Source organism: Streptomyces viridochromogenes DSM 40736, assembly GCF_000158955.1.
GTDB classification, from domain to species: domain Bacteria; phylum Actinomycetota; class Actinomycetes; order Streptomycetales; family Streptomycetaceae; genus Streptomyces; species Streptomyces venetus.
In genome coordinates this window covers 256,674-302,679 of sequence record NZ_GG657757.1, presented here as the reverse complement: position 1 = coordinate 302,679, position 46,006 = coordinate 256,674, and the positions used below count along the sequence as shown (strand labels likewise).

42 protein-coding genes and 4 pseudogenes are annotated in these 46,006 nt (G+C 71.8%); 16 read left to right on the top strand and 30 right to left on the bottom strand.

Features of this window, described 5'->3' with window-relative positions; genetic code table 11:
* Positions 1-781: AMP-binding protein (locus SSQG_RS01410; protein ID WP_039931746.1), on the bottom strand; the 781-nt coding region annotated here is incomplete at its 3' end.
* Between the two features lie 150 nt (positions 782-931).
* Between SSQG_RS01410 and SSQG_RS01405 the strand changes: the two genes are divergently transcribed.
* The gene (locus SSQG_RS01405) at positions 932-1,165 is read left to right on the top strand and encodes a DUF6480 family protein (protein WP_039931745.1); all 234 of its coding nucleotides are present in this window, start codon (positions 932-934) and stop codon (positions 1,163-1,165) included.
* Positions 1,166-1,187: 22 nt separating this feature from the next.
* Here the strand turns inward: SSQG_RS01405 and SSQG_RS01400 are convergent, their stop codons facing one another.
* The 6 genes from SSQG_RS01400 to SSQG_RS01375 all read right to left on the bottom strand — a co-directional run bounded on the left by SSQG_RS01400 (position 1,188) and on the right by SSQG_RS01375 (position 10,078).
* Entirely contained in the window at positions 1,188-2,276 is a 1,089-nt protein-coding gene (locus SSQG_RS01400; RefSeq protein ID WP_003987858.1) for a glutamate--cysteine ligase 2, read from the bottom strand.
* Between the two features lie 114 nt (positions 2,277-2,390).
* The gene (gene glgB, locus SSQG_RS01395) at positions 2,391-4,598 is read right to left on the bottom strand and encodes a 1,4-alpha-glucan branching protein GlgB (protein ID WP_003987857.1); all 2,208 of its coding nucleotides are present in this window, start codon (positions 4,596-4,598) and stop codon (positions 2,391-2,393) included.
* 3 nt (positions 4,599-4,601) lie between these two features.
* Positions 4,602-5,963, bottom strand: a complete 1,362-nt coding sequence (locus tag SSQG_RS01390) for a maltokinase N-terminal cap-like domain-containing protein (RefSeq protein ID WP_039931744.1) — start codon at positions 5,961-5,963, stop codon at positions 4,602-4,604.
* 28 nt (positions 5,964-5,991) lie between these two features.
* A complete protein-coding gene (gene treS / locus SSQG_RS01385; RefSeq protein ID WP_003987855.1) occupies positions 5,992-7,710 on the bottom strand; it encodes a maltose alpha-D-glucosyltransferase in 1,719 nt (572 codons plus the stop codon).
* A complete protein-coding gene (locus SSQG_RS01380; protein WP_039931743.1) occupies positions 7,707-9,704 on the bottom strand; it encodes an alpha-1,4-glucan--maltose-1-phosphate maltosyltransferase in 1,998 nt (665 codons plus the stop codon). Before SSQG_RS01380 ends, treS begins: the two co-directional genes overlap by 4 nt.
* 74 nt (positions 9,705-9,778) lie before the next feature.
* A complete protein-coding gene (locus SSQG_RS01375) occupies positions 9,779-10,078 on the bottom strand; it encodes a DUF5133 domain-containing protein (protein ID WP_003987853.1) in 300 nt (99 codons plus the stop codon).
* 363 nt (positions 10,079-10,441) lie between these two features.
* Here SSQG_RS01375 and SSQG_RS01370 point away from each other — a divergent pair, with 363 nt between their 5' ends.
* Positions 10,442-10,954, top strand: coding sequence for a hypothetical protein (locus SSQG_RS01370; protein ID WP_003987852.1), 513 nt, complete (start codon positions 10,442-10,444; stop codon positions 10,952-10,954).
* Positions 10,951-13,110: a glycogen debranching protein GlgX gene (gene glgX, locus SSQG_RS01365; protein WP_003987851.1), complete on the top strand. Its 2,160-nt coding sequence runs from the start codon at positions 10,951-10,953 to the stop codon at positions 13,108-13,110. Before SSQG_RS01370 ends, glgX begins: the two co-directional genes overlap by 4 nt.
* Before the next feature lie 60 nt (positions 13,111-13,170).
* Here glgX and SSQG_RS01360 read toward each other — a convergent pair whose 3' ends face one another.
* On the bottom strand, positions 13,171-13,974 hold the full coding sequence (locus tag SSQG_RS01360) for a VOC family protein (protein ID WP_003987850.1): 804 nt from the start codon (positions 13,972-13,974) through the stop codon (positions 13,171-13,173).
* Between the two features lie 250 nt (positions 13,975-14,224).
* On the opposite strand from SSQG_RS01360, the gene SSQG_RS01355 reads away from it, so the two are divergent.
* Positions 14,225-14,545, top strand: coding sequence for an ANTAR domain-containing protein (locus tag SSQG_RS01355; protein WP_208865614.1), 321 nt, complete (start codon positions 14,225-14,227; stop codon positions 14,543-14,545).
* A gap of 33 nt (positions 14,546-14,578) precedes the next feature.
* Here the strand turns inward: SSQG_RS01355 and SSQG_RS01350 are convergent, their stop codons facing one another.
* Positions 14,579-15,370: an RNA polymerase sigma factor SigF gene (locus SSQG_RS01350; protein ID WP_003987848.1), complete on the bottom strand. Its 792-nt coding sequence runs from the start codon at positions 15,368-15,370 to the stop codon at positions 14,579-14,581.
* A gap of 284 nt (positions 15,371-15,654) precedes the next feature.
* Here SSQG_RS01350 and SSQG_RS42370 point away from each other — a divergent pair.
* From SSQG_RS42370 to SSQG_RS01335, 3 genes and pseudogenes are all read left to right on the top strand, one after another.
* A pseudogene (locus SSQG_RS42370) lies at positions 15,655-15,852 on the top strand (MarR family transcriptional regulator); the annotation flags it as partial.
* A 1-nt stretch (position 15,853) separates the two neighbouring features.
* Positions 15,854-16,419 (top strand): annotated as a pseudogene (locus tag SSQG_RS38715) (ABC transporter permease).
* Between the two features lie 191 nt (positions 16,420-16,610).
* Entirely contained in the window at positions 16,611-17,132 is a 522-nt protein-coding gene (locus tag SSQG_RS01335) for a hypothetical protein (RefSeq protein WP_003987845.1), read from the top strand.
* 24 nt (positions 17,133-17,156) lie between these two features.
* On the opposite strand, the gene hemC is transcribed toward SSQG_RS01335, so the two are convergent.
* The 3 genes from hemC to ligD (SSQG_RS01320) form a co-directional block, all read right to left on the bottom strand.
* Positions 17,157-18,092, bottom strand: coding sequence for a hydroxymethylbilane synthase (gene hemC, locus SSQG_RS01330; protein ID WP_003987844.1), 936 nt, complete (start codon positions 18,090-18,092; stop codon positions 17,157-17,159).
* A 157-nt stretch (positions 18,093-18,249) separates the two neighbouring features.
* Entirely contained in the window at positions 18,250-19,023 is a 774-nt protein-coding gene (locus SSQG_RS01325; protein ID WP_003987843.1) for an NPP1 family protein, read from the bottom strand.
* Positions 19,024-19,162: 139 nt separating this feature from the next.
* Positions 19,163-20,143: a non-homologous end-joining DNA ligase gene (gene ligD, locus SSQG_RS01320; RefSeq protein ID WP_003987842.1), complete on the bottom strand. Its 981-nt coding sequence runs from the start codon at positions 20,141-20,143 to the stop codon at positions 19,163-19,165.
* 453 nt (positions 20,144-20,596) lie between these two features.
* On the opposite strand from ligD (SSQG_RS01320), the pseudogene SSQG_RS42365 reads away from it, so the two are divergent.
* From SSQG_RS42365 to SSQG_RS42360, 5 genes and pseudogenes are all read left to right on the top strand, one after another.
* Positions 20,597-20,782: pseudogene (locus SSQG_RS42365) on the top strand (ferredoxin); the annotation flags it as partial.
* Between the two features lie 56 nt (positions 20,783-20,838).
* Positions 20,839-21,360: a MarR family winged helix-turn-helix transcriptional regulator gene (locus SSQG_RS01315; RefSeq protein WP_039934607.1), complete on the top strand. Its 522-nt coding sequence runs from the start codon at positions 20,839-20,841 to the stop codon at positions 21,358-21,360.
* A gap of 180 nt (positions 21,361-21,540) precedes the next feature.
* Positions 21,541-21,921, top strand: a complete 381-nt coding sequence (locus SSQG_RS01310) for a DoxX family protein (RefSeq protein ID WP_003987839.1) — start codon at positions 21,541-21,543, stop codon at positions 21,919-21,921.
* Positions 21,918-22,385 (top strand): peroxiredoxin, encoded by a 468-nt coding sequence (locus SSQG_RS01305; RefSeq protein WP_003987838.1) that lies wholly within the window; start codon positions 21,918-21,920, stop codon positions 22,383-22,385. The genes SSQG_RS01310 and SSQG_RS01305 overlap by 4 nt, the downstream gene beginning before the upstream one ends.
* A gap of 91 nt (positions 22,386-22,476) precedes the next feature.
* Positions 22,477-22,679 (top strand): annotated as a pseudogene (locus tag SSQG_RS42360) (ATP-binding protein); the annotation flags it as partial.
* Between the two features lie 9 nt (positions 22,680-22,688).
* Here SSQG_RS42360 and ligD (SSQG_RS01300) read toward each other — a convergent pair.
* The 3 genes from ligD (SSQG_RS01300) to SSQG_RS01290 are packed head-to-tail and all read right to left on the bottom strand — an operon-like array spanning position 22,689 to position 25,201.
* Positions 22,689-23,720, bottom strand: coding sequence for a non-homologous end-joining DNA ligase (gene ligD, locus SSQG_RS01300; RefSeq protein ID WP_003987837.1), 1,032 nt, complete (start codon positions 23,718-23,720; stop codon positions 22,689-22,691).
* Positions 23,721-23,726: 6 nt separating this feature from the next.
* Positions 23,727-24,335: a DNA polymerase ligase N-terminal domain-containing protein gene (locus SSQG_RS01295; protein WP_039931739.1), complete on the bottom strand. Its 609-nt coding sequence runs from the start codon at positions 24,333-24,335 to the stop codon at positions 23,727-23,729.
* Positions 24,336-24,370: 35 nt separating this feature from the next.
* Positions 24,371-25,201: an aldo/keto reductase gene (locus SSQG_RS01290; protein WP_003987836.1), complete on the bottom strand. Its 831-nt coding sequence runs from the start codon at positions 25,199-25,201 to the stop codon at positions 24,371-24,373.
* Between the two features lie 109 nt (positions 25,202-25,310).
* Between SSQG_RS01290 and SSQG_RS01285 the strand changes: the two genes are divergently transcribed.
* The gene (locus tag SSQG_RS01285; protein ID WP_003987835.1) at positions 25,311-26,375 is read left to right on the top strand and encodes a LacI family DNA-binding transcriptional regulator; all 1,065 of its coding nucleotides are present in this window, start codon (positions 25,311-25,313) and stop codon (positions 26,373-26,375) included.
* Here the strand turns inward: SSQG_RS01285 and SSQG_RS01280 are convergent.
* The 4 genes from SSQG_RS01280 to SSQG_RS01265 are packed head-to-tail and all read right to left on the bottom strand — an operon-like array spanning position 26,338 to position 30,942.
* A complete protein-coding gene (locus SSQG_RS01280; RefSeq protein ID WP_003987834.1) occupies positions 26,338-27,714 on the bottom strand; it encodes a glycoside hydrolase family 32 protein in 1,377 nt (458 codons plus the stop codon). The genes SSQG_RS01285 and SSQG_RS01280 overlap by 38 nt on opposite strands.
* On the bottom strand, positions 27,711-28,565 hold the full coding sequence (locus SSQG_RS01275; RefSeq protein WP_039931737.1) for a carbohydrate ABC transporter permease: 855 nt from the start codon (positions 28,563-28,565) through the stop codon (positions 27,711-27,713). Before SSQG_RS01275 ends, SSQG_RS01280 begins: the two co-directional genes overlap by 4 nt.
* A 14-nt stretch (positions 28,566-28,579) precedes the next feature.
* Positions 28,580-29,536, bottom strand: coding sequence for a carbohydrate ABC transporter permease (locus tag SSQG_RS01270; RefSeq protein WP_003987832.1), 957 nt, complete (start codon positions 29,534-29,536; stop codon positions 28,580-28,582).
* Complete coding sequence (locus tag SSQG_RS01265; RefSeq protein WP_003987831.1) at positions 29,533-30,942, bottom strand: extracellular solute-binding protein; 1,410 nt, start codon at positions 30,940-30,942, stop codon at positions 29,533-29,535. Before SSQG_RS01265 ends, SSQG_RS01270 begins: the two co-directional genes overlap by 4 nt.
* Positions 30,943-31,102: 160 nt before the next feature.
* On the opposite strand from SSQG_RS01265, the gene SSQG_RS01260 reads away from it, so the two are divergent.
* Both SSQG_RS01260 and SSQG_RS01255 read left to right on the top strand, forming a co-directional pair.
* The gene (locus tag SSQG_RS01260) at positions 31,103-32,647 is read left to right on the top strand and encodes a glycoside hydrolase family 32 protein (protein ID WP_039931736.1); all 1,545 of its coding nucleotides are present in this window, start codon (positions 31,103-31,105) and stop codon (positions 32,645-32,647) included.
* Between the two features lie 84 nt (positions 32,648-32,731).
* On the top strand, positions 32,732-33,706 hold the full coding sequence (locus tag SSQG_RS01255; RefSeq protein ID WP_003987829.1) for a TauD/TfdA dioxygenase family protein: 975 nt from the start codon (positions 32,732-32,734) through the stop codon (positions 33,704-33,706).
* Between the two features lie 100 nt (positions 33,707-33,806).
* On the opposite strand, the gene SSQG_RS01250 is transcribed toward SSQG_RS01255, so the two are convergent.
* The 5 genes from SSQG_RS01250 to SSQG_RS01230 all read right to left on the bottom strand — a co-directional run bounded on the left by SSQG_RS01250 (position 33,807) and on the right by SSQG_RS01230 (position 38,985).
* On the bottom strand, positions 33,807-34,835 hold the full coding sequence (locus tag SSQG_RS01250; protein ID WP_003987828.1) for an LLM class flavin-dependent oxidoreductase: 1,029 nt from the start codon (positions 34,833-34,835) through the stop codon (positions 33,807-33,809).
* A gap of 104 nt (positions 34,836-34,939) precedes the next feature.
* Positions 34,940-36,445, bottom strand: coding sequence for a metallophosphoesterase family protein (locus SSQG_RS01245; protein WP_003987827.1), 1,506 nt, complete (start codon positions 36,443-36,445; stop codon positions 34,940-34,942).
* A 46-nt stretch (positions 36,446-36,491) separates the two neighbouring features.
* Complete coding sequence (locus SSQG_RS01240; protein WP_003987826.1) at positions 36,492-37,340, bottom strand: MHYT domain-containing protein; 849 nt, start codon at positions 37,338-37,340, stop codon at positions 36,492-36,494.
* Between the two features lie 121 nt (positions 37,341-37,461).
* Positions 37,462-38,217, bottom strand: coding sequence for a dienelactone hydrolase family protein (locus SSQG_RS01235; RefSeq protein WP_039931733.1), 756 nt, complete (start codon positions 38,215-38,217; stop codon positions 37,462-37,464).
* 147 nt (positions 38,218-38,364) lie between these two features.
* The gene (locus SSQG_RS01230; RefSeq protein WP_039931732.1) at positions 38,365-38,985 is read right to left on the bottom strand and encodes an L-threonylcarbamoyladenylate synthase; all 621 of its coding nucleotides are present in this window, start codon (positions 38,983-38,985) and stop codon (positions 38,365-38,367) included.
* 165 nt (positions 38,986-39,150) lie between these two features.
* Here SSQG_RS01230 and SSQG_RS01225 point away from each other — a divergent pair, with 165 nt between their 5' ends.
* A complete protein-coding gene (locus SSQG_RS01225; protein WP_003987823.1) occupies positions 39,151-40,641 on the top strand; it encodes a helix-turn-helix domain-containing protein in 1,491 nt (496 codons plus the stop codon).
* Positions 40,642-40,869: 228 nt separating this feature from the next.
* Here the strand turns inward: SSQG_RS01225 and SSQG_RS01220 are convergent, their stop codons facing one another.
* The 6 genes from SSQG_RS01220 to SSQG_RS42355 form a co-directional block, all read right to left on the bottom strand.
* Positions 40,870-42,096, bottom strand: coding sequence for a cytochrome P450 family protein (locus SSQG_RS01220; RefSeq protein ID WP_003987822.1), 1,227 nt, complete (start codon positions 42,094-42,096; stop codon positions 40,870-40,872).
* Positions 42,093-43,331: a cytochrome P450 gene (locus tag SSQG_RS01215; RefSeq protein ID WP_003987821.1), complete on the bottom strand. Its 1,239-nt coding sequence runs from the start codon at positions 43,329-43,331 to the stop codon at positions 42,093-42,095. Before SSQG_RS01215 ends, SSQG_RS01220 begins: the two co-directional genes overlap by 4 nt.
* On the bottom strand, positions 43,328-43,954 hold the full coding sequence (locus SSQG_RS01210; protein WP_003987820.1) for a GTP-binding protein: 627 nt from the start codon (positions 43,952-43,954) through the stop codon (positions 43,328-43,330). Before SSQG_RS01210 ends, SSQG_RS01215 begins: the two co-directional genes overlap by 4 nt.
* A complete protein-coding gene (locus SSQG_RS01205; protein WP_003987819.1) occupies positions 43,926-44,288 on the bottom strand; it encodes a DUF742 domain-containing protein in 363 nt (120 codons plus the stop codon). Before SSQG_RS01205 ends, SSQG_RS01210 begins: the two co-directional genes overlap by 29 nt.
* Positions 44,285-44,707 (bottom strand): roadblock/LC7 domain-containing protein, encoded by a 423-nt coding sequence (locus SSQG_RS01200; RefSeq protein ID WP_003987818.1) that lies wholly within the window; start codon positions 44,705-44,707, stop codon positions 44,285-44,287. Before SSQG_RS01200 ends, SSQG_RS01205 begins: the two co-directional genes overlap by 4 nt.
* Positions 44,708-44,722: 15 nt before the next feature.
* Positions 44,723-46,006: ATP-binding protein (locus SSQG_RS42355; RefSeq protein WP_244299004.1), on the bottom strand; the 1,284-nt coding region annotated here is incomplete at its 5' end.

The following is a 46,006-nucleotide window of genomic DNA, read 5'->3' as shown; positions in this document are numbered from 1 at the left end:
GGTCGGCCTGGTGCCCCACCAGCAGGGCGCCGCGCAGGCACAGGCCCTGGATCATCAGCCCGAACACGTGCGAGAAGGGCAGGAAGGCGAGCACGGAGCCCTGCTCACCGGCGGGTGCCGCGGTGTGTCCCCAGCCCGAGATCAGCGTGTCGCAGGGGGCGGCCAGGTTGCGGTGGCTGAGGGCGCAGCCCATGGCGTGGCCGGAGGTGCCGGAGGTGTAGGCGACGACGGCCGTGGAGTCGGGCAGCACGATGCGGCGCATCGAGTCGACCGTGGCCAGCGGGACGGACTCCCCGCGCACCGCGAGTTCCTCCAGCGCACCCGCGTCCAACTGCCAGACGTGGCGCAGCAACGGCAGCGACGCGCACACCGAGCCGACGGTCATGACGCCCTGCTCGTCCTCGACCACCACGGCGACACAGCCGGCGTCCCGCAGGATCCACTCGACCTGGTCCCGCGACGCCGTCGGGTAGACCGGGACGACCTCGGCCCCCACGGCCCACAGCGCGTAGCACAGGACCGTCCACTCGTACCGGGTGCGCGCCATGATCGCCACGCGATGGCCCGGCGCGATCCCGGAAGCGATCAGCCCCTTGGCCGCGTCCACCACCTCGTCGCGCAGCTCGATCGCCGTCACCTCCTGCCAGCGGGCGGAGGCGGGGTCGGCGCGGCGGGCGAGCAGCGGCCGGGTGGGCTCGCGCTCCGCCGTCTCGAAGACGCTGTCGGCGAGCCCGCCGGTCAGGGGCGAAACGGCCGGTGGGGCGACGGCGAGGTCGCGCATGCACTGCTCCTGACGTGTACGGGGTGTGACGTTGCCGACGGGTACCGTCATCGGCGGGGCTCGAATGTAGTCGAGGAGGGCGCCTCAGGGGTCGGGAAATACGGAAGTGGTTCATCTGATGATCTCGGCGTGAGGGGGGACCCGGACGGCATGAGTCACATCAGTCCTGATCCCGAACCCGAGCGCACCACGGGCCTGGAACCGGGCGGCGGCGTACCGCCGGGCGAGACCCCGCCGGCGGAGAGCAGCCTGCCCGAGGCGGGGCCCCGGGAGACGCACAACCCGCCCGAGGGCTGGTCCAGGGCACCGCTGGCCGCGATCATCGTCCTCGTGGTGCTGGTCGCGGCGTTCTTCCTGGCCTACGCCCTCGTCCTGATCCTGTGAACCGCGCGGCAGCCGGGACGCCTCACGCCTGGGTGAGGCGCACGCACTCGGTGACGACGTCCCGCAGGCTCCCCGTGCGCTCCATCAGCGCGCGCTGCACCTGGGCACCGTTGCCGTTCCGCAGCAGTTCCTCGCAGGCGGTCCGTGCCCGATCGAGGTCCCCGGTGCCCGCGAGGGCCTCCTCGACGTGGTCCAGCAGGGCACGGACGACCGCCTCCGCGGGCATCCGCCGCATGGTCACGGGGTGCAGCAGCTCGCCCGCCAGACCGGAACGGGCGGCCTGCCAGTCGGCCAGCCGCAGCAGGGTGACACTGTGGTCGAGCGGTTCGCGGCCTTCCCGCCACTCGCGCGCGGCGGTCTCGACCAGCCCGCGGGCGAGCATGGCGACCAGCACGGCGGTGCCGGAGTGCAGGCAGACGTCCGAGACCCGGATCTCCACCGTCGGGTACCGCTGGGACAGCCGGGCGTCGAAGTAGATCATCCCGTCGTCGAGGATGACGCCCGTGGCCACCATGTCCGCGATCAGACGGTGGTAGCGCTCGGCCGACCCGAAGATCTCCGTGGGACCGGCCGACGGCCAGCGCAGCCACACCCTGCTGCGATAGCTGCTGTAACCCGAGTCCTTGCCCTGCCAGAACGGCGAGTTCGCACTGATCGCCTTCAGGACCTGGAGCCAGGGCCGCAGCCGGTCGGCGACCGCCACGCCCTCGTCCTCGGACTCGACCGAGACGTGCACATGGCAGCCCATGACGAGCTGCTCCCGGGTGGCGATGCCGTACTGGTCCGCCATCCACTGGTAGCGCCGGTTGACGCCGATGGCGGGGCTCACCGGCAGCGGGGAGGTGGCGAGCGCCGCGACGGTGCAGCCGATCTCCCCGGCGTGCCGGGCGGCCTCCTTGCGGCAGCGGACGATCTCCGCGCGCAGGCTCTCCATGGACGACTGCGGATGGGTGGCGAACTCCAGCATCTGCTCGTGGAGTTCCTTCTCGAAGACGTCCTGCTCCGCGTCGTTCTGCGCGGCCCGGGCGAGCACTGCTGCGGACAGTGCCCGCGGTTCCCCTGTCTCCGGATCGACCAGGAGGAGTTCCTCCTCCACTCCGACGGTGCGCACCCTGATGCCCGCCCTTCTGTGCCCCTGCCGCCTCGTACCCACCGGGTTCTCCCGGTGGGTACGACCCTTAGTGCCCCTCACAGGCGGCGGGACACCTGGCGCGACGGCAGGACTTCACGGAGCGAACGGCGTCAGCCAGACCGTGGCCAGCGGAGGCAGGGTGATGCGGACACGGCCGTCCTCCCGTTTCACCGGATCCGGGTTGGTGACGCCGCTGCCCCCGTAGCGCGTGGCGTCGGTGTTGAGGCTCTCCTGCCAGGCCTCGGTCTCGTCCGGGACCCACAGGTCGTAGTCGTGCCGGACGACGGGGGAGAAGTTCGACACCGCGAGCAGCGGGTTGCCCTCGGCGTCGTATCGGAGGAACGCGAAGACGTTGTCGTCGGCCGAGTCCACCGCCACCCAGCGAAAGCCCTCCGGGCGGGTGTCGCACTGCCACAGCGCCGGGGTCGCCCGGTACGCCGCGTTCAGGTCGCGGACCAGATCGCGCACGCCCCGGTGGTCGCCCGCCGAGTGGTAGCCGTCGTCGAGCAGCCACCACTCCGGCCCGTGCTCCACCGACCACTCGGCCCCCTGCGCGAACTCCTGCCCCATGAACAGCAGCTGCTTGCCGGGATGGCTCCACATGAAGCCCAGATAGGCGCGAACGTTCGCCCGCCGCTGCCACCAGTCGCCCGGCGCCTTCGACACCAGTGCCTGCTTGCCGTGCACGACCTCGTCGTGGGAGATCGGCAGCACGTAGTTCTCGCTGTAGGCGTACACCATCGAGAAGGTCATCTCGTGGTGGTGGTACTTGCGGTGCACCGGCTCGTGGGCGAGGTACTCCAGCGAGTCGTGCATCCAGCCCATGTTCCACTTCAGCCCGAAACCGAGCCCGCCGGTGTCGGTGGGCCGGGTCACCCCGCCCCAGGCGGTGGACTCCTCCGCGATCGTGACCACGCCGGGAGCGCGCCGGTACACGGTCGCGTTCATCTCCTGGAGGAACCCCATGGCCGCCAGATCCTCCCGGCCGCCGTAGGCGTTGGGCTCCCACTGGCCGTCCTCGCGCGAGTAGTCGAGGTAGAGCATCGAGGCGACCGCGTCCACGCGCAGACCGTCGATGTGGAACTCCTCGCACCAGTACACCGCGTTGGCCACGAGGAAGTTGCGCACCTCGGTGCGGGCGAAGTCGAACTCGTACGTGCCCCAGTCCGGGTGCTCGGCGCGCCGGTCGTCCCCGGGCTCGTACAGCGGGTCCCCGTCGAACCGGGCCAGCGCCCAGTCGTCCTTCGGGAAGTGCGCCGGGACCCAGTCCATGATCACGCCGATGCCGGCCCGGTGGCAGGCGTCGACGAAGTACCGGAAGTCGTCGGGGGAGCCAAGCCGCGCGGTCGGCGCGTAGAACCCGGTGACCTGGTAGCCCCAGGAGCCGTGGAAGGGATGTTCGGCGACCGGCATCAGTTCGACGTGCGTGAAGCCGAGGTCCTTGACGTACGCCGGAAGCTCCTCGGCGAGCCCGCGGTAGTCCAGCCCCGGGCGCCAGGACGCCAGATGCACCTCGTACACCGAGAACGGCGCCTCGTGCACCGGCGTGTCCGCGCGGTGCGCCATCCACTCGGCGTCGCCCCACTCGTAGTGCGAGGCCGTCACGATCGACGCCGTGTTCGGCGGTTCCTCCGTGCGGCGCGCCATCGGGTCGGCCTTGAGGAAGCGGTGGCCGTACCGGGAGTGGATCTCGAACTTGTAGGCGGTGCCCTCGCCGACGCCCGGCAGGAACAGCTCCCACACCCCGCAGGCGCCCAGGGACCGCATCGGGAACTGCGTACCGTCCCAGTGGGTGAAGTCCGCGGCGACCCGCACGCCCTGCGCGTTCGGCGCCCACACCGTGAAGCGGGTGCCGGTCACGCCCTCGTGGGTCATCGGCTGTGCGCCGAGCGCCTGCCAGAGCTGCTCGTGCCGGCCCTCGCGGATCAGATGCAGGTCCAGCTCGCCGAGCGCGGGCAGGAAGCGGTACGGGTCGTGCGTCTCCTGCTCGCCGCCCTCGTAGGCCACGTGCAGCAGGTACTCGGGGATCTCCGCCAGCGGCAGCACACCCGAGAAGAGACCGTCGCCCTCCGAGACGAGGGCGGTGCGCTTCCCGCCGATCACGACGCTCACGGAACGGGCGAAGGGCCGCAGCGCCCGGAACACGATCCCGCCGGGAACGGGGTGGGCGCCCAGCAGCGCGTGCGGATCGTGATGGGCGCCCGCCAGCAGGCGCCCGCGGTCCTGCGGGCTCAGGGCGGACGCGGTCGTGTTCGGGAGCGGGCCGGCCGGCTCCGGGATTGAGGTGTCGCGCAGGGCCACGGCTCAGTCTCCTCTCACAGCGAGGCGCTCGATCGCCGCCATCGGTACAGGCAGCCAGTCGGGGCGGTGCCGTGCCTCGTACAGCACCTCGTACACGGCCCGGTCCGTCTCGTAGGCGCGGAGCAGTCCGTGTTTCTTGCGGGGGTCCCAGCCGGCCCGGGCGGCATAGCCCGCGCAGTAGGCCTCGCGGCAGCGACGCGCCCACTCCGGCCGCCAGGGGCGGCGCTGCCGGGCGGCGTAGTCGAACGAGCGCAGCATCCCGGCGATGTCCCGCACGGGGGAGTGGGCGCTGCGCCGTTCGGAGAGCGGCCGGGACGGCTCGCCCTCGAAGTCGATGACGAACCACTCGCGCCCGGCCCGCAGTACCTGGCCCAGGTGCAGGTCGCCGTGGATGCGCTGAGCGGGCGGACCGGCATCGCAGGTGGTGAGGGCGGCGAACGCGGTCCGCAGGCCCGGCACGAACGGCTGGAGCGCGGGCACACAGTGCGCGGCGGCGTCCAGCCGCTCGGTCATCGCCGCCGCCGTGCGCCCGTTCTCCCCGGGCGCGCCGACCGGGAAGGCCGAGGCCAGCGCGAGGTGCACGTCCGCCGTCGCCGCGCCCAGCGCCCGGGCCTGCACCGTGAAGTCGTCGCCGGCGGCCAGGGCGTGCAGCGCCAGCGTCCAGCCGTCGGAGGCGTCCCGCAGGTACGGCTGGAGCACGCCGAGCGTGGCCCTGAACGGATGCTTCGTCTGGAACCAGGCCACGGGTGCGGGGACGCGGTGGCAGCCCTGACGAACCAGCGCGCCCGGCACCTCCAGATCGGGATTGACCCCCGGCTGGATCCGCCGGAAGACCTTCAGGATGTACTCGTCGCCGTACACCAGCGAGGAGTTGGACTGCTCCGCGTCCAGCAGCCGCGGCACCAGTCCGGCGGGCACCTCCTGGTCCGGGTCGCAGTCGAAGCGCAGGGGGCCCGCGGTGCCGGGAAGCCGCAGCCGGTCCAGGAGCAACTGGGCCGAGCGGGGGTCGTGCAGCGCGTCGTAGACCGTCAGGCCGGCGAGCGGCCCGTCCTGCACCCGTCCGATGAGCGCCCGGCCGAGGCGCGGTGACGGGTGCTCCCGTACGCCGAGCAGCAGCTGGTAGCAGTCGCCGGCCGGGAGGGCCCCGCCGGGCGAGGGCACGCCTGTGTGGCCGGCGTGCACCAGCAGGTGCAGACAGCCCGGGAACAGCTCGGTCATCGACAGCAGGCCGAGCTCGGTGACGGGCCGGTCCTTGCCCGCGAACCAGCGCTGTCGCGGCAGCCAGTCACGCAGCAGTACGCCGAGCGACTCCATGGGCTCGGCCAGGCGCGTGGGGCCGGGGCGGACGGATGCCGTCTTCGGCATGGTCACGCCTCCTTTCGTCGGCGCGTGCTCACAGTCGCCTGCCGATGCGGGATGCGACTCGGTTGAGCCGGAACCAGTAGAAGCCGTGGCCCCCGAGGGTCAGCAGGTACGGCAGTTCGCCGATGGCCGGGAAGCGGACTCCGCCGAACAGCTCCACCGGGTGCCGCCCGGCGAACTCGCGCAGATCGAGCTCGGTGGGCTGGGCGAAGCGCGCGAAGTTGTTGACGCACAGCACCAGGTCGTCCTCGTACTCCCGCAGGAACGCCAGCACCGCCGGGTTGGAGGAGGGAAGTTCGGTGTAGGTACCGAGGCCGAAGGCGGGGTTCTGCTTGCGGATCTCGATCATGCGGCGGGTCCAGTGCAGCAGCGACGAGGGCGACGACATCGACGCCTCGACGTTGGTGACCTGATGGCCGTAGACCGGGTCCATGATCGCCGGCAGGAAGAGGCGGCCCGGGTCGCAGGTCGAGAACCCGGCGTTGCGGTCGGGTGTCCACTGCATCGGTGTCCGGACCGCGTCGCGGTCGCCGAGCCAGATGTTGTCCCCCATGCCGATCTCGTCGCCGTAGTAGAGGATCGGTGAGCCGGGGAGGGCCAGCAGGAGCGCGGTGAACAGCTCGATGGTGTGCCGGTCGTTGTCCAGCAGGGGCGCGAGGCGGCGCCGGATGCCGATGTTGGCCCGCATCCGTGGGTCCTTGGCGTACTCGGCCCACATGTAGTCGCGCTCTTCGTCGGTGACCATCTCCAGCGTGAGCTCGTCGTGGTTGCGCAGGAACATGCCCCACTGGCAGCCCGAGGGGATGGCCGGCGTCTTGGCCAGGATCTCGGAGACCGGGTAGCGCGACTCGCGCCGCACCGCCATGAAGATGCGCGGCATGACCGGGAAGTGGAAGGCCATGTGGCACTCGTCGCCGCCGCTGGGGTAGTCGCCGAAGTAGTCGACGACGTCCTCGGGCCACTGGTTGGCCTCGGCCAGCAGCACGGTGTCCGGGTACTGCGCGTCGATCTCGCGACGGACCCGTTTGAGGAATGCGTGGGTGGCGGGCAGGTTCTCGCAGTTGGTGTCCTCGGCCGCGTACAGGTACGGCACGGCGTCCAGGCGGAAGCCGTCGATGCCCAGGTCCAGCCAGAACTTCAGCGCGGCCAGGATCTCCTCCTGGACGCGCGGGTTCTCGTAGTTGAGATCCGGCTGGTGCGAGAAGAAGCGGTGGAAGAAGTACTGGCCCCGCACCGGGTCGTGGGTCCAGTTCGACGTCTCGGTGTCGACGAAGATGATCCGCGCGTCCGGATAACCCTTGTCGTCGTCGGCCCACACGTAGTAGTCGCCGTAGGGCCCGTCGGGGTCCTTCCTCGACTCCTGGAACCACGGGTGCTGGTCGCTGGTGTGGTTCATGACGAAGTCGATGATCACGCGCATGCCGCGCTGGTGGGCGGCGTCGACGAACTCCACGAAGTCGGCCAGGTCACCGAACTCCGGCAGCACGGCCGTGTAGTCGGCGACGTCGTAACCCCCGTCGCGCAGGGGGGACTTGAAGAACGGGGGCAGCCACAGGCAGTCGACGCCGAGCCACTGGAGGTAGTCGAGCTTTGCGGTCAGGCCCTTCAGGTCACCGACGCCGTCGCCGTCGCTGTCCTGGAACGAGCGGACGAGCACCTCGTAGAAGACGGCGCGCTTGAACCAGTCCGGGTCCCGGTCCCTTGCGGGAGTGTCCTCGAAGGTGTCCAGCACGGGCTCGTTCACGGTCATGACGTTCCTGTCCCTCCGTTCGCCCCCGCGGCGGGCGGTGACAGGACGTGGAAGACGTGCGCGGGAGCCCGCCCCGGCTCCAGACGCACGTAGCTGTGCCTGCTCCAGTGGTAGGTCTCGCCGGTGAGCTCGTCGCGCACCGGCACCGACTCGTGCCAGTCCAGGCCGAGTTGCGGCATGTCCAACGAGACCGTCGCCTCCTGGGCGTGGTGCGGGTCGAGGTTGGCGACCACCAGAACCGTGTTCGAACCCTTCCGCTTCGAATAGACGATCACCGCTTCCTGGTCCGCCTCGTGGAAGTGGAGATCGCGCAGCTGCTGGAGGGCCGGATTCTCCCGACGGATGGTGTTGAGCCTGGTCAGCAGCGGGGTCAGGGTGCGCCCCTCGCGTTCGGCGGTGACCCAGTCACGGTGCCTGAGCTGGTACTTCTCCGAGTCGAGGTACTCCTCGCTGCCCTCGCGCAGCGGGGTGTTCTCGCACAGCTCGTAGCCGGAGTAGATGCCCCAGGTGGGGGAGAGGGTCGCGGCGAGCACGGCCCGGACCTCGAAGGCGGGCCGGCCGCCGGTCTGGAGGTAGGCGTGCAGGATGTCGGGGGTGTTGGTGAAGAAGTTGGGCCGCATGTAGGAGGCGGCCTCGCCCGACAGTTCGGTGAGGTACTCGGTCAGTTCCTGCTTGGTGTTGCGCCAGGTGAAGTAGGTGTAGGACTGCTGGAAGCCGATCTGGGCCAGGGTGTGCATCATCGCCGGGCGGGTGAACGCCTCCGCCAGGAAGATCACGTCGGGGTCGGTGCGGTTGACCTCCGCGATCACCCGCTCCCAGAAGACGACCGGTTTGGTGTGCGGGTTGTCCACCCGGAAGATCCGCACGCCGTGGTCCATCCAGTGCCGCAGCACCCGCACGGTCTCGGCGATCAGGCCGTCCATGTCGGCGTCGAAGGCGATGGGGTAGATGTCCTGGTACTTCTTGGGCGGGTTCTCGGCGTAGGCGATGGTGCCGTCGGGGCGGTGGTGGAACCACTCGGGGTGTTTCTGCACCCAGGGGTGGTCCGGGGAGCACTGCAGGGCGAAGTCCAGCGCGACCTCCAGGCCCAGGTCCCGGGCCTGGTCCACGAACCAGGTGAAGTCCTCCAGGGTGCCCAGGGCGGGGTGGACGGCGTCGTGGCCGCCCTCGGGCGAGCCGATCGCCCAGGGCACGCCGACGTCGTCGGGGCCGGGGGAGAGGGAGTTGTTCTTGCCCTTGCGGAAGGTGGTGCCGATGGGGTGGATCGGGGGCAGGTAGACCACGTCGAAGCCCATCGCGGCGATCGCCGGCAGTCTGCGGGCGGCGGTGCGGAAGGTGCCGTGGGGCTGGGTGCGGGTGCCCTCGGAACGCGGGAAGAACTCGTACCAGGAGCCGTAAAGGGCCCGCTCCCGCTCGACCAGCAGCGGCAGCGGCTCGGAGGTGGTGACCAGGTCCCGCAGCGGATGCCGGGCCAGCACCTCGTCCACCTCCGGCGTCAACGCCCCCGCCAACCGCGCCGACGGGGTCAGCGAGTCGTCGCGCAGCGTCTTCGCCGCGCCGAGCAGCACAGCGCGGCCGTCCTCCTTCGGCACGCCGGCCGCCGCTCGCTCGTGAAGTTCGGCACCCTCTTCCAGGACCAGACCCGGGTCGATACCCGCCGGCACCTTGATGCCCGCCGTACGGCGCCAGGTGGCGACCGGATCGCTCCACGCCTCCACCCGGTACGTCCAGCGGCCGACGGCGTCCGCGGTGACCTCCGCGCCCCACCGGTCCGTGCCGCGGGCCAGCTCCCGCATCGGCGTCCACGGCCCGGGCCGGCCCTCGGGATCCTTCAGGACGACGTTGGCGGCGACCGCGTCGTGCCCCTCCCGGAACACGGTGGCGGTGACCTCGAACGTCTCTCCCACGACCGCCTTGGCCGGCCGGTTGCCGTTCTCCACGGCCGGGCGGACATCCCGCACCGGGACACGGCCGATGGCCCGGGTCCTGCTCATGGTCCTCACCTCCACCGTGGTCGAAAGCCGGGCCCGCGGGCCCGGTTCAGGGGACAAGACGTGCGGGAGGGGCGCTACATGGCCGCCGGGGAGCGCCGCTTCGCAGCCGGCGGTCTTCGCCCGACCGCCGCGGCCGGAAGGGGCCGTTCGCTCTGCTCCTCCAGATAGGTGACCTGGGGCGTGCGCAGGTACCGCTCGGCCGCGTCCGCAGCCTCCCGCGCGCACCGCTTCCCCATCAGCACGCAGAGCGTGTAACCGGAGTCCTCGAACGTGGCCCGGACCGTGCGGTCGTTCGGTGCCGCGAGCATCACGCGTTCCCAGGCCCGGTAACGCCGCAACTGCCGGGCGACTTCGGCTTTGGCGGGTAGCAGCATGGCGCCGATCACCTTTCGGGCTCGAGGGGGACGGTCTCCCGACGGTCGGACGGGGGCCGCGCGCACAGCGGCACGGACCCGTAACGGCGATCGAGTTCTTCACACATGGTGCACGCGCGAGGACGCAGCGTCCTGTTGGATCTTCGCTGGACAGCCGCGCGGATGCGCCGTTCGGGGGATGCGAGAAGCTGCTCACTTGTGTGCGCTGTCGCCTCAGGTGTGCGCTCGTGTTGCACGAACGGGCTAGCACCCTCACTCTGAGGGTGACTCAGAAGCGATACACACTCACGTTCCGTGTTCGGGGCTCGTCCCGCAGACCGCGGGAGCGAGGAGGAGCTGAGCTTCGCGGTGAGGAGCCGACCGATGAAGACCGCAGTGCCCTGCTACTACCACCTCGACGTGGAAGTCAGCCCGGACCGGGTGGGACAGGTCAGCCGCATTCTGGCCGCTCACCTGAGGTTCTGGGACCTGGACAACCTCGTCCAGCCCGTCTGCGGTGGTGCCGAGATGCTGCTCAAGGCCATCGACGAGCACGCCACGGACAAGAACACGTCGATCGAGATGTGGTGGAACGGGCAGCACCTGATCACCGCCATCGGGGACAACGACCGCGCCCTGCGCCCGGACCAGGAGCTGAGAGGCTGCCTGGAGCACCTCGCGGCGATGAGCGACGGCTGGGGCTGCTGCGCCACCGAGACCGGCAGCAAGGTCATCTGGTTCTCGCAGCGCGCCCGCGCCGGCGAACGCGTCCCGCTGGTGCCGACCGCGCCCGCGCCGCACCTGAGCGAGGGCCTCGACGTGCCCCGCGAGGTACGGGTGGCCCAGCTGGCCGGACCGGCCGACGCTCCGGACGAGGTCCTGGAGGAGGCCCGGTGACGCGCCGGCAGCAGACCCGGAAAGGGGTGTCCGTCTGGGGCGGGCGCCCCTACCCGCTGGGGGCCGACCACGACGGGAAGGGCACCAACTTCGCGCTCTTCAGCGAGGTCGCCGAACGCGTCGAGCTGGTCCTCGTCGACGACGACGGCACCCACACCCAGGTGCCGCTGACCGAGGTCGACGGTTTTGTGTGGCACGGTTACCTGCCCGGCGTCGGCCCCGGCCGGCGCTACGGCTACCGCGTGCACGGGCCGTGGGCCCCGGCCGCGGGCCACCGCTGCAACCCGGCGAAGCTGCTCCTCGACCCGTACGCCCGCGCGGTGGACGGGCAGATCGACAACCACGCCTCGCTCTACGAGCGCGATCCCGAGGGCAGCGACCCGGCCGACAGCGCCGGGCACACCATGCTCGGCGTGGTGACCGACCCGTCCTTCGACTGGGGCGACGACGCCCGGCCCTGCCGGCCGTACGCCGACACGGTGATCTACGAGGCGCACGTCAAGGGTCTGACGCGCACCCACCCGGAGGTGCCCGAAGAGCTCCGCGGCACCTATGCCGGGCTCGCGCACCCCGCCGTCGTCGAGCACCTGACCTCGCTGGGTGTCACGGCGGTGGAGCTGATGCCGGTGCACCAGTTCGTCCACGACGGCGTGCTGCGCGACCGCGGGCTGGCCAACTACTGGGGCTACAACACGATCGGCTTCTTCGCGCCGCACAACGGCTACGCCGCCCACGGCACGCGCGGCGAACAGGTCGCCGAGTTCAAGCAGATGGTGAAGACCCTGCACGCGGCCGGACTCGAGGTGATCCTCGACGTGGTCTACAACCACACCGCCGAGGGCAACGAGAAGGGCCCCACCCTGTCCTTCCGGGGCATCGACAACTGCTCGTACTACCGCCTGGTCGACGGCGACTGGGGGCACTACTACGACACCACCGGCACCGGCAACAGCCTGCTGATGCGTCACCCCTACGTACTCCAGCTGATCATGGACTCGCTGCGGTACTGGGTCACCGAGATGCACGTCGACGGATTCCGCTTCGACCTCGCGGCCACGCTGGCCCGGCAGTTCCACGAGGTGGACCGGCTGTCGGCGTTCTTCGACCTGATCCAGCAGGACCCGGTGATCAGCCGCGTCAAGCTGATCGCCGAACCGTGGGACGTCGGCGAAGGCGGCTACCAGGTGGGCAACTTCCCACCCCTGTGGTCGGAGTGGAACGGCATGTACCGCGACGCGGTGCGGGACTTCTGGCGCGGCGAGGACCACACGCTCGGTGAGTTCGCCTCCCGGCTGACCGGTTCCTCCGACCTGTACGCGCACAGCAGGCGCCGGCCCCGCGCCAGCGTCAACTTCGTCACCGCGCACGACGGGTTCACCCTGCGCGACCTCGTCTCCTACAACGACAAGCACAACGAGGCCAACGGCGAGGACAACCAGGACGGCGAGAGCACCAACCGGTCCTGGAACTGCGGCGCCGAGGGCGCGACCCGCGACCCGGCCGTCCTGGAGCTGCGCGCCCGCCAGCAGCGCAACCTCCTCGCCACGCTGCTGCTCTCCCAGGGCATCCCGATGCTCTCCCACGGCGACGAGCTCGGACGCACCCAGCGCGGCAACAACAACGCCTACTGCCAGGACAACGAGATCTCCTGGATCGACTGGCGGCTCACCGAGGAGCAGCGCGACCTGCTGGAGTTCACCCGGTACGTCATCCGGCTGCGCACCGGGCACCCGGTGCTGCGCCGGCGCCGCTTCTTCCTCGGAGAGACCCTGACCCGCGCGGACCAGCCGCTGCCCGACCTGGTGTGGCTGGCGCCGGACGCCCGCGAGATGACCGACGACGACTGGCAGCGCGGTGACGCGCACTCCGTCGGCGTCTTCCTCAACGGCGACGCCATCGCCGAACCCGACTCGTGCGGCCGCCCCGTCACCGACGACTCCTTCCTGCTGTTGCTGAACAGCCACTGGGAGCCGGTCGACTTCCGTCTGCCGGACGCCGCCTACGGCGAACTGTGGTCGGCCCTGATCGACACGGCCGATCCGGAGGGCACCCCCGACGAGTCGGAGCACAAGGCCGACACGGACCTGACGGTCGGTTCCCGCAGCCTGGTCCTGCTGTCCCGGCCGTCACGCGCGTCCCGCGGGAAAGCCGAGTGACGGGCTGGGTCTCGTGGACTCGGTGGGCAGCGGCCACCGGGCGGCACACTCCCTGCGGGCTCAGCGGGTTCTGCGCGCCGTCACCGTGAACTGCGCGCCGTCGTGGTCGCGCAGCACGGCCTCGTCGCTGCCCTTGGACAGCACGCTGCCGCCGTGCAGTTCCGCGGCGCGGGCGCAGGCCTCGACGTCGTCGACGGTGAAGTGGACCTGCCAGTGCGGCCGGATCGCCGGGTCGGGGGCGGACTCCAGTGCCCCCGACTCGATCCGGGCCACCACGTCGCCGCGGCTGCGCAGGACGACCTCGCCGCCCTCGTAGTGGACCTCGCAGCAGCCGGGGTGCTGCGACGCCCAGTCGAGGACCTCGCCGTAGAAGATGGCGGCGTCGAACGCGTCCCGCGTGTGCAGCGTGATGAAGGCGGGCTGTGCGGTGCGCCAGGTCTCCCAGTCGGTGAACAGATCACCCTCCCAGACCCCGAAAGTCGCCCCGTCCCGGTCGGCCAGCAGCGCCGCCCGCCCCGGGGGCAGCGAGATCGGCCCGACCGCGACCGTGCCCATGCGTTCCTGCACCCGTGCCACCGCGGCGTCCGCACTCCGCACGGCGAAGTACGGCGTCCACGCCACGGCCATCTGCCACATGGTGGCCACCCCGGCGATCCCGGCCACCGGCGAGCCGTCGACCAGTGCGATCCGGAAGGGGTCGCCGAGCTTGGCCGGCCGCCACTGCCAGCCCAGGACGGCCCCGTAGAACTCCTCCGTCGCCTTGACGTCCCGACTGGTCAGGCTCACCCAGCAGGGCGCGCCGAACACGGAGTGTGATGAGACGACGTCCTTGGTGCCGGAGGGGGTGGGCATGTCGTGGTTCATGGGTCGCGTCCTGATCTCGTCGGCCTGGCAGCCACCGGAGGGATGACACCAGTGTCCAACCGGAACCCTCGTGGGCGCCTGCCGAGTACCCCGGCCGCGGTACCGAAACGGCGTGGTGAACCGGCCTGGACCGCCCCGGTGGCACCGGGCGGTCCGAGTGACGACGATGGAGGCGTCGGACACTGCGTCAAGGCACTCAAGCACCATGTGGGGCCAGGCGGACAGCGGCGCACCGGACCCGGAGGTGACCATGCCCACGGACGGGGGCTCGGAGCGGATCATCGAGTTGCAGGAAGAGGTCCAGCAGCTCAAGGAGGCGGTCGTCTCACACGCCGTCGTCGACCAGGCGATCGGGATGGTCGTCGCGCTCGGCCGGGTCTCACCCGACCAGGGATGGGCCGTGCTGAAGGACGTCTCCCAGCACACCAACATCAAGCTGCGCAGTGTCGCGGAACTGATCCTCGTCTGGGGGCGCACCGGGGCGATGCCCCGGGAGATCCGGGCCGCTCTGGAGGACGCCCTCGACCGGGCGGGACCGACCCAGGTCCCCGGAGCGCCGCCGGAGCGGTGATCCGCCCGGGCGGCGCCTGTGCCGGGCCCGCGCTCACCGGGCCTCGGTGAGCAGTTCCTCCCGGAGATGGGCGAAGCAACTGCTGAGCAGCCGTGAGACGTGCATCTGCGAGATGCCGAGCTGCTCCGCTATACGGCTCTGCGTCATGCCCTTGAAGAACCGCAGGTAGAGGATGATGCGCTCGCGCTCCGGCAGCGCCTCCAGACAGGGCTTGACGGCCACGCGGTTGACCACGGTGTCGAAGGCCGGGTCGGGCCCGCCGATCGCGTCCCCGAGGGCGTAGCCGTCCGTGCCGGGCATCTCCGCCTCCAGCGACAGCGCCGAGAAGCACTCCAGGGCCTCCGTGCCGGTACGCACCTCGCCCTCGGTGAGATGCGCGTACTCGGCGATCTCGGCGACGGTGGGGGCCCGGCCCAGGGTGGTCTGGGACAGCTCCTTGACGGCGTGCCGCACCCGGTTGCGCAGGTCCTGTACCCGGCGGGGGACGTGCAGCGTCCACATGTGGTCGCGGAAGTGGCGCTTGATCTCACCGGTGACCGTCGGTACGGCGTACGCCTCGAAGGCGTTGCCCCGGGCCGGGTCGTAGTGGTCGACGGCCTTCACCAGGCCGAGGGCCGCCACCTGGTACAGGTCCTCCAGGGCCTCGCCACGGCCCCTGAAGCGGACGGCGATCCGCTCGGCCATGGGGAGCCAGGCCTCGACCAGTTCGTCGCGCAGGGCCTTGCGCTCGGGCCCCTCGGGGAGCCGTGCGAGGCGGTCGAACGCCGCGGCGGTGTCGGGGGCGTCGTCGTGGGGGTGCGTTCTGGTGCTGCCGGCGATACGCATGGTGCGCACCTCCCTGAGCAGGTGCCGAATGGACGGACACCGTGGGAAGCGCGGGCTCGGACCTCAGGAGGGGACCGGGGGCCCGGGCGGCTCCCACGGACGTGCCTCAAGTCCGAAGCACTTCATCGCCCATTCCCGGGCGGGAAATTACGAAACAACTCCGACAATACGCCCATCCGTGGGTCCGGGCCTGCGCAGGCGGCCCCGGTTCGCCATGGATCCGGGTGCATCTCCTGACCTCACCATGGGCCCGATTACCTCTGTCCCAGAGCTGATCTCGGCGTATGGAGCCGGAGACGTTCTCCGAAGAGCTGGCCGGCGTGCTGGTCGGGGTCCAGCGGCTGATCCGGCGGCGCCTGCGCCGGGAGAGGCCAGGCCCCCGGCTGCGCGGCGCCGAGGTGGAGCTGCTCCGCCTGGCCGTGACCCGGCCCGGCATCGGCATCTCCGACGCGGCGAAGGACCTCGGCCTCGCGGCCAACTCGGGTGAGGTCTTCGGGCTGCTCGGCCCCAACGGCGCCGGCCAGGACCACGGCCGTCTGCTGCATCACCACCCTGCTCCCGGTCACGCACATCAGGGTGATCCCGACCGGCGGCATCCCCTACGTCGACTACCTGGCGCCCGGCATGATCGCCCAGTCCGCGATGTTCATCGCCATCTTCTACGGCGTCCAGATCATCTGGGAGCGCGACGCCGGCGTCCTGAACAAGCTCCTCGTCACCCCGACCCCGCGCTCGGCCCTGATCACCGGCAAGGCCTTCGCGGCCGGTGTGAAGTCGCTCGTCCAGGCGGTGGTCGTCCTCCTCGTCGCCGCGCTGCTCGGCATGGCGCTCACCTGGAACCCGGTCAAGCCGCTCGCCGTCGCCGCGATCGTCCTCCTCGGCTCGGCCTTCTTCTCCTGCCTGTCCCCCTGTACCCGGTGTCCGTGATGCCGGGCCGGTTCCAGGCCGTCAGCAGGGCCAACCCCCACAGCTACGAAGTGGACGCCCTGCGCGGCCTCCTCCTCGGCACACACCACCACTTGGCGCTGCTGGGCCGTCTGGCCCGTTGATCTTCACTCTGGAAAGTGATGTGCGGCACGCCTCGGTAACCGCTTTCTCGACCTGTGTCCGGATAACTGCTGGGCACGGCTTGATCACCGATCAAAAGGGATGAACTGCCTGGCCACAGCGCATTCTGCTCATTTGACAGTGCGCTGAGACCACAGATAGGAAGCAGCTTCCAGAGGTCGAGAGGGGCACCGTGTACGAGCCGAACGTGGTCGGGGACTGGCAGGAGTACGACGAGCATGCCGGTCTGCGCGTCCGCGTCCACCGTCTGGAGCCGGCCGAGCCGCCCCGGGGCCGTGACGACGCCGCCGACGGGCTGACGTACTTCTGTCTCCGCGTGACGGTCGAGAACCGCGGCAGCCGGCACCTCGGCGTCCATCTCGAGGACGGCCAGATCGACGTGCGGATCGGCCCGGACGGGGAGAGCGCCTTCCTCGACTGGCGCAACTCGCAGTTCATCGAGGGCTTCGACGTCTATCCGCTGCGCCGGGTCACCGCAGTCCTCTACGCGGCCGGCGCCGAGGCGTCCCTGGGGCTCGTGGACGTGCAGGTCCAACTGCGCGTCGAGGAGGAGTGGACCGACCGCCGGCTGTGGTCGGGCGGCATCGGGGTGCACGAGGGATCCGCCGGGGCCCAGCAGGGCGCGGTACGGGACAGCCTGGCGCACCAGGTCAGCGTGTTCCTGCAGGACCAGGCGGGCGAAGGCACCGCCTGATCCCGTGTCAGGGCGTCCCGCCGGTCAGTGCGGGATGCCGTCGATGATCTCGCGGGCGCCCTGCCGCAGCAGGGCCACGGCGACCGAGGTGCCGAGCGTGGCCGGGTCGAGCCGGCCCGCCCACTCGTGGGCGTTCAGCCGGGTCTTGCCGTCGGGGGTGAACACACAGGCGCGCAGCGACAGTTCGCCACTGCGGTCCACGTGCGCGAACCCGGCGATCGGGCTGTTGCAGTGCCCCTGGAGCACGTGCAGGAACATACGCTCGGCCATCGTCTCCCGGTAGGTGTCCGGGTCGCCGAGACCGCTCACCGCGTCGATCAGGTCGGCGTCGTCCTCGCGGCACTGGAGCGCCAGGACGCCCGCGCCGATGGGCGGCATCATCGTCTCGGTGGAGAGGATCTCGCTGATCACGTCCTGCCGGCCGATCCGCTCCAGGCCGGCGACCGCGAGCAGCAGGGCGTCGGCCTCTTTGGCCGCCAGCTTCGCCAGGCGCCGGTTGGCGTTGCCGCGGAAGGGCACGCACTCCAGGTGCGGGTGGGTGGCGGCCAGTTGGGCGACCCGGCGCACCGAGGAGGTGCCGATCCGCGTCCCGGCCGGCAGCTCGTCCAGGGTGAGGCCGTCCGGGTGGATCAGGGCGTCGCGGATGTCGTCCCGCTCGAGGAACGCGGCGAACACGGTGCCCGCCGGGAGCGGCCGGTCGGCGGGGACGTCCTTCACGCAGTGCACGGCGAGGTCGGCCTCGCCGGCCAGCAGCGCCGCGTCGACCTCCTTGGTGAACGCGCCCTTGCCCTCGACCTGGGACAGATCGCCCATCCACTTGTCGCCGGTGGTCTTCACCGGCACGACCTCGGTGCGCACTCCGGGGTGGGCGGCGGCCAACTCGGTCCGGACGCGCTCCACCTGGGCGAGGGCCATGGGGGAGTCGCGGGAGACGATGCGGATCAGTTCGGGGACGGACATGCGGACACGATAGACCCTCCCGCGGGTACGTTCGTGCCGTACCTTCCCGACCGCCGGCGCCTCCAGGACCGTCGGGCGTGGTCGGTGGGCGGATCGGAAGCGCCGGGGAAAGCCGGACCCGGCCGGGGCTCAAGGCCCGCGACCGGGTCGTGCGGGATCAGGCGTAGGGGTCGAAGGAGATGCCGGAGGGCTTGGCGGAGGCCAGGTGGTTGGCGAAGTTCGCGTCCTTCAGGCCGAAGTTGGCGCTGCCGAAGTCGTAGGACGCGAGCTTGTCGCGCACCCCGGCCGGGTAGCCGTTCCAGCCGACCAGCGGCGGGTACTGCCAGGTGCCCTTGTGGTTCTCCGGCGGCTCGTCGCCGGAGCCCGCCAGGCGGAAGCAGTGCGTGCTGACGCCGTCCTTGTGGTAGACGATCTTCGGGTGCGTGCCGTCGAAGCGGACCTCGGACGTCGCGTGGACGTCGAACGAGCCGTGGGCGGACGTCGACACGTACTTGACCTGGTTGTTCTGCACGAACACAGCGACGTGCTCGAAGTCGTGCCGGTGGCCGCCGATGCTGCTGCCGGCCAGGGCCTGGTCCTTCTCGAAGTAGAGCGCGTACAGGATGGCGCACCAGCCGTTGTTGCACTTGTAGCGCGAGTAGCCGTTGGTGTTGTCGAGGTCCGAGGCGTCGCGGCAGTTCCCGTTGAGGGCGCCGGTCGGGTTGAGACCGCCGTTGACCGTGCCGTCCGGGCCGATCGCCGGCGTGGAGTAGCAGCCGTCGGTGTCGTAGTCGTAGGCGGGCTGGAACGTCTGCTCCAGCGACTCCGCGTTGGCGGGCAGCGCCCGTGGCGGGGCGGCGAACGCGGTGGCGGGGAGGGCGAGGACGAGGGCGGTGGCACCGGCCAGTCCGGTGAGCCATCTCCTGCGGGGTGCGAACGGGCGTGACGACACTGCGTCCTCCTCTTGGGCGCAGCCCAACGGCTGTGGGGGAAAGGGAGGTTCAGCTTCCAGGCTGAACGCGTCCATGCCAAGAGGAAGGTGTGATCCCAGAGGTGAAGCACAGCCCAACAGTCGTGATCCTGGAGCCGTTTCAGACCAGGTCGTCCGGGATGTCGGCCGCCGCTTCTTCCGGCGTGAGGTCCGGCCGGAGCCGCAGCCAGGACGGCTGTCGCAGTCGTCCGTCGCGGGTGCGGGTGCTGTAGCGGACCTCGCCGACCAGCCGGGGGACGACCCAGTGCGCGCCCGGAGCGCGCGGGACGGGGTCGAACGGGCAGACGTCGGTGGCGGTGGCCCTCAGCAGCCCGGCGAGTTCCGTCCGTTCGGCCTCGCTCCAGCCGGTTCCCACGCTCCCGACGTAGCGCAGCCGCCCCGCGGCTCGCTGCCCGACGAGTACCGCCCCCGGCAGGCCGGTGAGACGGCCCTTGCCGGGCTGCCAGCCGCCGACCAGGACGTCCTCGGTGCGCATGTTGCGGATCTTGATCCAGGCCCGGGAGCGCACCCCCGGCTCGTACACCGAGTCCAGCCGCTTGCAGACCAGGCCCTCCAGGCCGTGCTCGCGCGTGGCGGCCAGGGCCTCGGCGCCGTGGCCGACGAGCGCGGCCGGCGTCGACCAGGAGGGTCCGGACAGACCGAGGTCCTGCAGGGCCGAGCGGCGGCGTGCGTAGGGGAGCCGGATCAGGGAGCGGCCCGCCAGGTGCATCACGTCGAACAGCACGAGGTGGACCGGGACCTCCGCCGCCCGCCGGGCCGCCCTGGCCGGCGCGTGGGCCAGGCCCATGCGGGACTGGAGCAGCTGGAAGTTCGCCCGGCCCTCGTCGTCCAGGGCCAGGATCTCCCCGTCCAGAACGGCAGGCACGGGACCGAGGACGGCGCCCAGCGGCAGCAGTTCGGGATAGGCGCCCGTGATGTCCTCCCCCGAACGGGCGCGCAGGAGCACGTTGCCGTCCCCGGGGAGATAGACCACCGAGCGCTGGCCGTCCTGCTTGGTCTCGTAGGCCCAGCGCTCGTCCTGCGCGGCGGGCGGCAGCGTGCCGGGCGTGGCGAGCATGGGCGGGATCAGCGGCAGGTCCACGGGTGAGGTGTGGACGTCCCGGGGTACGGTCACGCGCGTTTTCCGCGTCTTTCGCCTGAACGGCGTCGACGCCCGGAATCCGGGGGAGCGACAGGTATTGCTTGAGTCAGGCAAGTGGAGTGGTGGGGTGGGCGTATGCCTACCTCGTCGCCGTACGGCACCCTCCGTGAGACGTCGACGCTCGCGCGCGGGGACGGGCGGCATGTGCTGGTCGTCGCGCGGGAGTCGGAGCTCGCGGAACTGTTGTCCGCCACCCTGGAGCCGATCCTGTGCGACGCCCGGTGCCGGGCGCGCCGCGGGGCGCGGGTGGTCTACAAGCGCCCTCTACCGCCGCATCCCGACGCTGAGGCTCGCCGCTCCGGTGGAGGAGCTGCCGTTCAAGCACGACGGATCCGTCTACGGCGTCTACGAACTGCCCGTCACCTGGTGACCCGGAAACCGGAGGAGACAGGCATGCGTGTGGAACGGGACGAGCCGAAGTGCGTAGCCTCGGGGCAGTGCGTGATGGCCGCTCCCGAGATCTTCGATCGGCGGGAGGAGGACGGCGTGGCCTTTGTGCTCGACGAGAAGCCCGCCGGTGAGTCCCTGGACGTCGTGCGCGAGGCCGTGGCGATCTGCCCGGCCGCCGCGATCCGGCTGGGGAGTGAACCGCTCAATTTACTTGAGTTACGCAACGAGATGGTAAAGTGGCGTTCATGTCCACACCACCGCTCCCCGACGTCCCCACCCCGGAAGTCATCGAGATCGAGCGTGCGCTCACCCGCATCACCTACCTGAGTACGCGCGCCCGCCAGCACGACCGGCTGATGGCCCTGGCGGGCGTGCCGCTCGACCGTGCCGCCGTCGCCCTGCTGCGGCAGGTCGCCGACTCCGAGCCGCTGCGGCCGGGGGAGCTCGCCGCCCGCCTGGGTGTGGAGGCCTCGCACGTCACGCGTACGGTGCAGCAACTGGAGAGGTCCGGCTACGTCACCCGCGTCCCCGACCCCGACGACCGCCGCGCCCAGCGCATCGAACTCACCGACGCCGGCCGGCAGGCCATCACCAAGATTCGCGAGGTCGGAGTCCGCGGCATGCAGCTGGCCCTGTCCGACTGGTCGCCCGAGGAACTGCGGCAGCTGGCCACCCTCTTCCACCGCATGGTCGACGACTTCCTCGCCCACGCCGGCGAGCCCGAGCCCCAGTCCGTGCCCCAGTCCGCCCCGGCGGGCAGCCCCTGATCCCCGGGGCCCACCGCTGCGGCTGGTCCTCCGCCAGCGCGTTCATCGACGTCTTCCGCCGCTCGTTCGGCTACACGCCGGGCACCCACAACCGCCGTGCCCGGCCCGTCGAAGCCCCCGGGGACACCCGCCCGATTACCGTCCAGTAATATCGCGCGGCAGGTCATCAGAGGAGGAACCGTGCCCCGGTCCGAACGCTCGCCCCTGCTGCTCGCCGGCCTGCTGGCCACCGCGGGAATCGCTCACTTCGCCGCCCCACGCCGATTCGACGAGACCATTCCGCGCAGCCTGCCCGGCACGCCCAGGACCTGGACCTATGTCAGCGGCGCCGCCGAGCTCGCCCTGGCCGCCGGCCTGGCACTGCCGCGCACCCGCAGGACGGCCGCGCTGGCCACGGCGGCGTTCTTCGTCGGGGTCTTCCCCGCCAACGTGAAGATGGCCGCCGACTGGCGCCACCGCCCCACGCCGCAGAAGGCCGCGGCCTTCGGCCGCCTGCCACTCCAGGTGCCCCTCGTGCTCTGGGCCCGCGGCGTCGCACGGAACGCGGAGGGCCGGTCGTGAGCGCACGCGTGGAGCCCGGGGACAAGGTCGAGGACTTCGCCCTGCCCGACGAGACCGGCACCGTCCGCAGCCTGTCCGGGCTGCTCGCCGAGGGGCCGGTCGTGCTCTTCTTCTACCCGGCCGCCCTCACCCCCGGCTGCACCGCACAGGCCTGCCACTTCCGCGACCTCGCCACCGAGTTCGCCGCCGTCGGCGCACGGCCCGTCGGCATCAGCGGGGACACCGTCGAGCGGCAGCAGGAGTTCGCGGGGCAGCACGCCCTCGGCATGCCCCTGCTGTCCGACACCGACGGCACGGTCCGCGAGCGCTTCGGCGTGAAACGCGGCTTCTCCCTGGCACCCACCAAGCGCACCACGTTCGTCATCGCGCAGGACCACACCGTCCTCGACGTCGTCCGCAGCGAACTGCGCATGAACGCGCACGCCGACCGGGCGCTCGCCGCGCTGCGCGCCCACCGGAGCTGACGCCGTCAGGAATGCTGCGCCGCGGTTGGTAGCAGACAACAGCCGCGGTTGATAGCAGACAACAAAGGGATAATCCTGCACGAATGGACATCTCCGTCTGATCCGCGACCAGACCCTCATCTGTGAGGTCTCCGACGGCAGTTCGACCTCCCCGCACCTGCGGCGGGCGCACCAGGACGACGAAGGCGGCCGCGGACTGCTGCTGGTCGCCCAGCTCACCCGGTGCTGGGGCAGCAGGCAGACCACCCGGGCAAGACGATCTGGTGCGAACAGCCGCTCACACCACTGTTCTGACCGGGCCGGTCATGCTGAGGCGCGCCCGGCCGGGCGTTCCCGCACCACGTCCCGGGGCTTCTTGTCGTCCCGCAGCCCCAGGTACCGCGGATGACGCAGCATGCCGTCCCGGGTCCACTCCGTGAACGCGATCTGCGCCACCAGTTCCGGCCGCACCCACCTCGCGCCCGCCTCCCGCACCGGCCCGTCGAACGGCGAGGCGCGCTCCCGCGCCCCCTCCAGCCGCTCGCGCAGGTCGAGCAGCGTACGCCGGTCGAACCCGGTGCCGACCTTGCCCGCGTACCGCAGCCGTTCCCCCTCGTAGTAGCCGAGGAGCAGCGCGCCGAGGCCCACGCGGCTGCCGGCCGGTTCGGTGAAGCCGCCGACGACGAACTCCTGCCCCTGGGAGCACTTCAGCTTCAGCCAGTCCGCCGACCGGCGCGGCTCGTAGACACCGTCGGCCCGCTTGGCGATCAGGCCCTCCCAGCCACGGGCACAGACGTCCGCCAGCAGCTCGGCGCCGCCCGTGTTGCGATGCGGTGTCAGCCGCAGCGGGGACCGGTACGCAAGCGCCCGGCGCAGCAGCGATTTCCGGGCCCGCAGTGGCAGCCGCCGCGTGTCGGCTCCGTCCAGCCGCAGCAGGTCGAACACGTAGTACGTCACGGCCACACTGCTCGCCGCCACGTCCTGACGCCGGGTCAGCCCCATGCGTTGCTGGAGCCGGGCGAAGTCGGTGCGTCCGCCCGTGAACGCGACGATCTCACCGTCCAGGACGAAGTCCCCGCAGGACTGGGCCGCGAGCGCGTCCACGATCTCCGGGTAGGTGTCGTTCAGTCGCCGGCCCGACCGGGACAGCAGCGTCACCCGCCCGCCCTCCCGGACCGCGAGCACCCGGATGCCGTCCAGCTTCCGCTCGAACACCCACTCCTCGCCGGGGTCCGAGAAGTCCCGCCGGTCGCTCAGCGTGGCGAGCATCGGGCGGGCCGCCAGCTCCGGCCCCGGTCGGGCCCGGCCCGCGAGCTGCCGCTGCCCGGCGGGGAGTGTCTCCAGGAGCCCGGCCACGGCCGCTCACTCCCCGGCCGCGTCCGAGGCCACCTGGGCGAGGGTGCGGCCGGACCGGGCGGACCGCGCCCGGCGGGGGTCGGGGGCGCCGTGCGTACCGGCCCGGCCCCCGGTACGCTTCACCAGCAGCCAGGCCTCCTCGCCGTCGTCACCGCTGCGGAACCGGGTCAGGGCGTACTCGCCGTGCAGTTTGGACCCGCTCAGCCGGAACGTGGCGTGTCCGCGCTCCAGCGACTCGGCGAAGTCCACGGACCGCCCCTTGCGATCGTGGCTGAGCGGCTCGTACGTGCCGTGGTCCCAGACGATCACCGTGCCGCCGCCGTACTCGCCGCGGGGGATCACGCCCTCGAACTCCTCGTACTCCAGCGGATGATCCTCGGTGGGCACGGCCAGCCGCTTGTCCTTCGGGTCGGCGGAAGGGCCCTTGGGGACGGACCAGGACTTCAGGACGTCGTCCACCTGCAGACGGAAGTCGAAGTGCATCGTGCTCGCGTCATGGATCTGCACCACGAACCTGGGCCGGTCCCCGGCGGGCTCCCCGCTTTCACGGGGCTCGCCGGTCCGGTCGAAGTCGCGTTTGCCGCGGTAGTCCCGCAGCCGGTCCCGCTCAGCCACGTTGCGGCTCCTTCCTCGCCGCCCCCGGGTACCCGTCAGAACTCCTCGTGCACCTCCGGGTCCCCGCCGACCCGCCGGTGCGCCCGGTCGGCGACGGCCCGCATCTCGTCGGCGTCCAGTTCAAAGCCGAAGACGTCGAGGTTCGCGCGCTGCCGCTCGGGGCTCGCAGACTTCGGGATGGGCACCGCGCCCAGTTGTGTGTGCCAGCGCAGGACGACCTGCCCGGGCGTCACCCCGTGCGCCTCGGCGATCCGCGCCACCGCGGGGTCGGCCAGCAGCGGAGTGCCCCGCCCCAGCGGGCTCCAGCTCTCGGTGAGGACACCCTTGGCCGCGTGGAAGGCGCGCAGCTCGTCCTGGGGCAGGAAGGGGTGCAGCTCGATCTGGTTGACCGAGGGCAGCACCCCGGTCTCCTTCTCCAGCCGCTCGATGTGCGCGGCCGTGAAGTTCGAGACGCCGATCGACCGGACGAGCCCGTCCTCGCGCAGCTTGATCATGGCCTTCCAGGAGTCGACGTACCGGTCCACGCGGGGCAGCGGCCAGTGGATCAGGTACAGGTCGACGTACTCCAGGCCCAGGCGGGCCCGGGACGCCTCGAAGGAGGCGAGGGTCTCCTCGTAGCCGTGGTGCCGGCCCGGGAGCTTCGTCGTCACGACGATCTCCTCCCGCGGCACGCCGCCGGTGGCGACGCCACGGCCGACCCCCGTCTCGTTGCGGTAGTTCGTCGCCGTGTCGACCAGGCGGTAGCCCGTCTCCAGGGCCGAGCGCACGGCCTCTTCCGCCCGGTCGTCGTCGAGCGGCCAGGTGCCCAGGCCGAGGGCCGGGATCGTCGTACCGTCGTTGAGCGTGTGTGTCGGGATGCTGATCACTGCCGGACCTTCCCGTCGACTGCGTGCGCGACTGTGTCGTCCCTCCAGCGTCACGGATAGGGTGAGCAATGATCAACCGGACGGGGTGGGGGTGAGGGCGGCGGACGGCATGGGCAGCGCCGAGGAGAAGCGGGCGACGGGATCGGGGCGTCCCACCTCGCGGGACGTCGCCCGGCTCGCCGGTGTGTCGCACACCGCGGTGTCCTTCGTGTTCAACGGCCGGGCCCAGGGCAACCTCTCGCCCGCCACCCAGGAGCGCATCCGGGAGGCCGCCGCCCGGCTCGGCTACCGGCCCGACCCCGTCGCCCGCGGCCTGCGCCGCAGCCGTACGGCGGTGATCGGCCTGGTCACCGACGAGATCGCCTCCTCGCCCTTCGCCGGGAGACTGCTGCGCGGCGCCATGGACACCGCCTGGGCCGGCGAGCACCTCGTCCTCACGGTCGACTCCGGCGGCGACCCGGCCAAGGAGGACGCGGCCGTCGCCGAGCTCCTCGACCGACGGGTCGACGGCATCATCTACGCGGCCATGTCGCTGCGCCGCGTCCGGGTCCCCGAGGGCCTGCACCGCACCCCCTCCGTGCTGGCCAACTGCCTGCCGGAGGACGATTCGCTGCCCGCCGTCATCCCCGCCGAGCGCGCCGGCGGCCGTACGGCGGCCCGGCTGCTGCTGGAACAGGGACACCGGCGGGTCGCGCTCGTCGGCGGGCACGACGACATCGCGTCGACGGAGCGGCTGCGCGGCTTCCGGGACGCGCTGCGCGCCGAGGGCATCACCGTGCCCAGGGACTGGGTCGTGCGGACCGGAGGGGAGATCTCCGGCGGCTACGAGGGCGTCGCCCGCCTCCTCGACGGAGCCCCGGCGGACCGCCGGCCCACCGGCGTCTTCTGCTACAACGACCGGGTCGCGGCGGGCGCCCTGCACGCCGCGACCCGGCTCGGGATCGCCGTACCCGGCGAGCTGTCGGTGGTGGGCTACGACGACCAGGAGCACATGGCCGCGCATCTCGCGCCGCCCCTCACCACGGTCGCGCTGCCCCACCGGGCGATGGGCGAGACCGCCGCGCGGCTGCTCCTCGACTCCATCGCCACCGGCCGGACACCGCCCGCCACCGTGCGCCGCCTGGCCTGCCCGGTGATCAGCCGCGAGTCGGTGGGACCAGCTCCCATCCGGTGACGGCCGCGCCCGGGGGCACCGTCAGCTCGCTGACATCGTCGGCCCGCCGGTAGACCCGTTCGGTGACCGTGGCCCGGTCGCCGACGAACAGCTCGTACAGCGAGCCGTCGGCGAGGACGCGCACGGTGAGCTCCTCGTCCGGTGGCACATGGACGACGACCGGCGCCCCGGGCTCCTTGCGGGGCCAGTCGTCACGGTGCAGGGTCAGCGTGCCCTCGTCCGGATCCAGGCGGACCGTGAGCTCGGCACCCGAGGCCGACCGCAGCAGACTCACGGTGGCACGGCGGCGGGCACTGACGGTCAGGTCGTAGGCCGCCGGCAGCGGGACCCGGCCCGGCGCGGTGACGAACGGCTCCGCGGCGTGCAGCCGGTGCAGCTCCGGCGCAGGGGCCACCCGCAGCGCCCCGTCCGGATGGACGTCGACGACCCGGGGTACGGTCAGCACACCGGCCCAGTCGGCCTCGCCCTGCTCGCGGGCCTCCCACGACCAGCCCCACATCAGGGCCCGGTCGGACTCCTGGAGCACCGCGGGTGCGTAGAAGTCGCGGCCGTGGTCCAAAAGGCCACCCGCCCGTGCGGTGAAGCGCAGGTCCGCGTCCAGACGTCCCGTCAGGTATCCGGTGGTCCACGGGTGGCCGTCCCACAGCGACACGACCAGCACCCACTCACCGCCCCGCGTCGCGTAGAGCTGCGGGCACTCCCAGCCGGTCGCCCGGTCGCCGAACGCCGCCGCGGCGGCCGGGTCCCGGCCGTCAAGGAGGACTCCCGCGAACCGCCAGTCCGTCAGGTCCTCGCAGTCGTACAGCAGGACCGACGGTGTCCCGTCGGCGTGCCCCGCGCCCACCAGCGCCCAGCGCCTGCCGTCGTGCCGGAAGACGAACGGGTCGCGGAACATCACCACGTCCAGCTCCTCCGGCGGGCCCGTCACCACCGGCGTGGGCACGGGAGTCCACTCGGTCAGCCCCGGGTCGTCAGGGTCGGCCGCCCGGGCCAGGCAGATCGTGCCGAGCCCCTCGTGGTGACGGTCGACCCCGGTGTAGACGGCCGTCGGCACACCCCCGTCGTCGACCACGCAGCCCGACCAGCAGCCCGCCTCGTCCGGGCCACCCGGCACCGGGGTGAGCGCGATCGGGTGGTGTTCCCAGTGGGCGAGGTCGGGGCTGGAGGCGTGGCCCCAGTGGACGTTCGCGTGCACCGGGGCGTCGGGGTTGTGCTGGTAGAAGAGGTGGTAGCGGCCGCGCCAGCGGAACGGGCCGTTGGGGTCGTTCATCCAGTTGGCGGGCGGGCGGACCCGGAAGCGCGGGGCGTGGGGATCCTGCGGGGGAGCGGCGAGGCTCAACGGTTGACTCCTACGGACGTGATGCCCTCACGCAGAGGGCGCTGGCCGACGACGAACACGGCCACGGCGGGGATCATGGAGAGGACGACACCGGCGAGCACCACCGAGATGGAGCCGGTGCCGAGGTTGCCCTGGAGGGAGACCAGTCCCAGCGGCAAGGTGTAGTTCTGGCCCGACGTCTCGAGGATCAGCGGGCGGAAGAATTCGTTCCAGTGGTAGTTGAAGGCCAGGACACCGACGATCGCGAGGCCCGGCGCGGCCAGCGGGGCGTACACCGACCGGAACGTGCGCCAGGGCCCGGCACCGTCCAGCATCGCCGCCTCGCCGAGGTCCTTCGGCATGCCCAGGAAGTACTGCCGCATCAGGAAGGTGCCGAACGCGGTCGGGAAGGCCGGGATGATCAGCCCGAGCAGGGTGTCGGTCAGGCTCATCGACTTCAGGACGAGGAACACCGGCACGATGGTGACCTGCAACGGCACCATCATGGTCGCCAGGACCAGACCGAACAGCGGCTTCTTGAAACGGAACTCCAGGCGGGCGAAGGCGTACCCGGCGAGACCCGCCGTGATCATCTGGCCCACCGCGACCAGGCCGGTGACCAACGTGGAGTTCAGGGCCAGCAGCCACACGTCGATCTGGTCGAACACCCCGCGGTAGGCCTCGGTGGAGGGGTTCGACGGGATGAGCCGCGGCGGCAGGTCGAACGCCTCTGCGGGCGTGCGCAGCGAGGTGGAGACCGTCCACACCACCGGGCCGAGGGTGAGCAGGGCGCAGACGGCCAGCCCGGCGATCCGCGCCCACGGCGCCAGCCCGTGGCGCGCCCGGCTGAGGGACAGGGTTGCTTGGCTCAAGGGACTCACCCGGCTCACTGGTAGTGGACGAAACGCCGGCTGAGCCGGAACTGGAGGGCCGTGACCGCCATGATCAGCACGAACAGCAGCACGCCCACCGCGGACGCCTCTCCGAAGCGGAGCTGCTCGAAGGCCCTCTCGTAGATCACCATCACGACCGTGCGGGTGGAGTCACCGGGACCGCCGTTGGTGAGGACGTACGGCTGCTCGAAGACCTGGAGCGCGTTGATGATGCCGACCACCGAGGCGACCAGCAGCGTCGGCGACAGCAGCGGCAGCGTCACGGTGAGGTGCTTGCGCAGACCCGTGGCGCCGTCCAGGGCGGCGGCCTCGTGGATCTCCTTCGGGATGTTGTTCAGACCGCCGACGAACAGCAGGAACGAGAAGCCGAACTGCTGCCAGACGTAGACCAGGACCACGGTCGCCATCGCCGCGTTCTGAGACGTCAGCCACGGCACCGGCGCGATCCCGACGAAGCCCAGCAGCCAGTTGATCACCCCGAAGTCCTGGTTGAACAGGTACTTCATCACCACCGAGATCGACGCGGCGGACAGCACCAGCGGGAAGAAGAACGCCGAGCGGAACACCGACCGCAGCCACACGGGCATCCGCCCGTTCAGCGTCAGCGCGAGCGCCAGCGCGACGAGGAGCTGCAGCGCCACCGCGAGCACCATGAAGACGAGGGTGTTGCGGAAGGACACCAGCACGGTCTCGTCGCCGAAGACCTCCCCGTAGTTGGAGAGTCCTGCGTAGCGCGGCGAGTCGATGACGTTCCAGTGGAACAGGCTCAGGACCACCGAGCCGACGATGGGAACGACCGTGAAGACGACGATGCCGACGATGGTCGGGGCCAGGAACAGCGTGGCCAGCAGCCGGCTGCCGCGGTCACGGGCCGAGGGACGCGGCGCGTCCTGCGCGGGCGCGGCCGAGGACCGGGCGGCTCGCGCGGCCGGTATCCGGGTGTTCGTCATGCGTCACGCTCCATGGCCTTCTCCAGGTCGCCCTGCAGCCGGCGCAGCGCGGGACGCACCGAGCGCGGGGAGGCCAGGGCCGTACCGGTGTGCTTGAGCAGCAGCTGCTCGACCTCGGCGACCTGCGGCGGCGCCGGAATCGGACCCGTGTCGGGGAACCGGTCGAGGGTGTCGTAGAAGACCGGCCAGTGTGCCGGTCCGGTCTCCTCGTACCGGCCGGCGGTCAGCATCGAGCGGCGGGCCGGGGTCGTCTGGTTCGTCGTGAACAGCCGCGTCAGGGTGTCCTTGCGGGCCGCGTACTTGATGAACTCCCAGGCCTCTTCCTGCTTCTTCGAGGTCCGCAGCAGCGCGTAGCCCGCCGCGCCGTACTGCATGCGCTGGGCGCGCCAGCGCGGGAAGTACTGCACGTCGAAGCCGTCCCGTTCCATGCCCGCCAGGTGCAGGCCGCCCGCCCAGAAACCGCCGGCCGGTGTGACCCCGACCCGGCCCGTGGAGAACACGCCGATGAGGTTCTGGCCGTTGCCGCCTTCGGGCCGGGTGCACAGGCCGTCCTGGACCAGGGAGGCGAGATAGTCGTAGACCTCCTCCACCCGGTCGTGCGTGGCCTGCGGCGTCGTCCACCGGAAGCCGCCGCCACGGCCCGTGCGCTGGTCCGCCGGGTAGAAGGAGTCCCACAGCCAGTCGCCGCCCGGGGCCTTGGTCTCCGCGAGCAGGTTGGTGTCGTTCGCGAACAGCCAGGGCACCACGCCGCCCCACAGCCGGTTGGTCCAGAAGTAGGGCGTGAAGCGGGAGCCGCTCGCCTTCTTCATGTCCCGCAGCAGCGCCGTGAAGTCGTCGCGGGTCCAGTCGGCGGGCGGGTACGCGGCTCCGGCCCGCCGCAGCACCTGCCGGTTGAGGTACATGTCGGCGGCGTTGAACTCCACCGGCAGCTGGTAGAGGCTGCCCTCGTACATCATCGACTCCACCAGCGAGGGGTGGACATCGGCGAAGTACTCCTCGAGCTCGTTCGCGTCCCGCCGCACCCACCTGTCCAGGGCGACGCCGAGCCGCTGGGCGAACAGCTGCACACCCTCGGTGGCCACGTACACCAGGTCGGGGGCGGTGCCCGCCGCCACCTGCGTGAGGATCTTCGCGAAGAAGTCCGACCAGTCCACGGCCTGCACCGCGTTGATCTGGAGCTTGATGTCGGGGTGCAGCTCGCGGAAGCCCTCGCGCAGGGTGCGGATGGCCTCCGGACCGTAGGCGGGGCCGAGCGTGGCGACGACGAGGGAGCCGTCGTCACGGCCGGGGATGTCGGCTCCGGTGAGCCGGTCCCAGCTCGCGGCGGTACCGGTCAGGGCGGCGGCCCCCGCGCCGTAGGCGCCGTACCGCAGCAGCGTGCGGCGGGTGAGGTGCGAGTCGGTCATCGTGCGAGGCCTAACTCGTGTTAGTCGAGGTCTGATTCCCCAGATGATGTGAGCGCCGCAGAGGCCTGTCAAGACGCGCGACCGCTTGACCTTTAACGAGTTAGGTTCCACAGTCCTGGTGCACATGAGCCGCCGTTTCCGACGAGAGGAACGAGGTGTGATGGGCGACTTCACCAGGAGGGCGCTGTTCGCGGGGTCGGCCGTGGGGGCCGTCGGCGCGTTGCTGCCCGCGACGGCGGGGCCGGCCGCGGCCCGGACGGGCCGTTCTCGCGCGAGCTACCGGGCCGCGTACCACTTCACCGCCCCGGACCAGTGGAAGAACGACCCGCAACGGCCGGTCTGGATCGACGGCGAGTACCACTACTACTACCTCTACAACGCCGACTACCTGTCCGGCGCGATCGGCACCGCCTGGCGCCTGGCCACCAGCACCGACCTGGTCTCCTTCACCGACCGGGGTGTCGCCGTGCCCAAGGACACCACCCCGGGCGGCGACGTCTGGTCGGGTTCGGCGGTGGTCGACACGGAGAACACCGCGGGCTTCGGGGCGGGCGCGGTCGTCGTCCTGGCCACGATGTCCCCGCACGACGGCGCGAGCGACCAGGCGCAGTACCTGTACTACTCCACGGACGGCGGCCGCACGTTCACACCGCACGGCACCGACCCGGTGCTGCCCAACCCCGGCGTGCGCGACTTCCGCGACCCGAAGGTGATCCGCGACGAGGAGCGCGGCCGGTGGGTACTGGCCCTCGCCGAGAACGACAAGGTCGGCTTCTACCACTCCGCCGACCTCAGGACCTGGACGTACGTGAGCGGCTTCGTCAAGAACGGCATCGGTGTGCTGGAGTGCCCCGACCTGTTCCGGATCCGCGCAGGGGACGGCACGGTGAAGTGGGTGCTGGGGGTGAGCGCCAACGGCAAGGGCGCCGGGCTGCCCAACACGTACGCCTACTGGACGGGCTCCTTCGACGGTACGGACTTCACCGCCGACGCGGCGGAGCCGCAGTGGCTCGACTACGGCTGGGACTGGTACGGGGCGGTCACCTTCGACAAGCGCGGCACCGACGGCAGCGTCGACGAGGGGACCCGCTACGCGATCGGCTGGCTCAACAACTGGGACTACGCCCACTTCACGCCCACCATCGACAGCGACGGCCTCAACGGCACCGACTCGATCGTCCGCGAGATCTCACTGCGGCGCGCGGCCGACGGCACGTACCACCTGGCGTCCCGGCCGGTCATGGCGCTCGACCGGTACGTCTCGCGCACGGTGCGGCTCGGCGACCTGGAGGTGGCGGGCACCCGCGTCCTCGACTACCGGGGCACCGCCTACGAACTGACCTGCGAGATCGCCTGGGAGCAGCTGACCGGAGCGGGGGTACAGCTGCGGCGCTCCCCGGACGGAGTCCGGCACATCGACGCGGGTGTCTACCGCGACTACGCCTTCCTGAACCGCCGCGGCACCGTGTCGCCCGACCAGTCGGGCAGGTTCCAGGAGAGCAGGAGCCCCTTCGATCCGGCCCGGCGCACGGTGCGGCTGCGGATCCTGGTCGACCGCACCTCGGTGGAGCTGTTCCTCGACGACGGCCGGTACACGCACTCGTCCGCGACCTTCCCGTACCTGGTCGACACGGGGCTCGCGCTCTTCACGCTCGACGGCGCGGCGGTGTTCCGGAACACGGTGATCCGGGAGTTCAGGGTGTGACGCGGGCCGGTGCGGTGTCGCCTCGGGCGGGGATCACTGACACGATCTTCAGCAGGGACCACGCCCACGACCAGCGGAGCGCTCATGACGACGGACAGCCCGATGACGGACGAGGCGGTGCGGGAGGCCGGGGTGGAGGTGAAGCCGGTCGCCGGGCACATCGGTGCCGAGATCAGCGGGGTCGATCTGGCTTCGCATCTCGACGACACCGTGGTCGCCGCGATCCGGGCGGCGGTGCTGCGGTGGAAGGTGGTGTTCTTCCGGGGGCAGCGGCTGGACCACACCGGGCACGTGACGTTCGCGCGCCGCTTCGGAGAGCCGGTGGTGCTGCCCCGGCGCGGCAAGGCCTCGCCGCCCGGCTTCCCCGAGATCGAGACGACCGCCGACCGGCTGGAACTGGGCGGGCGGTTCGGCATGGAGCACGACGAGTGGCTGCGGCGGCGCCGGCACACCCTGCTGCGCGGCTGGCACTGCGACCACGGCGCCCGCGTCGACCCGCCCGCCGCGACGATCCTGCGGGCGGAGACCGTCCCGCCCTACGGCGGCGACACCACCTGGTCGAACCTGGCGGCGGCGTACGCCGGACTCTCCGCGCCGCTGCGGGAGTTCGCCGACGGGCTGCGGGCCGAGCACCGGCTCGGCGTCGGCTACCAGCCCCGGCCCGGCGACGACGCCTACGTCCGCCACCTGCTGGACCGTCAGGTCGCGACGCTGCACCCGCTGGTGCGCGTCCACCCGGAGACGGGGGAGCGGGTCCTGTACGTCAACGGCTACTACGTCGAGCAGATCGCCGGCCTCTCCCGGCCCGAGAGCGGCGCGATCCTGGACCTGCTGCTGGAGCAGGCGGTCCGGCCCGAGTACACGGTCCGCTTCCGCTGGGAGCCGGGCAGTGTGGCGTTCTGGGACAACCGCGCCACCATGCACCTGGCTCCCGGCGACACCGCCCACCTCGACCACCCGCGGATCATGCACCGGGTGATGCTGGCCGGGGACGTGCCGGTCGGGGTGGACGGGAGGGCGTCGGAGCCCATCACCGGCACGGCACCCGGGCGTTGGTGATCCGGTGGACGGCGGGGCGCCCGAGTCGCGCACCTGGCCCCCGCCCCGCCGTTCGCAGGCCCGCCGCCGGTTCGGCAGGCCGGGGCATCTCACGCCGGGCCTATGCGGCCCGGGTCCGGCCCAGCGCCGGGCCGAGCTTCGTCGCCATGTCGGTGAGGATCTGCACGTAGTCCTCGTGCTCGAAGGAGAACGGCAGCGCGAACGCCACCTCGTCCACCTCCCGGAACGCCGCGTGCGCGTGCAGCCGCTCGGCGATCTCGTCCGAGGTGCCCACCAGGTCCGGAGCGAAGAGCAGCCGCGCCGGGCCCTGCGGTGACGTGGTGCGGGGCAGACGCAGGGCGGCGTACTCCTCGTAGCGTGCACGCTGCTGTGGAGTGGCGGAGTCCGTGGGGATGACGACCAGGCCCTGCGAGACGCGGGCTGCTTCACCGTCGGGGTGGACCGCCCGGAAGGCGCGGATGTGCGACAGCTGGATCTCCGCGAAGCCCTGGGGCCCGTCCGGGTCCTCCGCCTTCACGACGCTGCTGGTGAGGAGGTTCATGCCGTGCTCACCCGCCCACCGGGCCGACCGCAGGCTGCCACCGCCGTACCACATGCGCCGGCCCAGCCCGGGGGAGTGGGGCTGCACCCGGTCCGAGAAGACCTCGAAGCCCTCCACCCCGCTGAAGTCCGTCGCCGGCTTGCCCCGCACGAAGTCCAGCAGCCGCTCCACCCGGGCGTAGCCGAAGTCCTCGGCATCGGCCGTGTCCGGGTAGAGCGCGTCCTTGATCTGGTCGAAGTGCATCGGCGGGCCGACGCTCACACCCGGGTTGAGCCGGCCACCGGACAGCAGGTCGACGGTGGCCAGGTCCTCGGCGAGGCGCAGCGGGTTCTCCCAGCCGAGCGGGATGACCGCGGTGCCGAGCTCGATGCGGCTGGTGCGCTGTGAGGCCGCGGACAGGACGGCGACGGGCGAGGAGATGCCGTACTGGAGATGTCGGTGGCGCACCCACGCGCTGTCGAAGCCGAGCCGCTCGCCCAGCTCGATGATCTCCAGCGTCGACTCGTGGCCGCGGCGCGGATCCGTCTCGTCGAACAGTCCGATGGTCAGGAAGCCCAGTTTGCGCAGCGGTCGTGAGGTCGGTGACACGGGGCCCTCCATCAGGTTCGACGGCGTACGCCCCTGCCAACCCGCAGACGGCCGTTGCTGTTCCCGCCGCACGGAATCACCACGGCGGGATCAGCACGGCGGGATCAGCCCAGCGGGATCGTCACCTCGTCCTCCACCGGCGGGTCGACCTCCTGGGCACGGTTGCCGGTGGCCGCGTAGCAGCGCAGCCGGACGGACTCCGGGGAGACGTCAAGGCGCAGGAAGCACTTGAAGAACGGCGGGCTGTAGGTCGCCGAGCTCGGCGAGAACAGCGACGTGTAGATCTTGCGCACGGGCAGCCGGAACCGCTTGGCCCGCTCAGGTCGGCGGCCGGTGCCGAGCAGCCCCGCGACCAGCCGGACGCGCCGGGTCACACGCGCCGAGGTGCGCGGTGCGCGCGCCGGCTTGATGCCGAGGCGCTCGGCGATCACGGCCGTCGCCTCCGCCTCGGTGAGCGTGAAGAAGCGGCGCATACGCAGCCTGCGCCCGTACAGCCGGCTGTAGAAGGCGAGGGAGTCGCCGCGCAGCGGGTAGCAGCGGAAGTCCTGCTCGGTGACGCCCGCGACGTTGACGCGGGGGATGGTGTGCGTGGCGTGCATGAAGGCCCCGCCGCCGCCCGCGACCACGTACTGGAGGGTGCGCCCGTCCGCCAGCCGGACCGGGTAGCGCTGGTAGTTGTGGATGTCGCCGCCGATCGCCGCGACGTAGTGGTGCGCCGGGTCGCGGACGATGTCGTCGACGGTGCCGCCGCCTTCGATGGAGCACGGCTCGTGCCTGCCGTCCACGTACAAGGGTGAGCCGGTGACCAGGATCTTCGGGCGCGGCCCCTGGGAGACCTCGCGCAGCCAGGCGCCCTGCTCGGCGTCGAGGGTGCCGAGCAGGCCGGTGTCGATGCCGACGATCCGCACCGGCCCGGCGTCGATCGCCCAGTACGGGCCCGGCTGGACGGCCTGCTGGGCGGTGTCGGACCGCAACTTGCGTTCCTCGGCGAGGTGTTGCCCGTCGTCCGGACGCGGCCGGTGCCACAGCAGCGACCGCAGCCAGGCCCGCCCGAGCGGCCGCGGCCGGGGCTCGGGCGGCAGGGGCGGGGCGTCGTCGCAGAAGACCCGCATGAAGCCGCCGAGGTCCTCGTACCAGTCGTGGTTGCCGGGTATCGCGTAGATCGGCGCCCGGTAGTCCTGGTACGGGCGGAAGAACTTCGTGCCGTAGTCGTCCGCGCTGCCCACCGGGTAGATCACGTCACTGGCCAGCACGGCGAAGCTGGTGTCCTGACCGGTCCTCAGAAAGCCGGGTACGACGGCGTACTGCGGGTCGTCGCCCTCACCGGTGTCGCCGATGACCAGGAAGGAGAACCGGTCCGGGTCGTCGCGCCGGATCACCTTGTCGGCCGGTGCGCCGGTGGCGGCACGCTGCGCCACCCACCGGCTGCGTGTCCTGCCGGTCGGGTCCCCGAACCAGGAGGCCAGCACGCCGTTGCGGGCGGCCCACAGCGTCTTCGGGTTCAGCCAGGAGATCTTCTCGACGTCGCGCGGCATCAACTGCTGGTACGCGCCGCGTTCGGTCGTGCCCCAGCCTGCGCCTTCGGCGGTATCGCGTGAGGAGTCAGACACCCGTGCACCGTAACAATGATCTAGAAGCCGGCCGGCGGCGGGTTCCTCACCGCCTGCGGGCGGGTGACTCCTTCTCATGCCGTGAAGTGCGCTGCCCGCTGCCGGAGTTCGCGGCGACCGGGCCCTCGCCAAGGGCGCCCCGGCGCGCTGCGGAAGGCCGCTCACCCCTCACCAGCAGCGGGTCGAACATCACCGCCGCCCCGGCCAGCAGCAGGAAGACGACCGGCCCCAGCAGCATCGGCAGCAACAGGGACATCGGCGAGTCGCCGGCCCACGTGCCCCGGGTCGTGTCGTGCACATGGACGCTGACGGCCGCCATGCCCGTGTAGTGCATCCCCGACACCGCCACGCCCATCACCAGGCTCGCCCCGAGACTCGTCAGGAAGCCGCGGACCGTGACGGCCGACCACAGGGCTGCGGTCGCGGCGGCGATGGCGATCAGCACGGACAGCACGACGCCGACCGGGTCGTAGTCGACGTCCCCGTTCAGCCGCATCGCGGCCATGCCCAGATAGTGCATGGCCGCGACCCCCAGCCCGGTGGTTCCCCCAGCGACCGCCAGCGCTGCACCGCCCGTGCCGCGGTAGCCGACGATGAACACGCCGATGCCCACGACGACGACGGCCACGACGAGACTGAGCACCGTCGTGGCCGCGTCGTAACGGACCCGGGTCTCCTGCACATGGAAGCCGATCATGGCGATGAAGTGCATCGTCCAGATGCCGCATCCGATGCAGGCGGCGCCTAACGCCAGCCAGCCCGGTCTCCACGACCGCGCGTTCAGCAGCGAGCGCACGATGCACCGCAGCCCGAGTGCCCCTCCCAGACAGGCCATCAGAAAAGCCGCCACCGGGGTCACCGCACCGTAGCGGAACCCGTCGACCGTGCCGTCCATGAGCCAACTCCCCCCAGAGTCATGGCTGGTGTTCAGCAAGGTCTACGCGCAGGGATCCGGGGAGAGCAAGCCCTTACCGTCGGTAGGTCGACAACTCCCGTTCACCCGGAGCCGATATGGGTCAGAACGTGCGCTTCAGCAGGTCGAGCAGCGCCGACCAGTGCCGCTCGGCGCCCTCCTCGTGGTACGCCGCCGTGTCGGCCTGCGTGTACCCGTGCGGCGCGCCCGCGTACACCTCGCACCGGTGGCGGACGCCCGCCGAGGTCAGGGCCTCCTCCAGACGCTCGATCTGCTCCGGCGGCAGCGAGTGGTCCTGGTCGGCGTGGCCGAAGTAGAGCTCGGCGGTGATGGTGCCGGCGACCAGGTGCGGGCTGTCCGGTGTGTCCGTCGCCAGTCGCCCGCCGTGGAAGCCGGCCGCGGCCGCGACCCGCTCGGGGTAGGTCCCGGCGGTGAGCAGCACCAGCCGGGCGCCCATGCAGTAGCCGGTCAGCGCGACCGGCCCGTCGGCCGCGGCGGGCGACCGGGCCAGCCAGCCCAGATAGGCCCCGGCGTCCCGCATCGCCCGCTCGTTCGTCAGGGACTGGATGACCGGCCCGATGCGCTCGAATATCTCCGGACGCGCCCCCGGGTCGATGAAGTCGGGCAGATCGAACAGCGGGGCCCGGCCGTGCCGGTAGAACACGTTCGGCACCAGCACCGTGTAGCCCTCACCCGCCAGCCGGTCCGCCATGGACCGCAGTTGCGGACGCAGGCCGAAGGCGTCCATGAAGAGCAGGACCGCCGGGTGGGCGGCCCCGTCGGCCGGATGCACCAGATAGGCGTCGGCGGTGCCGTCCTCGGTGGGGATGTCGACAGCGGTTCCCTGTACGGCGGTCATGGCTGGGCTGCCTCTCTGCGGGGGTGTGGGGCGGGAACCCGTCCGCGTGACCGGGCGGATCACGGTCATCGTGGCACGCGCTTTCCCAGGGGGTTTCGCCCGCCCCCCGGGACCCGGGGCCCCCGTGAACGCCCCTTGGCGCGTCCTTTACTCGAACCGCGACGTGTCTCCCGCGCCGCGCCGCACGATCTCCGCCTCCCCGCCGGAGAAGTCGATGACGGTCGTCGGTTCGGTGCCGCATTCGCCGGAGTCGACCACCCCGTCCAGGACGTGGTCGAGCTCGTCCTTGATCTCCCAGCCCTGCGTCATCGGCTCCTCCTCGCCGGGCAGCAGCAGGGTGCTGGACAGCAGCGGCTCACCGAGCTCGGTGAGCAGGGCCTGGGTGACGACGTGGTCGGGGATGCGCACACCGACCGTCTTCTTCTTGGGGTGCTGGAGCATGCGCGGCACCTCCCTCGTCGCGGGCAGGATGAACGTGTAGCTGCCGGGGGTCGACGCCTTGATCGCGCGGAACACGTCGTTGTCGATCCGCACGAACTGGCCGAGCTGCGCGAAGTCCTGGCACACGAGGGTGAAGTGGTGCCGGTCGTCCAGCTTGCGGATCGTGCGGATCCGCTCGATGCCGTCACGGCTGCCGAGCCGGCAGCCCAGTGCGTAGCAGGAGTCCGTGGGGTAGGCGACAAGAGCATCCGCGCGAATGCTGTCGGCGATCTGGCCGATGGTGCGCGGCTGGGGGTTGTCGGGGTGCACGTCGTAGTACTTCGCCATCCGTCGAGCTTATGCCGACCCGCCGGTGCGGTGGCGCAGGGGCGGTGTGTCAGGCCTGTGACCGGGCGTGATGGGCGTCAGCCCCGGATGAGAGCCCGGGAGGTGTGAGGTAACGTCCCCGACCGGTGCGCCGCGGGCGGCGCGGGAAGCGAGGGGAAGGCCGACGTGGCTGGCCGAGAGGGCGGGAACCGGCAGCAGGAGGCGCCGGGCGAGGCGGGCGCGGCGTGGGCCGAGGAACTGCTCGAGCACCTGCGCCCCGCCGCGCGCGACGTCCGCAGGGTCGTCAGCTGGCTCTCCGGAGCCGTGCGGGGATCCGTGGCCCTGCAGGACGCTGCCGGGAACCTCGTCGCCGGAACCCGGATCCCCCTGGACGAGGGCCTCGTCACGGACATCACCAGCGGCCGGATCGCCTCCGCCGCCTGGGAGGGCCACGAGCGCCACCTGCGTCTGGTCCGGGTGGAACACCCCTCCCACGCGTGCGTCCTGGCCGTCTCCCGCAGGGTCCCCTTCGACCGCCGGGCCTCCGACATCGTCACCCAGACCGCCCCGGTCATCGAGCTGCTGCTGACCGCGCGCGAGTCGACCGCCGCCGGGCTCCGGCTCCAGCGGGCCACCTCCGACCTGCGCCTGGCGATCCTGCAACTGCTGATGGTCGAGGACACCGTCGCCGCCCGCCGCGTCGCCGCCGGACTCTGGCCCGGCCTGCTCGACGCGGACACGGCGTGCGTGTACGTGGTCGAGTCCGACTCCGCCGTCCGCGACCGCATCGCCGAGGAATGCCTGGACAGCATCAGGGAGGACGCCCTGGTCGTGCGCTGCCCGGCCATGGACGGCCATGTGATCGTCGTCAGCCCCCGCGACACCACCGGCGACGCCCTGCGCTCGCTGGTCGGACGGCACACGGACACCTTTCTCGGCGGCAGCGTCCGCCAGAGCCTCGCCCGGACCGCGACCGCCTACGGACAGGCCGTCAGCGCCCTCGCCGTCGCGCACTTCCGGCCCGACAAGACCGCCGTCTACGCCGAACGCACCCACCCCGAACGCCTCATGGACCCGGAGACCCTGCGCGCCTGGACGGCCCGTGTGCTGCACCCGCTCGACGCCCTGCCGCACCACACCCGCGCCGAGCTCCTCGCCACCACCCGGCTCGGTCTGGAGTTCACCGCCGTCAATGCGGCCAAGGTCCTCGGCGTCAGCCGCAACACCGTCCGCGCCCGCATGGAACGCGTCGAGGCCCTGCTCGGCACCGACTTCGCCGACCTCACCGTCCGGGCCGTCGTCCACCTGGCGCTCAACACCCAGATCGGCCTGCCCGACACCCCGTGCGCCCGCACCACCGGACCGCGCGGGCCCCGGCTCTCCGACCTGCTGTCCGGGCCCGCGCGCACCTGGGCGCAGAACCTGCTGGGCCGGCTGGACGCGGACGCCAGGAACCCGCGGCGGACACTGCGCACCTGGATCGCCGCCGGCGGCAACGCCGAACGCGCCGCACAGGCCCTGGGCGTGCACGCGCAGACCGTGCGCGAACACGTCCGCAGCGCCGAACCCGTCCTGGAACGCCAGCTGCTCGCCGCGGGCACCGACCTGTACGAGGTCGTGCTGGCCCACCTCCTGGTGGGCGACCTCGACCTGCCCGTTCTCCAGCGCTCCGGGTGAACCGTCCTGCTCCGGGACAACCGGTTGGCCAGGTCCCGGCGGGACGAAACCGGGCCATCCGGACTCAGCTGTGCACAGGTGAGCCTTGTTGAGCCCGCAACGGGCATCGGCACGATTCACAACGCCTCGGCCCTGGACGTAGGTTCGAGGAACCGCGGGGGCTCGACCGGAACGGGGGACCGGTCGCGCTCCCGCGCACTGCTTCGGTGCCGGGACCCGGCGACAGCCTCAGTCGCGCAGCCGCACCGGTATCTCCTGCCAGCCGTAGGCGACGAAGGACGGCACCTGTCGCAGGCCCTCCTCACCGACGGCCAGGCTCAGGCCGGGGAACCGGTCGAACAGCGCGGGCAACGCGGTCAGCGCCTCCAGGCGGGCCAGCGGCGCGCCGATGCACCGGTGGACGCCGATTCCGAACGCCAGATGGTCGTCGGAGCCCCGCGTGGCGTCGAAGACGTCGGCCTCCGGACCGTAGTGCTCGGGGTCGAGCCCCGCGGCGGCGTACGTCGTGATGATGGCGTCACCGGCGGGGACGGTGACGTCGCCGACGGTCAGGTCGCTGACGGCGAACCGCAGCGGCAGCGACGCGATCGACGGGTGTGCGCGCAGCGTCTCGTCGACGACGGCGTCCCAGCCGATCTCCCCGGACCGGACGGCCGCCAGTTGCTCGGGCCGGCGGAGCAGGGCGACCACCGCGTTGCCGATGAGGTTGACCGTGGTCTCGTAGCCGGCCCCGATCACCAGCAGCAGCGTGTGCAGCAGCTCCTCGTCACTGAGCCGGTCGCCGTCCTCGTCGCGGACCCGGATCAGCTCGGTGGTCATGTCGTCACCGGGGTGCGCGGCCTTGTGGGCGACCAGCGCGGGCAGCACCGTGCCGATCTGCCGCTGGACGGAGGCCGCGTGCTCCGGGCTCGGGTCGGTGGTGTCCATGATGGCCGCGATCATCCGGCCGGTGTCCTTGCGTAACTCGTCCGGGACCCCGAACAGTTCGCAGATCATCCGCATCGGCAGCGGATGGGCGAACGCCTCCTTGACGTCCACGACCTCGTCGTCGGTTCCGTCGAGTGCGTCCAGCAGCTCCGCCGTGATCGCCTCCACCCGGGGCCGCATCACCTCGGTGCGCCGGTGCGTGAAGCTCGGCGCCACCAGTTTGCGCAGTCGCGTGTGGTCCGCGCCGTAGGCGGAGAGCATGTTGACCACGCCCACCCAGCCCAGGATCCAGCCCCAGGACGGATGCTCACCGACCTCGGGCCACAGCCGCCAGTGCAGCCGGGGATCCTTGCTCACCCGCGGATCGAGGATGAGCTCCTTCAGCGTGTCGTACCGCGTGGGCGCCCAGGCGGGGATGCCGCCCGGCAGCTCCACGGGCACGATCGGGCCGAGGGCGCGCAGCCGGGCGCTCTCGGCGGCGATGTCGGCGCCGAAGGGGTCCAGAGCGATGCGGTCGGTCACGGTCACGGTCGTCCTCCTGGCTGGTCGGGGGAGCGGGGGCTGAAGCGGACGGGCAGCGCGGTCAGCGAGCGGTGGAACGGGCCGGGCCGCCAGGTGAGGCGCTCACGGGGCAGCACGGGTTCGAGGTCGGGCAGCCACTGTGTGAGCCGCTCGATCGCCTCGGTGGCGATGAGCAGCGTGTGCTGCTTGACCGGACAGGCGTGCGGGCCGGCCGACCAGGACAGATGCGAGGCGTCCCCCGGGTGGCGGTCCCCGCCGCGCTCCTGCTCGGCCGCCTGCGCCAGCGCCCCGTACGAGATCACCACCGGCACCGCGGCCCTGATCCACGCGCCGTGGAAGGTGACGGGCGTGCGGGCGTAGTGGATGCCGTAGTTGGCGAGCGGCGTCTCGTGGTGCAGCACCTCCAGCACCGCGTCCGTCACCGGACGGGCGCCGCTGGTGAGCGTCGAGTAGTAGGCCGGGTTGCCGAGGATCCGGGACAGCGCGTTGGACACCAGGTTGGCCGTCGGCTCATGTCCCGCGCCGAGCGTGAGGAACACCTGCCAGGTGACCTCCTCGGGGGTCAGCCCGGCCGGATGGTCCAGCAGCCAGCTCGGCAGGTCGTTGCCGCGCCGCTCGGACTTGGCCGCGATCAGCTCCAGCACGTACCCGGCGTACTCGGCCTCGCCCTGCGCCGCCTGCGCACCGCCCTCGATCAGTTTGCCGAGCGCCGCGTCGAGCCGGTCGCTGGCGCTCTCCGGCAGCCCGAACAGGCTGTTGAACACCAGCGCCATCAGCGGCCTGGTGAACTCGCCGACCAGGTCGGCCTCCCCACGCGGCCCGAACCGGCCCACCAGCAGGTGCACGGCCCGGTGCACCCCTGCCCGCAGGTCGTGCGGCTCCACCAGGTCGAAGGCGTCGAGCAGCGCGGTGCGGTAGCGGATGTGGGCGGCGCCGTCGGCGAACAGGGTGTTGGGCCGCCAGCGCATCATGCCGAGCACGGGGGAGTCGTCGGGGACGGTCGCCTCCCACGGCCGGGGGTCGTGCGAGAACGTCTCCGTGTCGTGCAGCAGGTCGAGCGCCGCCCGCCGGTCCGTGACGACGTACGCCGGTACCCCGGGGGCGAGTTCCGCCCAGCCGACCGGGCCCTGGGCGCGCAGGGCGGCGTAGTAGGGGTGGGGATCGCGGGCGAAGCCGTCCTCCCACAGGCGGACGGGCGCCGCGAGGGAGAAGGCCTGCTCGGCAGGGGACGGGTGGGTCACCGGTGCTCCGCGGGTCGATGGTCGATCAGGTGCTGGACCAGGGCGAGCAGGGCGTCGATCGAGGAGTTCGGCTCCCGCGCGTCGCAGGTCACCATCGGTGTCGTCGGCTCCAGGTCCAGGGCGGCGCGCAGCTGCTCGGGCGTGTGGTGGCGGGGCGCGTCCGGGAAGGTGTTGAAGGCGACCGCGTACGGCAGCCCGGTCTCCTCGACCAGCCCGAGCACGTCGAACGAGGCGTCGATCCGGCGGGCGTCGACCAGGACGAGCGCGCCCAGCGCCCCGTAGGCGATGTCGTCCCACAGCGGCCGGAACCGCTCCTGGCCGGGCGTGCCGAACAGGTACAGCACGATGCCGCCCGCCAGACTGATCCGGCCGAAGTCGATGGCGACCGTGGTGGTCGACTTGTCCCGAACCCCGGCGAGATCGTCCACCTGCGCGGACGCCTCGGTGAGTTGCTCCTCCGTGTGCAGGGGACGGATCTCGGAAACGGAGCCGATGAGGGTGGTCTTGCCCACCCCGAAGGGCCCCGTGACCAGGATCTTCACCAAGTCGCGGGCGGTGTCCGGGAGATGGATGCCGTCACCGCCGGCGGCGGTGTCAACGGTGCTTGAGGTCGCGGAGACCATCGGCCACTCTCTTCAGCAGGTCGGGGTCGAAGCGTCGGGCGGGCGGGATCGGCGCACGGGCCAGCACGAGGTCGTGGTCGATGAGGTCGGCGGCCAGCACCAGCACGGCGGAGACGGGCAGCCGCAGCAGGGCCGCGGCCTCCACCACCGTCAGCGCCCCGTACTCCAGCTCCTCCAGCAGGGCCGCCTGCGCGGCGGTGAGACCGGCGGGGGCGGGCTCGCCGCTGCCGGTGAGGACCGACAGCCGCTCCAGATGGGTGCGGCTGGGCCGGGCCACTCCGCCGGTCGACAGATACGCGGGAACCAGGGGACGGCCTCCCCGGCGGGGGGTCATGCCGCCGTGTCGCCGTCGGCACCTCGGGGTCCGGCGGCCATCGCCTTCTCCCCCAGCCGCGCGACCTGCGAGTGCACACGGTGGGCCAGCAGGTCGAGGCGCACCTCGGGGTCGCCGTACGCGGCCACGCAGGTGCCGTGGTCGGTCGGCACGATCAGCACGTAACCGTGGTCCGACTCGATGACGACCTGCCGTATCTCGGCCCGATCGGAGTCCGCGAACGCCGCCGCCGCGGTACGGCACGCGCCCTGCACGGTGCTGGTGATGGCGGCGACCCGCTCCGCCGACGGCTGCGACAGCGCGTCGGTGTAGCCGGTCACGAGCCCGTCCCGGGTGAGCAGCACGGCGGCCACGACGTGCGGCACCTCCAGGACCGGTTCGAGCACCCATGCCGTGTCCCCCGCTGCGCGGCTGGTCATCGAGCCGTTCCCCCTTCATGGTCGTTCCGGTGTCGGTCGGTGTCGTCGGGATGCCTCGTCGGCCGTGGTCGCGGCCGGGGCACCATCAGGTACGGACGGGAGGGCGCCGGTGTTCGGCCGGGCGGCGTAGCGCGCGGCCGCGGTGCCGGACTGGAGGGCGCCGAGGGCGGCGGCGGACTCCTCGGGGCGCCGCGGCCGGCGCTGCGACGTGGGCGTCGGTGCGGGCGTCGGTGCAGGCGCGGTGGCCGGGGCGGAGGCGTCCGACGGGGGCGCGACCCTGCTTCGGCGCCGCCGCTGGGGGAGGCCGCCGCTGTCCCGGGGGCCGTGGTGGCCGGAGACCGGGCGCTCGGCCTGCTCGTCCCGGTCGGAGCCGTAGCCATGGTCGTGGCCGGCGGTGCTGCGAGACTGCCCCGAGCCGTGAGCGCCGGTGGCGGACGGCGGTTCCGAGCCGTGGGTGGGGGCTGCGGACGGTGGTTCCGAGCCGTGGGCGGAGGCGGCGGACGGCGGCTCGGGCGGCCGGGACCCGGCGGCCGGCTTCGGCTCGTCGGACGGGTCGGCCGGGGCCGACCCGGGCTCCTGCGTCGGCTCGGGTCCCTGGGAGGGAGCGTCGGCCGACGCCTGCCCGGACCCCCCGGACGATGCGGCGGCGGCCGCCTCCGGCCCGCCGGACGCGGGTGTCCCGGCGCTTTCGGCGCTCCGGGAAGGAATCGACTGGCCCTCGGCGTTCCGCTCCGCCCTGCGGGTCGAACGCGGGGCGCTGGCCGCGGGAGGCAGTTCCTCGGGGTCGATCCGGCTCAGCAGATGACTGTCGACCCGCAGCACCGCCCGCACACCGCCGTACGGGGACGGGGAGGACAGGTCCACGCTCAGGTCGAACTGCCGGGTCAGCTGGCCGATGGCGGCGAGTCCCATGCGCGGCGGGTCGCCGAGCTCGGTGAGCAGGATCGGTTCGCGACCGCCCACCATCCGCTGGGCACGGGCCCGTTCGTCCTGCGTCATGCCCAGCCCGGCGTCGTCCACGGTGACACAGACACCGTGATGGACGGCCTCGAGGTTGACCACGACGTCGGTGTCGGGTGCGGAGTGCCGCAGCGCGTTGTCGAGGAGTTCGGCGACGATGATGGCGACGGGCTCGACGGCGTGCGACACCAGGGCGGTGCCCGCCGCCAGATGGTTGTGGACCCGGACCCGCTGATAGCCGGGGAGCCGGGCCTGACCGCCCGTCACCGCGTCGACGAGGTGGGACTCCTCCCGGGCCAGTCCCACCCAGGCCCCGCACACCACCGCCGCGATCTGCGC

Bases quoted from the DNA above. Each gene is read 5' to 3' on its own strand.
- SSQG_RS01230 (WP_039931732.1), bottom strand. From the start codon at position 38,985: ATGGCGAAGTACTACGACGTGCACCCCGACAACCCCCAGCCGCGCACC.
- SSQG_RS01205 (WP_003987819.1), bottom strand. From the start codon at position 44,288: ATGACCCCCCGCCGGGGAGGCCGTCCCCTGGTTCCCGCGTATCTGTCG.
- SSQG_RS01390 (WP_039931744.1), bottom strand. From the start codon at position 5,963: ATGCCGAAGACGGCATCCGTCCGCCCCGGCCCCACGCGCCTGGCCGAG.
- SSQG_RS01200 (WP_003987818.1), bottom strand. From the start codon at position 44,707: ATGACCAGCCGCGCAGCGGGGGACACGGCATGGGTGCTCGAACCGGTC.
- SSQG_RS01285 (WP_003987835.1), top strand. From the start codon at position 25,311: ATGGGCAGCGCCGAGGAGAAGCGGGCGACGGGATCGGGGCGTCCCACC.
- SSQG_RS01255 (WP_003987829.1), top strand. From the start codon at position 32,732: ATGACGACGGACAGCCCGATGACGGACGAGGCGGTGCGGGAGGCCGGG.
- SSQG_RS01235 (WP_039931733.1), bottom strand. From the start codon at position 38,217: ATGACCGCCGTACAGGGAACCGCTGTCGACATCCCCACCGAGGACGGC.
- SSQG_RS01350 (WP_003987848.1), bottom strand. From the start codon at position 15,370: ATGCGTATCGCCGGCAGCACCAGAACGCACCCCCACGACGACGCCCCC.
- SSQG_RS01375 (WP_003987853.1), bottom strand. From the start codon at position 10,078: ATGCTGCTACCCGCCAAAGCCGAAGTCGCCCGGCAGTTGCGGCGTTAC.
- SSQG_RS01360 (WP_003987850.1), bottom strand. From the start codon at position 13,974: ATGAACCACGACATGCCCACCCCCTCCGGCACCAAGGACGTCGTCTCA.
- SSQG_RS01370 (WP_003987852.1), top strand. From the start codon at position 10,442: ATGAAGACCGCAGTGCCCTGCTACTACCACCTCGACGTGGAAGTCAGC.
- SSQG_RS01270 (WP_003987832.1), bottom strand. From the start codon at position 29,536: ATGACGAACACCCGGATACCGGCCGCGCGAGCCGCCCGGTCCTCGGCC.
- SSQG_RS01240 (WP_003987826.1), bottom strand. From the start codon at position 37,340: ATGGACGGCACGGTCGACGGGTTCCGCTACGGTGCGGTGACCCCGGTG.
- SSQG_RS01315 (WP_039934607.1), top strand. From the start codon at position 20,839: ATGTCCACACCACCGCTCCCCGACGTCCCCACCCCGGAAGTCATCGAG.
- SSQG_RS01265 (WP_003987831.1), bottom strand. From the start codon at position 30,942: ATGACCGACTCGCACCTCACCCGCCGCACGCTGCTGCGGTACGGCGCC.
- SSQG_RS01260 (WP_039931736.1), top strand. From the start codon at position 31,103: ATGGGCGACTTCACCAGGAGGGCGCTGTTCGCGGGGTCGGCCGTGGGG.
- treS (WP_003987855.1), bottom strand. From the start codon at position 7,710: ATGACCGTGAACGAGCCCGTGCTGGACACCTTCGAGGACACTCCCGCA.
- SSQG_RS01380 (WP_039931743.1), bottom strand. From the start codon at position 9,704: ATGAGCAGGACCCGGGCCATCGGCCGTGTCCCGGTGCGGGATGTCCGC.
- SSQG_RS01405 (WP_039931745.1), top strand. From the start codon at position 932: ATGAGTCACATCAGTCCTGATCCCGAACCCGAGCGCACCACGGGCCTG.
- hemC (WP_003987844.1), bottom strand. From the start codon at position 18,092: ATGTCCGTCCCCGAACTGATCCGCATCGTCTCCCGCGACTCCCCCATG.
- SSQG_RS01210 (WP_003987820.1), bottom strand. From the start codon at position 43,954: ATGGTCTCCGCGACCTCAAGCACCGTTGACACCGCCGCCGGCGGTGAC.
- SSQG_RS01355 (WP_208865614.1), top strand. From the start codon at position 14,225: ATGCCCACGGACGGGGGCTCGGAGCGGATCATCGAGTTGCAGGAAGAG.